This is a genomic window from Shewanella sp. M-Br (assembly GCF_036245925.1).
In the GTDB taxonomy this organism is placed as follows: Bacteria; Pseudomonadota; Gammaproteobacteria; order Enterobacterales; family Shewanellaceae; genus Shewanella; species Shewanella oncorhynchi.
Genome location: NZ_BJBV01000009.1, coordinates 115343 through 173013, shown reverse-complemented (window position 1 = coordinate 173013; position 57671 = coordinate 115343). Strand labels below are relative to the sequence as shown.

At 46.3% G+C, this 57671-nt stretch carries 50 protein-coding genes and 3 tRNA genes; 21 read left to right on the top strand and 32 right to left on the bottom strand.

The genetic code is table 11. The annotated features are described in order from the left end of the window. Nucleotides 1–116 precede the first annotated feature (116 nt). On the top strand, nt 117–596 hold the full coding sequence (msrA, locus tag AAA952_RS09910) for a peptide-methionine (S)-S-oxide reductase MsrA (RefSeq protein ID WP_263266777.1): 480 nt from the start codon (nt 117–119) through the stop codon (nt 594–596). Between the two features lie 113 nt (nt 597–709). Here msrA and pgm read toward each other — a convergent pair whose 3' ends face one another. After that, on the bottom strand, nt 710–2362 hold the full coding sequence (gene pgm / locus AAA952_RS09905; protein ID WP_338256568.1) for a phosphoglucomutase (alpha-D-glucose-1,6-bisphosphate-dependent): 1653 nt from the start codon (nt 2360–2362) through the stop codon (nt 710–712). A gap of 73 nt (nt 2363–2435) precedes the next feature. Next, nucleotides 2436–2978 (bottom strand): replication initiation negative regulator SeqA, encoded by a 543-nt coding sequence (gene seqA, locus AAA952_RS09900; RefSeq protein WP_198573466.1) that lies wholly within the window; start codon nt 2976–2978, stop codon nt 2436–2438. 297 nt (nt 2979–3275) lie between these two features. Here seqA and AAA952_RS09895 point away from each other — a divergent pair, with 297 nt between their 5' ends. The 6 genes from AAA952_RS09895 (at nt 3276) to efp (ending at nt 7113) form a co-directional block, all read left to right on the top strand. Further along, nucleotides 3276–4052: an alpha/beta fold hydrolase gene (locus AAA952_RS09895; protein ID WP_338256565.1), complete on the top strand. Its 777-nt coding sequence runs from the start codon at nt 3276–3278 to the stop codon at nt 4050–4052. A 101-nt stretch (nt 4053–4153) separates the two neighbouring features. Further along, entirely contained in the window at nt 4154–4375 is a 222-nt protein-coding gene (locus AAA952_RS09890; RefSeq protein WP_006081578.1) for a DUF2788 domain-containing protein, read from the top strand. Nucleotides 4376–4385: 10 nt separating this feature from the next. Beyond that, nucleotides 4386–4658, top strand: coding sequence for a LexA regulated protein (gene ybfE, locus AAA952_RS09885; protein WP_006081577.1), 273 nt, complete (start codon nt 4386–4388; stop codon nt 4656–4658). Nucleotides 4659–4712: 54 nt separating this feature from the next. Then, nucleotides 4713–5240, top strand: a complete 528-nt coding sequence (fldA, locus tag AAA952_RS09880) for a flavodoxin FldA (RefSeq protein ID WP_006081576.1) — start codon at nt 4713–4715, stop codon at nt 5238–5240. A gap of 85 nt (nt 5241–5325) precedes the next feature. After that, the gene (earP, locus tag AAA952_RS09875) at nt 5326–6507 is read left to right on the top strand and encodes an elongation factor P maturation arginine rhamnosyltransferase EarP (protein ID WP_338256560.1); all 1182 of its coding nucleotides are present in this window, start codon (nt 5326–5328) and stop codon (nt 6505–6507) included. A 45-nt stretch (nt 6508–6552) separates the two neighbouring features. Beyond that, the gene (gene efp / locus AAA952_RS09870; RefSeq protein ID WP_105252465.1) at nt 6553–7113 is read left to right on the top strand and encodes an elongation factor P; all 561 of its coding nucleotides are present in this window, start codon (nt 6553–6555) and stop codon (nt 7111–7113) included. 146 nt (nt 7114–7259) lie between these two features. Here efp and AAA952_RS09865 read toward each other — a convergent pair whose 3' ends face one another. Continuing rightward, on the bottom strand, nt 7260–8594 hold the full coding sequence (locus tag AAA952_RS09865; RefSeq protein WP_338256557.1) for a glutamine synthetase family protein: 1335 nt from the start codon (nt 8592–8594) through the stop codon (nt 7260–7262). 296 nt (nt 8595–8890) lie between these two features. Then, a complete protein-coding gene (locus tag AAA952_RS09860; protein WP_113939692.1) occupies nt 8891–10273 on the bottom strand; it encodes a Na+/H+ antiporter NhaC family protein in 1383 nt (460 codons plus the stop codon). Between the two features lie 754 nt (nt 10274–11027). Between AAA952_RS09860 and AAA952_RS09855 the strand changes: the two genes are divergently transcribed. The 3 genes from AAA952_RS09855 to AAA952_RS09845 all read left to right on the top strand — a co-directional run bounded on the left by AAA952_RS09855 (nt 11028) and on the right by AAA952_RS09845 (nt 14417). Beyond that, complete coding sequence (locus tag AAA952_RS09855; protein ID WP_338256553.1) at nt 11028–12242, top strand: pyridoxal phosphate-dependent aminotransferase; 1215 nt, start codon at nt 11028–11030, stop codon at nt 12240–12242. A gap of 212 nt (nt 12243–12454) precedes the next feature. Further along, on the top strand, nt 12455–13042 hold the full coding sequence (yfbR, locus tag AAA952_RS09850) for a 5'-deoxynucleotidase (protein ID WP_168825242.1): 588 nt from the start codon (nt 12455–12457) through the stop codon (nt 13040–13042). Between the two features lie 25 nt (nt 13043–13067). Next, nucleotides 13068–14417, top strand: coding sequence for an anti-phage deoxyguanosine triphosphatase (locus tag AAA952_RS09845; protein ID WP_338256551.1), 1350 nt, complete (start codon nt 13068–13070; stop codon nt 14415–14417). Nucleotides 14418–14603: 186 nt separating this feature from the next. Here AAA952_RS09845 and AAA952_RS09840 read toward each other — a convergent pair whose 3' ends face one another. Genes AAA952_RS09840 through zwf form a run of 4 tightly spaced genes read right to left on the bottom strand, consistent with a single transcriptional unit; the run spans nt 14604 to nt 19297 of the window. Then, a complete protein-coding gene (locus AAA952_RS09840) occupies nt 14604–15245 on the bottom strand; it encodes a bifunctional 4-hydroxy-2-oxoglutarate aldolase/2-dehydro-3-deoxy-phosphogluconate aldolase (RefSeq protein ID WP_028759995.1) in 642 nt (213 codons plus the stop codon). Between the two features lie 20 nt (nt 15246–15265). Beyond that, entirely contained in the window at nt 15266–17092 is a 1827-nt protein-coding gene (edd, locus tag AAA952_RS09835) for a phosphogluconate dehydratase (protein ID WP_028759996.1), read from the bottom strand. A 24-nt stretch (nt 17093–17116) separates the two neighbouring features. Continuing rightward, nucleotides 17117–17815 (bottom strand): 6-phosphogluconolactonase, encoded by a 699-nt coding sequence (gene pgl / locus AAA952_RS09830; RefSeq protein ID WP_338256546.1) that lies wholly within the window; start codon nt 17813–17815, stop codon nt 17117–17119. A 9-nt stretch (nt 17816–17824) separates the two neighbouring features. Beyond that, entirely contained in the window at nt 17825–19297 is a 1473-nt protein-coding gene (gene zwf / locus AAA952_RS09825) for a glucose-6-phosphate dehydrogenase (protein ID WP_338256543.1), read from the bottom strand. Nucleotides 19298–19609: 312 nt separating this feature from the next. On the opposite strand from zwf, the gene AAA952_RS09820 reads away from it, so the two are divergent. Beyond that, nucleotides 19610–20464: a MurR/RpiR family transcriptional regulator gene (locus AAA952_RS09820; protein WP_006081563.1), complete on the top strand. Its 855-nt coding sequence runs from the start codon at nt 19610–19612 to the stop codon at nt 20462–20464. Nucleotides 20465–20651: 187 nt separating this feature from the next. Further along, entirely contained in the window at nt 20652–22091 is a 1440-nt protein-coding gene (gene pyk, locus AAA952_RS09815; RefSeq protein WP_105252459.1) for a pyruvate kinase, read from the top strand. 246 nt (nt 22092–22337) lie between these two features. Here the strand turns inward: pyk and AAA952_RS09810 are convergent, their stop codons facing one another. Continuing rightward, nucleotides 22338–24617, bottom strand: a complete 2280-nt coding sequence (locus AAA952_RS09810) for an acyl-CoA dehydrogenase (protein ID WP_338256538.1) — start codon at nt 24615–24617, stop codon at nt 22338–22340. 16 nt (nt 24618–24633) lie between these two features. After that, nucleotides 24634–25272, bottom strand: coding sequence for a TetR/AcrR family transcriptional regulator (locus tag AAA952_RS09805; RefSeq protein ID WP_028760001.1), 639 nt, complete (start codon nt 25270–25272; stop codon nt 24634–24636). Nucleotides 25273–25492: 220 nt separating this feature from the next. Here AAA952_RS09805 and AAA952_RS09800 point away from each other — a divergent pair, with 220 nt between their 5' ends. Continuing rightward, nucleotides 25493–27358: a M2 family metallopeptidase gene (locus tag AAA952_RS09800; RefSeq protein WP_338256535.1), complete on the top strand. Its 1866-nt coding sequence runs from the start codon at nt 25493–25495 to the stop codon at nt 27356–27358. An 84-nt stretch (nt 27359–27442) separates the two neighbouring features. On the opposite strand, the gene smrA is transcribed toward AAA952_RS09800, so the two are convergent. Continuing rightward, nucleotides 27443–28033 carry a DNA endonuclease SmrA gene (gene smrA / locus AAA952_RS09795; RefSeq protein WP_338256533.1) on the bottom strand — a complete coding sequence of 197 codons (591 nt, stop codon included), beginning with the start codon at nt 28031–28033 and terminating at the stop codon, nt 27443–27445. A gap of 118 nt (nt 28034–28151) precedes the next feature. On the opposite strand from smrA, the gene AAA952_RS09790 reads away from it, so the two are divergent. Continuing rightward, nucleotides 28152–28727, top strand: a complete 576-nt coding sequence (locus AAA952_RS09790; protein ID WP_028760004.1) for a DUF4440 domain-containing protein — start codon at nt 28152–28154, stop codon at nt 28725–28727. Nucleotides 28728–28831: 104 nt separating this feature from the next. Further along, complete coding sequence (locus AAA952_RS09785; RefSeq protein ID WP_263201034.1) at nt 28832–29347, top strand: YchJ family protein; 516 nt, start codon at nt 28832–28834, stop codon at nt 29345–29347. A 153-nt stretch (nt 29348–29500) separates the two neighbouring features. Here AAA952_RS09785 and AAA952_RS09780 read toward each other — a convergent pair whose 3' ends face one another. The 3 genes from AAA952_RS09780 to AAA952_RS09770 all read right to left on the bottom strand — a co-directional run bounded on the left by AAA952_RS09780 (nt 29501) and on the right by AAA952_RS09770 (nt 32914). Continuing rightward, nucleotides 29501–31684: a putative bifunctional diguanylate cyclase/phosphodiesterase gene (locus tag AAA952_RS09780; protein WP_338256526.1), complete on the bottom strand. Its 2184-nt coding sequence runs from the start codon at nt 31682–31684 to the stop codon at nt 29501–29503. Between the two features lie 245 nt (nt 31685–31929). Further along, nucleotides 31930–32217, bottom strand: coding sequence for a DUF406 family protein (locus AAA952_RS09775; protein ID WP_219233569.1), 288 nt, complete (start codon nt 32215–32217; stop codon nt 31930–31932). Nucleotides 32218–32425: 208 nt separating this feature from the next. Next, on the bottom strand, nt 32426–32914 hold the full coding sequence (locus AAA952_RS09770; RefSeq protein WP_338256522.1) for a VC2046/SO_2500 family protein: 489 nt from the start codon (nt 32912–32914) through the stop codon (nt 32426–32428). Nucleotides 32915–33039: 125 nt separating this feature from the next. Between AAA952_RS09770 and AAA952_RS09765 the strand changes: the two genes are divergently transcribed. The 4 genes from AAA952_RS09765 (at nt 33040) to AAA952_RS09750 (ending at nt 34875) form a co-directional block, all read left to right on the top strand. Beyond that, nucleotides 33040–33124, top strand: a tRNA-Tyr gene (locus AAA952_RS09765). Between the two features lie 71 nt (nt 33125–33195). After that, a tRNA-Tyr gene (locus AAA952_RS09760) sits at nt 33196–33280 on the top strand. A gap of 142 nt (nt 33281–33422) precedes the next feature. Continuing rightward, nucleotides 33423–33507 (top strand) — tRNA-Tyr (locus AAA952_RS09755). 231 nt (nt 33508–33738) lie between these two features. Then, nucleotides 33739–34875 carry a PLP-dependent cysteine synthase family protein gene (locus AAA952_RS09750; protein WP_338256520.1) on the top strand — a complete coding sequence of 379 codons (1137 nt, stop codon included), beginning with the start codon at nt 33739–33741 and terminating at the stop codon, nt 34873–34875. Between the two features lie 98 nt (nt 34876–34973). On the opposite strand, the gene queE is transcribed toward AAA952_RS09750, so the two are convergent. Continuing rightward, nucleotides 34974–35642 (bottom strand): 7-carboxy-7-deazaguanine synthase QueE, encoded by a 669-nt coding sequence (gene queE, locus AAA952_RS09745; RefSeq protein WP_168825223.1) that lies wholly within the window; start codon nt 35640–35642, stop codon nt 34974–34976. A 171-nt stretch (nt 35643–35813) separates the two neighbouring features. On the opposite strand from queE, the gene queC reads away from it, so the two are divergent. Together queC and rrtA are read left to right on the top strand one after the other, a co-directional pair. Then, nucleotides 35814–36536, top strand: a complete 723-nt coding sequence (gene queC / locus AAA952_RS09740) for a 7-cyano-7-deazaguanine synthase QueC (RefSeq protein ID WP_113939679.1) — start codon at nt 35814–35816, stop codon at nt 36534–36536. After that, on the top strand, nt 36533–37129 hold the full coding sequence (gene rrtA, locus AAA952_RS09735; RefSeq protein ID WP_338256515.1) for a rhombosortase: 597 nt from the start codon (nt 36533–36535) through the stop codon (nt 37127–37129). Before queC ends, rrtA begins: the two co-directional genes overlap by 4 nt. A 76-nt stretch (nt 37130–37205) precedes the next feature. Here the strand turns inward: rrtA and uvrB are convergent, their stop codons facing one another. From uvrB to AAA952_RS09650, 17 genes are all read right to left on the bottom strand, one after another. Next, nucleotides 37206–39212 carry an excinuclease ABC subunit UvrB gene (gene uvrB, locus AAA952_RS09730; RefSeq protein WP_028760013.1) on the bottom strand — a complete coding sequence of 669 codons (2007 nt, stop codon included), beginning with the start codon at nt 39210–39212 and terminating at the stop codon, nt 37206–37208. Nucleotides 39213–39921: 709 nt separating this feature from the next. Then, nucleotides 39922–40683 (bottom strand): DNA adenine methylase, encoded by a 762-nt coding sequence (locus tag AAA952_RS09725; protein WP_168825217.1) that lies wholly within the window; start codon nt 40681–40683, stop codon nt 39922–39924. A 145-nt stretch (nt 40684–40828) separates the two neighbouring features. After that, nucleotides 40829–41050, bottom strand: coding sequence for a hypothetical protein (locus AAA952_RS09720; RefSeq protein WP_076500504.1), 222 nt, complete (start codon nt 41048–41050; stop codon nt 40829–40831). Then, on the bottom strand, nt 41047–42834 hold the full coding sequence (locus AAA952_RS09715; protein ID WP_338256510.1) for a hypothetical protein: 1788 nt from the start codon (nt 42832–42834) through the stop codon (nt 41047–41049). Before AAA952_RS09715 ends, AAA952_RS09720 begins: the two co-directional genes overlap by 4 nt. After that, nucleotides 42831–43133: a hypothetical protein gene (locus AAA952_RS09710; RefSeq protein WP_338256508.1), complete on the bottom strand. Its 303-nt coding sequence runs from the start codon at nt 43131–43133 to the stop codon at nt 42831–42833. The genes AAA952_RS09715 and AAA952_RS09710 overlap by 4 nt, the downstream gene beginning before the upstream one ends. Continuing rightward, nucleotides 43126–44085, bottom strand: a complete 960-nt coding sequence (locus AAA952_RS09705; protein ID WP_338256506.1) for a hypothetical protein — start codon at nt 44083–44085, stop codon at nt 43126–43128. Before AAA952_RS09705 ends, AAA952_RS09710 begins: the two co-directional genes overlap by 8 nt. A gap of 11 nt (nt 44086–44096) precedes the next feature. Further along, nucleotides 44097–46592: a hypothetical protein gene (locus tag AAA952_RS09700; protein WP_338256503.1), complete on the bottom strand. Its 2496-nt coding sequence runs from the start codon at nt 46590–46592 to the stop codon at nt 44097–44099. A gap of 12 nt (nt 46593–46604) precedes the next feature. Beyond that, complete coding sequence (locus AAA952_RS09695) at nt 46605–46970, bottom strand: hypothetical protein (RefSeq protein WP_131525971.1); 366 nt, start codon at nt 46968–46970, stop codon at nt 46605–46607. Further along, nucleotides 46967–50893, bottom strand: a complete 3927-nt coding sequence (locus AAA952_RS09690; protein ID WP_338256500.1) for a tape measure protein — start codon at nt 50891–50893, stop codon at nt 46967–46969. The genes AAA952_RS09695 and AAA952_RS09690 overlap by 4 nt, the downstream gene beginning before the upstream one ends. A 119-nt stretch (nt 50894–51012) precedes the next feature. Beyond that, a complete protein-coding gene (locus tag AAA952_RS09685; protein WP_338256498.1) occupies nt 51013–51759 on the bottom strand; it encodes a phage tail tube protein in 747 nt (248 codons plus the stop codon). Between the two features lie 20 nt (nt 51760–51779). After that, nucleotides 51780–52220 carry a phage tail terminator protein gene (locus AAA952_RS09680; protein ID WP_338256495.1) on the bottom strand — a complete coding sequence of 147 codons (441 nt, stop codon included), beginning with the start codon at nt 52218–52220 and terminating at the stop codon, nt 51780–51782. Next, on the bottom strand, nt 52220–52675 hold the full coding sequence (locus tag AAA952_RS09675; RefSeq protein WP_338256493.1) for a gp436 family protein: 456 nt from the start codon (nt 52673–52675) through the stop codon (nt 52220–52222). Before AAA952_RS09675 ends, AAA952_RS09680 begins: the two co-directional genes overlap by 1 nt. A gap of 2 nt (nt 52676–52677) precedes the next feature. Further along, nucleotides 52678–53202 carry an HI1506-related protein gene (locus AAA952_RS09670; RefSeq protein WP_338256491.1) on the bottom strand — a complete coding sequence of 175 codons (525 nt, stop codon included), beginning with the start codon at nt 53200–53202 and terminating at the stop codon, nt 52678–52680. 82 nt (nt 53203–53284) lie between these two features. Next, nucleotides 53285–54205: a Mu-like prophage major head subunit gpT family protein gene (locus AAA952_RS09665; protein WP_113939668.1), complete on the bottom strand. Its 921-nt coding sequence runs from the start codon at nt 54203–54205 to the stop codon at nt 53285–53287. Continuing rightward, a complete protein-coding gene (locus AAA952_RS09660; protein ID WP_338256487.1) occupies nt 54205–55362 on the bottom strand; it encodes a phage protease in 1158 nt (385 codons plus the stop codon). Before AAA952_RS09660 ends, AAA952_RS09665 begins: the two co-directional genes overlap by 1 nt. A gap of 79 nt (nt 55363–55441) precedes the next feature. Further along, complete coding sequence (locus tag AAA952_RS09655) at nt 55442–56617, bottom strand: SH3 domain-containing protein (protein WP_338256483.1); 1176 nt, start codon at nt 56615–56617, stop codon at nt 55442–55444. Nucleotides 56618–56882: 265 nt separating this feature from the next. Further along, nucleotides 56883–57497, bottom strand: coding sequence for a hypothetical protein (locus tag AAA952_RS09650; RefSeq protein ID WP_263209352.1), 615 nt, complete (start codon nt 57495–57497; stop codon nt 56883–56885). Nucleotides 57498–57671: the final 174 nt, after the last annotated feature.

The following is a 57671-nucleotide window of genomic DNA, read 5'->3' as shown; positions in this document are numbered from 1 at the left end:
AATTCTTAGGACATTCCCTAAGAATTTCCCATGATAAATATTCCAGCTTGAGGCTTGCTTTTGCACTCAAGTTTTATCACAATCCTTAGCCATCTAGACTTCTATTGGATTTAATTATGGCGTTAGCAACCTTTGGTGCCGGCTGTTTCTGGGGCGTAGAGTATTTTTTTAGACAAGTGAACGGCGTATCGAATGCCACCTGCGGCTATATGGGCGGCAATAATGCGGCGACGAGCTATGAAGAAGTCAAAAAAGGCAAAACGGGCCATGCCGAAGTGGTGCAAGTGGAATTTGACCCTGCCCTTGTCAGTTATGAAAACTTGCTCGATGTATTTTGGAAAAACCACAACCCAACGAGTCTGAACATGCAAGGCGGAGATATTGGCACCCAATATCGCAGCACCATTTTCTTCCACGACCGTGAGCAAAAAGTGGCCGCAGAAGCCTCAAAGTTAGCTTTTGCCCGCTCAGGTCGTTGGGGATTGCGCCATATCGTGACTGAAATAGTACCATTACAACAGTTCCATGTGGCAGAGGAATATCACCAAAATTACATTGATAAGAATAACTTACCGAGTTGTCATATCGAGTACTAAATACAGTCAAATCAGCATGAGATCAACTACTCATAACTGACATTAGACACAAACAAAAACGCACTCAAATCTGAGTGCGTTTGTTTTTGATACTTTATAAACCTACTGCTGCATTAAGCGTTCAGCGCCTTATCAATTAATGCCTGCGCATCTTTGATGATTTCAGCTAAATGCTGCTCACTGATAAAACTCTCGCCGTAGATCTTAAATAACGCTTCCGTGCCCGATGGACGCGCCGCAAACCAACCATTCGCCGTAGTCACTTTGATGCCACCAATGGCCGCATTATTGCCCGGCGCATGAGTTAACACGTTTTCGATTGCCTCACCCGCAAGCACAGTGGCATTTAAGGTTTCTGCATTCAATAACGCAAATTTGGCCTTGTTTTCAAGACTGATTGGGCTATCGATACGCTTATAGAAACTTTGGCCAAATTGTTTTACTAGCTCTTGATGGCGTTGACCTGGAGTTTTACCTGTCACCGCAAGAATTTCTGCGGCAAGTAACCCTAAAATGAAGCCGTCTTTATCCGTGCACCACGTTGTGCCATCACGGCGTAAAAATGCCGCGCCAGCGCTCTCTTCACCGCCAAAGGCGATGGTGGCTTCGGCTAAACCATCGACAAACCACTTAAATCCCACAGGCACTTCGAGTAATTTTTTGCCGTGGAAAGCACAGATTCTATCGATAAGCGCACTCGATACTAAGGTTTTACCTATTGCTAAGCTATCGCTCCAATCCGGTCTGTGCGTCAGTAAATAATCGATAGCGACCGCAAGGTAGTGATTAGGGTCCATCAAGCCGGTACCAGGGCAGACAATGCCGTGACGGTCATAGTCAGGATCGTTACCAAGGCATAAATCATAAGATTCTTTATGGGCGAGTAACCCTGCCATCGCATAGGGAGACGAGCAATCCATGCGGATTTTGCCGTCTTTATCCAGCGGCATAAAGCTAAAGCTTGGGTCAACTTTATCATTAACTAAGGTGATATCGAGCCCATAACGCGCGGCAATCGGAGCCCAGTAGAAAATCCCTGAACCACCGAGCGGGTCCACACCGATACGCAGCTTAGCGTTGGCAATCGCCTGCATGTCGATGACATTGTCTAAATCAGCCACATAAGGCGTGATCAAATCAATGGCGTTGACATAGCCTGATGCCAGCGCTTCGGCATACGCTAATTTTTGCACGCCAGCTAACGCTTGGCGCAAGTAATCATTGGCCCGCGATTCAATCCAAGCGGTGATATTACCTTCGGCCGGTCCACCATGGGGTGGATTGTATTTAATCCCACCATCTTGAGGCGGATTGTGGGAAGGCGTAATGATCAAACCATCGGACAATGCCGCACCCGTAATATTGGCTTCGCGATTGGCGCAAATCACCCCATGGGAAACCACTGGCGTTGGCGTAAATCCGTCGTTCTGTTGGATTTTCACTGTGACTTTATTTGCCGCCAGCACTTCAATGGCCGACAAATAGGCCGCATAGGATAACGCATGGGTGTCAATCCCAAGGATCAGCGGCCCATCGATATTTGCCGATTGACGGTAGTCCACCACAGCTTGGGTAATCGCCCAAATGTGTTGTTGGTTAAAACTGCCATTGAAGGCGCAGCCTCTGTGCCCAGAAGTGCCAAAGGTGACGCGTTGTTGTACGTCATCCATATTTGGCGTGATGCTGTAATAATGGCTCATCAGTTTTGGAATATTGACCAGATCCGTCTGATTAGCGATTTGTCCTGCCCTTTGATGTATTGCCACCTATGGCTCTCCTGCACTCAATTACAATTAGAAAAAGTAGAAAAATGTCGTACTAACTTGGCTCATCCGCGGATTAAACGCGCTCGGCGATACCCGCTGCTACTGTCGCATCACAACCAAATTGCACTAAAACTTCCGATAAAATAGTGCGTTTCTTGGCGGTATTGTTGTTACTCGTTACCCAGAAACCACTTGCACCAATTTCTTTTGGGTTAGCCGAAGCACTCGCTTCGAGCAGTTGCTCCTTAGAGCGAGCAAAATACAAACGATCGCGCCCTTGGATCTGCAAAATTTGTGAGAATTGCTCTGGGGCTAATTGATACAAACTTTCGAGCAAAAACAGAAAACGACCTACTGCGCCTTTTTGCTGCGATAACTGATGTTCATCGACTAAGCGACTAAAATCATTCACTGCTGGCACTGTTTGCGCCGCGATGGGCTGAATAGGTTCAGCTTCAAGGCTCGGTTGGCTAATCGCCAAAGGCTGGGGTTGTTCGACCGCATCGACGGACAGGCCGAGTAATCGACGAAGAATGTCAGAGGCGCTCTCACCAATACGTTCTGTTTTGCTGGCAATATGACGATAGAGCTCTTCATCAACTTCGATATATTTCATAACCTTAATTATCCTTTGTTATTCGACAGGCTTAACCGAAAAAAGTGTACCACAGCGATCGGGGCAGATCATTGCGATCGGTTAACAGTGTATCCATGTCTATCAATCTGATAAAGCGTCATTATTCTAAAAATGCGTGAAATAGCACAGCAAACTAGCAGATAACAAGCAATTGCCGAAAAAGCGCCCAAGTTAATTGCCGCATATACGCTAAAGTAGCAACTGACTTGTCAAGCCAACGGCATTAAGGGCACAATTCGCGCCACGTTAAGCTAAACATATTCAACAGGAATCACCATGAACTTTGTTTCTACAGGCCAAGGACCCGCAGTACTCTTGATCCACGGCTTGTTCGGCAACCTAGATAACCTCAAAGGCCTAGGACAAGTATTAGAAAGCCAGTATCAGGTTATTCGTGTCGATGTGCCCAATCATGGTTTAAGTGAGCATTGGGATGAGATGGATTACCCTCGCCTCGCCACTGCCATGGTTGCATTACTCGACGAACTGGCTATTGAACGCGCCCATATTGTGGGTCACTCCATGGGCGGTAAAATCGCCATGGCGACGGCGTTAGCTCATCCAGAGCGCATTATCAGCATGGTGGCAGCCGATATCGCCCCGGTCGCCTATGAGCCAAGACATGAGTTAGTGTTTGCCGCATTAGCAAGTCTGCCCTTAGAAGGTCATACCGACAGACGGTTTGCCCTAAACCACTTGATTGACAAAGGTATCGACGAAGCCACGGCGCAGTTTTTACTCAAAAACCTGCAACGTACCGACACTGGCTTTCGTTGGAAGCTGAACTTAAGTGGTCTAAAAGCTTGTTATCCCAATATTATTGGCTGGCATAATCAGGCGCCAAATCCAGTACAAAGCTATAGCGGCCCGAGTCTATTTATTCGCGGCGGTGACTCGAATTATGTTACGAGTGAACACAGAAGCGCTATCATGACGCAATTCCCTGCGGCGCAAGCGAAAACCCTCGAAGGTTGCGGTCATTGGTTACATGCACAAAAACCCGCCATCTTTAATCGAATTGTGTCTGAATTTATTGACAAACAAGCAATGTAAATCAGCAGCAAACTCGACCTAAAGCATATGGCAGCCGCCATCTTGATGTGATATATTCGCGCCTCTTTTGGCCTTAGAACACTCTCGAGGACTAAGAAAGTATGTTATCTCAGTACATGGAACAAATTGAAACCATCGGCCTGAACCTGTTTTTTGCCTCGATATTTTTCTTTATCGGCATGGCCATCCACGATGTGCTTAAACAAGGTAACGTGCCGAAATTTGGTCGATTTATTGTTTGGTTAGTGTTATTTCTCGGCTGCGCCGGGTTTATTGTAAAAGGTATTATCCAGATCACTTGGGAAGGCTCAGGGATCGGTTAACAATAAGAACATGGCAAAAGAAGCGACAGACAGAACCACCATTGACCTTTTTGCCAATGAAAAGCGCCGGGGCCGCCCACGAAGTAATCCTTTGTCCCGTAGCCAGCAGCTTAAGGTCAACAAACGCAATCAAATCCAGCGCGATAAAGCCAACGGATTAAAGCGAATAGAGTTAAAGGTGTCACAAGATTTGTATGACGCCTTGAATGAGCAGGCATTGGCCAGTAACATCAGCCGTAGCCAGTTAATCGAATTAATTCTTCAGCAACAAGTTGAATGCTGAACGAGTACCAGCAAGATTAACCTAATAAGTGAACTAGACATTAAAGGATAGACAATGGCAACTGTAGGTCTTTTTTTCGGTAGCGACACAGGTAACACCGAAGCTGTAGCCAAGATGATCCAGAAAAAACTGGGTAAAAAAATGGTTGAGGTGAAAGATATCGCCAAAAGTACCAAAGAGCAGATTGCAGAGTATGACTTGCTGCTGTTCGGCATCCCGACCTGGTATTACGGTGAAGCGCAATGTGACTGGGATGATTTCTTCCCTGAATTAGAGCAAATTGATTTTACTGACAAACTTGTCGCTATTTTTGGTTGTGGTGATCAAGAAGACTACGCTGAGTATTTCCTTGATGCCATGGGCATGGTTGGTGATATTGTTCAGGCCCGTGGTGGTATCATCATCGGCCATTGGCCAACTGCAAGCTACAATTTTGAAGCCTCTAAAGGTCAAGTCGATGACGACCACTTTATTGGTTTAGGTATCGATGAAGATCGCCAGCCAGAGCTGACTGAAGAACGTGTTGATGCTTGGGTTAAGCAAATTTACGAAGAAATGTGTTTAGCTGAATTAGAAGATTAATTCTGTTAACCATTTGATTAAAGCGGCTTAACGCCGCTTTTTTTATGCATATATTTCTGACTAAGAATAACGACATACCACACTCATGAGCAACACACCTCGCTCCAATCATTGGGATATTTTTTGCACCGTCGTTGATAACTACGGCGATATTGGCGTCACTTGGCGTTTAGCCAAACAAATAGCCAATGAGTATCAGATCCCTGTTAATTTGTGGGTCGACGACCTCGCAAGCTTCTCCCATATTTTACCGACACTCGATCCACTAAAAGCCACTCAAACCTTCAATGGTGTGAATATTATTCATTGGAAAGAGCCTTTGCCTGTAGCGTTTTTCGCAGGAGCAGTGCTCATCGAAGCCTTTGCCTGTGAACTCCCCGAACAGGTAAAAGCGCAGCTGGCTTATTTACATCAGAACGCCCCAAAATCTGTACCTGTTTGGCTGAATTTAGAGTATTTAAGCGCAGAGGATTGGGTTGAAGGCTGCCATGGTTTGCCATCGTTACAGGCCAATGGTTTGAAGAAGTATTTCTACTTTCCCGGTTTTAGCGCCAAAACGGGTGGACTCATTTGCGAGCAAAAGTTGTTTACCGAGCGTGATGCTTGGCAAGCTGATACTGCCAATAAATTGCAGCTTTTTACTAATCTAGGTCTTAAGGACATTCAGGCACAAGACACAGTGATTAGCGTTTTTAGCTATGAGACCGAGGCGCTACCCGCATTATGTGAGTTATGGCAGCAATCGGCAGAAAAAATCCATGTGCTGCTCCCAAAGGGGCGTAGCTTAAACAGTCTGACACATTTACTGCCCTGTGAAATTGCCGATCTAGTGCCGGGTCAACAGATAAATCATGGTAATTTAACCCTGCACATTTTACCTATGACAGACCAACAGGGGTTTGATCGCCTGCTCTGGAGCTGTGATTTTAATATCGTGCGCGGTGAAGATTCCTTTTTACGTGCCCAATGGGCCGCAAAACCCTTCATTTGGCACATTTATCCCCAAGAAGATGATTATCACCTCGTAAAATTAGAAGCTTTTCTCAAACTTTACTGCGATAATCTGCCACCTAAAATTGCTTGTTATTGGTCTGAATTGAATCTCGCGTTCAACCAAGCACAGCAATCAGCCGTGAGCCTTCACTGGCAAAACCTTAATCCTGTTAATTTGCCCTTGTTGCATCACCATGCTAAACAATGGCCAATTAATGCATTAAATGCTGCAGATCTCGCTACTCGACTAGTTCAGTTCGTTAAAAACAGCTAAGATACTGCGCGAAAACAGAAAAATCTAAATATAGGAAATAGTGTAATGAAAACTGCTCATGAAATCCGTCCTGGTAACGTGATCATGTTAGATGGCAGCCCATGGGTTGTGCAGAAAACTGAAACAACTCGTTCTGGCCGTAACGCTGCTATCGTTAAGTTAAAGTTGAAAAACTTACTGCTTAACTCTGGTACTGAAACGACTTTCAAAGGTGAAGATAAGTTAGAAGACATCATCCTAGATCGTCTTGACTGCACATATTCTTACTTTGCAGATCCTATGTTTGTATTCATGGATGCAGAATACAACCAATACGACGTAGAAGCTGAAAACCTAGGTGATGCAGCGGCTTATATCGTTGATGGTATGGAAGAAACTTGCCAAGTGACTTTCTATGATGGCAAAGCTATCTCTGTTGAAATGCCAACTACTATTGTACGTGAAGTGATCTACACTGAGCCTTCAGCTCGTGGCGATACTTCAGGTAAAGTGATGAAGCCTGCGACTATCACTGGCGGTGGCACAGTAAGTGTTGCAGACTTCGTGAAAGTAGGCGACAAAATTGAAATCGACACTCGTACTGGTGAATTCAAGAAGCGCGTTTAATCGCCCTTCTCGTTTCCAGACGAAGAAAAGCCAGTGCTTGCACTGGCTTTTTTGTCGCTATTTTTTAGTCACTCATTTTTAAGACTCTTGAGTCATTGAAGGGGTTAAAACTTTTATAAGTAATAATTCCCTTATTCATAAAAGCGTTAGCATTGCGGCCCTAAGAAACGTCGCTCCCAAGCCCCTATCTCACTCAAATAACTTTGGAATTCAATTTCCTTCACCGATACAAAGCCAGTGACAAAATCGTCCCCGAGTAAGCGTCGTGCCGAATCACTTTGGCGCATTTGCGTTAACGCAGCTAAAAATGTCTGCGCGAGGTCATGGCTGCTCTCATAAGCGCTCCCAGTTTCTGGTGCACTTGGCGATAATTTTTCTTCTATTCCGGCAAGGCCCGCTGCCAAAGATGCGGCAATCATCAGGTACGGATTAGCATCGGCACCCGCAATGCGATTCTCTACCCGTCTCGCCACTGGAGCACTTAATGGCACACGTAGGCCAGTGGTGCGATTATCAACGCCCCAACTTAAATTAATCGGCGCTTGACTGCCGGAAATGTAACGTCTAAATGAATTGATATTGGGTGCAAATAACAACATTAAATCAGGTAGATACTTTTGTAATCCGCCGATGTAGTGGTGAAAACGGTCAGTGTCACTACCATCAGCATGGCTGAAAATATTATGACCTTTATCATCGACGACACTTTGATGTAAATGCATAGAACTGCCGGGTTGACCCGCTATGGGTTTCGCCATAAAAATTGCATTCAAGCCATGTTTAATGGCGATTTCTTTCGCCACGTATTTAAACATAAAGGCTTGATCCGCTAAGGCCAGCGGATCGCCATGCACTAAGTTAATTTCATATTGCGATAGCCCCATTTCATGGATCCAAGTATCACCTTTAATCCCAATCGCATCGATAGCGGCATTAAACTCATCCCAAAATGGTGCGAGTTCATTGAGCATATTCATGCTAAACGCGGATTGACCATTTTCAGCTCGGCCACTTTTTGAAATGGGCGCCTGATACGGAACACTCGGATCGGTATTCGCCTCCGTAAGATAAAACTCAATTTCAGGGGCCACCACGGGTGTTAACCCAAGGGCTTGGTAACGGGCCAACACATTTTTTAACATAGAGCGCGGCGCAAATGGACATAAATTGCCATCCAGTAATACGCAGTCATGGATGGCAAATGCGCGCGGCACTGTGCTCCATGGGATCATCTTGAGGGTGCTGTAATCGGGGACGAGTAAAAGATCAGGATCAGCATCAGGGAAAACTGGATCGTAGGAATACTCACCGGTAATCGCTTGCATCGAAATCGCTTGGGCAATACGTAATTCAGCACCCTGAGCAAAACTTCGGGCTGGCATAAGCTTTCCCCTTGGATAGCCTGAAATATCAGGGAATAAACACTCGACATCACGTATTGTGCTGTGCTCGAAAAACGCAGTAAGAAGAGTTGAGTCCATTTGATTCGTTTGCCACTAATGTTGAAAATAATGCCCTGAAGGATGCAAAGTATAATCAGGCTTTGATTTGAAAAGCTACATGGCGACGATGAAATATGTAAAATATAAATGACAATTTCGTAAAATATAATTTGACATCAGTTGAAAATCTTCATTTAGCAGTGTAATCGTGTTTATCCTAGTTCATACCTCATCACTCTTTACTCACCTTTTACTCACTCTAGCCGCCTAACCCCATTACGGCAGAGATAAAAAAACCAGCCGTAGCTGGTTTCTTATATTAATCGTGACAGAAGTTATGCAATCACAATAAAGCCGATAAATGCTATTACTGCTGCGATAAGTGCATAAGGTAACTGAGTCACAGCATGGCTCACTAAGTTACAACCTGAGCCTTGGGCGGCCAATACGGTTGAATCTGAGTAGAAGCACGCTTGGCTACCAAATGATGATGCGGACAATAAGGCCCCAATGACTAATGGGATGTCCGCCCCAACCGCTTGCGCTAATGGCATTACAATAGGAATCGTCACGGCAAATATACCCCAGCTCGAACCTGTGGCAAATGCGAGTATAGCCATAGATAAGAACACTACCGCAGGCAGTAATTTAGGTGTCATAAATGGGCTTAATGATTCAATGACATACTGCGGCAGTAATAACTGATCGCACACATCCTTAAACACAAACGCCGCAATCACAGTGCTAATGGCCGGTAGCATGCTTTTAAAGCCATCGATCATTTGGTCCATCATCTCTGAAAATGGCATCAAGCGCTGTACTGCATAATAAGGAATCGTGATAACTAAGGTCGCCAGCAAACCTTTCCACACGTCGATATCAAAGTACACGGTAAAGGCAACTAACAAACCAATAGGCACTAAAAAGTTATGCAGTTTGCCCTGATTATCGGCGTGCTTAAATTCCTCTTCTATGGCTTTAACCGCATATTCATCCGAAGTTTGAACTTGGTCGAAATCCACTTGCGCTTCCGCGGGTTCACCTTGGGCAGCGCGCAGCTGCGCAGTCTTCATTGGACCAATGGCGGGCACAATACCTAATGCGACAAGTAGCACCATAGCCACAGCTAACCAAGCATAAAGCATGTAAGGAATGGCTTGCATATAAACTGCAATGCCTTGACCTTCGGCTGCCACACCGTTATCCACCAGTAATCCACCAAAAAATACCGCCCAAGTCGATAATGGCACTAACACACACACGGGCGCGGCGGTGGAGTCCACGACATAGGCAAGCATTTCACGGGACACTTTAAATTTATCCGTTACACGCTTCATGGTTTCACCCACAGTCAACGCATTGAGATAGTCATCGATAAAAATCACGATCCCAAGGATAAAAGTCATTAATAGGGAAGATTTAGGTCCTTTCGCCAATTTAAGTGCATTGCGGCCAAACGCTAATGCGCCGCCAGTTCGTACTAAAAGTGCGATGAGCGCACCAAAACCACCACACACCAGAATCAACCAACCTATGGTTTCATCGGCCATAACCTTCAATGACACACTAGCAAAATTGTTTAAGACTTGACTGGGATCGAGTAACAGGAAACCGGTTACCGCACCTATGATCAAAGATAAAATAGGACGGCGTAACCAAATAGCTAACACCAATACCACCAAAGGTGGAATGAGACTTAACGCTGTCGGTTCAGACATGCACTTAGGTCCTCTAAATAAATCGCCTAAAAGGCAAATGGTTTTAGAATAACGCCTGAAATCAACACGATTCAGAACGTCAACACAGCTGCTTCATGATGACTAACCCTGAAGATAAAACCCGCGAATTGCTTGCTATCTAAGGTGCCTTGCCAAAAACATCGCGCAGAAAATAAAGCGCATCGAATATTGAGTCAACTATAAATTTAACTTGATAGAAAATAAATTTAATTCCCGCGAGACAATTTTACATAACCATATAATTTAGAAGACTTTTAACGCCATCGCAACTTAAACATTTATGATCTTCTTAGCTTAATAAGCATTCAATAAATATGCCTAATTATCACAAGATAAAATGCCGCTTGCATAAGTTTACCTTATCAAAAATCTGTGATTAAAAATCAACCATTAAGTATCAGCTAAAATACATTTTCTTCTGTCACGATTAATATGGCTAATATAGAGAAATCAAATATGAGTCAGCTAATGAAAACGCATTTTCATCTTTCGAAATGAAAAAACATAAACAAGATTCCCCTACCAACCCAATAGATAAACAATCTTAAAATCATGCCAATGTCAGAACATAAAACTTGTGCAGATTTCTTTAATCGACTGTTAAAGCATATTTAACTGAGGGATATTTATAAAAAAAGCGCAATTCTGTGCTTATCCCCCCTTTCATCTGCAATGAAATTTCGTTATGGTGCGCTAACTTAAGCCAAAACTTTATGCATGTTCCGAGGTGTAAATGCGCCCTATCATCAAATCCAACAAGCTGGATACCGTTTGCTATGACATCCGCGGCCCAGTGCACAAGGAAGCCAGACGTTTAGAAGACGAGGGGCATCGAATCCTCAAACTCAACATTGGTAATCCGGCCCCCTTCGGTTTCGAAGCGCCTGAAGAAATTGTGCGCGATGTGATCCTCAATTTACCCAGTGCCCAAGGCTACTGTGAGTCAAAAGGATTATTCTCTGCCCGTAAGGCCATAGTGCAGCATTATCAAGCCCAAGGGATTTTTGGTGTCGATATCGAAGATATCTATATAGGCAACGGCGTTTCAGAACTCATTATGATGGCAATGCAAGGCTTGCTAAATACCGATGATGAGATCTTAATCCCCTCTCCAGACTATCCCCTGTGGACGGCTGCGGCGAATCTCGCGGGCGGCAAGGCTGTGCATTATCGCTGTGATGAAGAAGCGGACTGGTTCCTCGATCTCAACGACATTAAAAGTAAAATTTCATCACGTACCCGCGGCATAGTGCTGATTAACCCGAACAATCCAACCGGAGCGGTATACAGCAGAGAATTACTGCTGCAAGTGGTTGAACTGTGTCGTCAACATGATCTGATCCTTTTTGCCGATGAAATTTACGATAAAATTTTATACGACGAAGCCAAGCATATTCCTGCTGCGGGTCTATCAGATGATATTTTAACTGTTACTTTTAACGGTTTATCAAAGGCTTATCGTGCAGCAGGATTTCGTGTTGGTTGGATGATGTTATCTGGCAATCTTAAGGCAGCTAAAAGTTACATCGAAGGCTTAGAAATGCTGTCCTCGATGCGCCTCTGTGCAAACGTGCCCAATCAACATGCGATTCAAACCGCGCTCGGCGGTTATCAGAGTATTAACGAGCTTATTTTGCCTAATGGCCGCCTCACAGTTCAAAGGGATGCCTGTTATGAATTACTTAACCAAATTCCAGGTGTGAGCGTTAAAAAACCCAAGGGCGCACTCTATGCCTTCCCTAAACTGGATATGAAGAAATTCAACCTAAGGGATGATGAGCGTTTAGTGCTGGATTTACTCAGAGAAAAGAAAATCCTGTTAGTCCATGGCAGCGCCTTTAACTGGCCTGAGCCTGACCATTTGCGAGTGGTTTTCTTGCCCTATAAAGAAGATCTGAAAAAAGCATTTACCGAGTTTGGCGCCTTCCTCGAAAACTATCGGCAGTAAGTTTATCCTCAGTTAACAGTTTGAGTCATAAAGCGATCCTAGTGGTCGCTTTATTTTTAGCTATTTCTTTAAATCCTCCACGCTCATGCTCACGTGTCATCCAAGGCTGTGATAATCTAAGACTTCACTAGCGTCAATACTGCCTATTCACTCGTATCATGTCTTCCATTGCAGCTTGTCGCCTACCGATTTCACTCTTTAGCAGGAAAACTATGAGTCACTTATTTGCGCATTTAGCTCGCATGAAACTTATCCAACGCTGGCCTTTGATGTACAACGTTCGCACTGAAAATGTTCAAGAACACTCGCTGCAAGTTGCCATGGTGGCCCATGCACTGGTGATCATCAGTAATAAGAAATTCGGCACGACGCTCGATCCCCATCAAGCCACGAGTCTGGCGATTTTTCACGATGCCAGTGAAATTCTCACGGGTGACTTACCGACGCCGGTGAAATACTTCAATAAAGAAATTGAAGCCGAGTATAAAAAGATTGAGGCGATTGCCGAGCAGCGCATGTTAGATATGGTACCTGAGGAATTTAAAGAGGATTATCGCAGTCTGTTCATCAGCGATTACGCCGATCCCGTTTACAAGACCATAGTGAAATCGGCTGACACTCTGTGTGCCTATCTTAAATGCCTTGAGGAAAACCGCGCTGGCAATAGTGAATTTAATACCGCCCGTAAGCGTCTCGAAGACATGCTGTCGACGAATCCTGATCCCTCAGTACAGTATTTTATGAGCTGCTTTGTACCCAGTTTCACTTTGAATTTAGACGAAATTAACAAGATGCTTTGATTTTCCACTCTCGCTAGGAATGCATATGACTTCAAGTGTTTGGCAAGAACGCCGTCATGGTGAAGATAAACAACGGCGTAACGATCACCGCAGCCCTTACCAAAGAGACAGGGCGCGTATTCTCCACTCGGCCGCCTTTCGCCGCCTACAGGCTAAGACACAAGTGCTCGGCGTTGGCATGAATGACTTCTATCGCACCCGATTAACCCACTCACTCGAAGTCTCGCAAATTGGCACCGGCATAGCCGCGCAGCTCAGACGTAAATATCCACAACATAAACAACTGCTTTGCTCTATGAGCTTATTAGAGTCCTTATGTTTAGCCCACGATATTGGTCATCCTCCATTCGGCCATGGCGGCGAAGTCGCATTGAATTACATGATGCGCGACCACGGCGGTTTTGAAGGCAATGGCCAAACCTTTCGTATTTTATCGAAACTTGAGCCCTACACTTTAGATTTTGGGATGAACTTGTGTCGGCGTACCATGCTCGGGATTTTGAAATACCCTGCGCCGCACTCGAAGCTGTTTGTCGCGGGCGAGCATAGTGAAATCACCAACCACAGACAGTTAAAACCGTCACAATGGCCGCCGGTTAAGGGCATTTTCGACGATGATAACGACATCTTCGCTTGGGTGCTTGAGCCTTTATCTGAGGCAGATAGCCGTCGTTTTACATCAACTCAGCAAGGTTCACACCCCGCCCTGCACCACTATCCGCATTTGCGAACCCAGTTTAAATCCTTCGATTGCTCGATCATGGAACTGGCTGATGACATCGCCTATGCGGTGCACGATCTCGAAGATGCGATTGTGATGGGCATAGTCACAGCGTCCCAGTGGCATCAAGATGTGGCGCCGACACTGACGAACAGCAGTGATGCGTGGATAAAACAAGAGCTGGCAGATATTGGCAACAAGCTGTTTTCCCATGAGCATCACCTGCGTAAAGATGCCATAGGCACACTCGTTAATGGCTTTGTCACCGCTATTGTTATCTCAGAAGATGACGTGTTCGAAGAGCCATTATTGCGCTTTAATGCAACATTAGAGCCCGAATTTGCCATTGCGCTCAATGTGCTCAAGCAACTGGTTTATAAATACGTGATCCGTAAACCTGAGATCCAAATGCTCGAATATAAAGGCCAGCAAATTGTGATGGGATTATTTGAAGCCTTCGCTTCCGATCCAGAGCGTTTACTACCACTGAACACCCAAGAGCGCTGGCGCGAAAGTGAGCAACAAGGCTTAAACAGTCACAGAGTGTTGGCGGACTATATTTCAGGAATGACTGATGAGTTTGCAGGCAGACTATATCAGCAGTTGTTTAGCCCAAAAGCCGGCTCAAATGTAGAACTGAGCAAGGAAATGTAGGCAAGCAGGCATTGCGCGGCCCGACTTGCTATAAAGCCAGACTGTTTGTAAATGCTCGTGTTACTGTAAAAACCAGACTTTCTACAGAGTCAGCTATCGCAGCCGTTCTCTATCAAAATGCGAAAGATAAAAGACAAAAAACCACCTCGCGGTGGTTTTTTATTTTGTCACTATTTCAAGCTCGATTTATAAAGCGCCGATGGCATCTTTACAAAGTTGAGTAATACGATCCCAATCGCCGTGTTCCATTGCATCCGTTGGCGCAATCCAACTACCACCAATACAATCGACGTTTTTCAGCGCTAAATAATCTTTATAGCTACTAGGCGTAATGCCACCTGTTGGGCAGAAGCGAATATCCGCTAGCGGACCCGAGAAGGCTTTCAGCGCATCAACACCACCCGAAGCTTCGGCTGGGAAGAATTTAAAGTGGGTGTAACCGAGCGCCATCCCCGTCATCACTTCTGAAATGCTCGCAACCCCTGGAATTAAAGGGATTGGACCATGCATACCCGCTTTAAGTAGTTCAACCGTTGCACCTGGGGTAATAATAAACTGCGCGCCAGCGGCAATCGCAAGATCAAGCTGAGCTTCGTTTAGGATAGTCCCTGCGCCCACTAAGGCCTCAGGCACTTCTTTGGCGATTTTAGTGATAGCTTCGAGTGCACAAGGCGTACGCAAAGTCACTTCTAACACGCTAATGCCACCGGCAACCAGTGCTCGCGCTAATGGCACCGCATGTTCAATCTTGTTAATCACCATAACAGGAACAATAGGGCTGCGTTTAAAAATATCTTGTGGCTGTAGTGACCAGTTATTCTCAAGCATTGCGTTATTCTTCCTTTGTATTAATAAAGTTCATCGATGGCATTAGTACAACGCGCACCAGTTTCTGGACTACTTAGATTTGAACGTAGCGCACTAAATAACTCGCGGCCCATGCCATAACGTGAGCGATGTAAATCCACTATTCCCGCGGCTCTGGTGGCAAGTTCAGCTTCAGATACAAGCAGGCTCAGTTCGCCTGTTAACGCATCGACACGGATCAAGTCGCCATCTTGGACTTTGGCAATTAAACCACCATCTAAGGCTTCTGGCGTCAAGTGAATGGCCGCAGGGACTTTACCCGACGCACCAGACATGCGACCGTCGGTCAGCAGCGCGACTTTAAAGCCTTTGTCCTGAAGCGTTCCCAATAATGGGGTTAACTTGTGCAGTTCTGGCATACCGTTAGCTTTCGGGCCTTGACCTTTAACCACGACAACACAATCTCTATCCAAAGCACCGGCTTGGAACAAGGCATCGAGTTTGTTTTGATCGTCAATCACCACCGCGGGCGCTTCAACGACACGATGTTGTTCTTGTACTGCTGACACTTTGATCACAGCGCGGCCTAAGTTACCTTTGAGTAATTTTAAGCCACCGTTGCCTTGGAAAGGTGATGCGACTGACGTTAACACTTCAGTATCTAAGCTAGTCGTTGGACCATCGACCCAGCGCAGTTCACCGTCGAGCAACCTTGGCTCTTGGGTATAACGGCGTAAACCAAAGCCCGCAACGGTATTTACATCTTCATGCAATAGACCCGCATCGAGCAATTCTTTGATTAAGTACGCCATGCCACCGGCTGCATGGAAATGATTAATATCGGCGTGACCGTTTGGATACACGCGCGCCACTAATGGCACGGCATCGGATAATTCAGAAAAATCATCCCAGTTCACGATAATACCGGCAGCACGAGCCGCGGCGACGATGTGCATGGTCAAGTTCGTAGAACCGCCAGTAGCCAAGAGCGCCACAATGCCGTTAACCACAGACTTTTCGCTGACCACTTCACCGATTGGGGTATATTGGGTGCCCATTTCGGTTAAACGACACACTTGCTTAGCCGCCATCTTGTTTAAGGCTTCACGCAGTGGATCATCTGGATTCACAAATGACGAGCCTGGTAACTGCAGACCCATCACTTCAAGCATCAACTGATTCGAGTTTGCAGTGCCGTAGAAAGTACAGGTTCCTGCACTGTGGTAAGACTGGGCTTCAGCTTCTAACAGTTGCGCGCGATCCACTTTACCTTGGGCAAATTGCTGACGAATACGGGCTTTTTCTTTGTTCGGGATACCTGATTTCATCGGCCCTGCGGGCACGAATAACATAGGTAAGTGACCAAAGCTTAAGGCGCCGATAAGCAAACCTGGAACGATTTTATCGCAAATGCCGAGCAGTAAAGCACCATCGAACATGTTGTGAGACAAGCCCACAGCCGTTGCCATAGCAATCACTTCACGACTCAGTAAGCTCAATTCCATACCGGGTTGACCTTGAGTCACACCATCACACATGGCCGGAACACCGCCCGCCACTTGTGCAACACTGCCGACTTCCTGACAGGCTTTTTTCAGCAATTCAGGATAGCTTTCATAGGGTTGGTGCGCAGATAACATATCGTTAAATGCCGTCACTATGCCGATATTCGCCTTATTCAATTGACGCAATGCATTTTTGTCGTCTGGATTACAGGCGGCAAAACCATGGGCTAAGTTGCCACAGCTCAATGAGCTACGGTGTACACCATGGTTACGGGCATCATTCAATGCGGCGAGATAACCTTCACGTGACGCTTTGCTACGGGCAATAATTCTGTCGGTAACAGCTTGAACTACTGAGTGTATTTCTACTGAGTGCATAGTGACTCCTTAAGCGCTCCAGAACACATCAACGGGCGTTTTACGCTGCGCTAATACGGCTCTGATAGGCATAGCATGGACATCATCACTTTCTAACGCTTGACGATATACGGATAATTTCTGTTCCCCGACCAAGTGCAGATAAATTTGTCTGCTGTTCAGAATCGCACTCTTAGAGAGCGTAATTCTGCCATGGGGCGCTGTGGTGGGGTTCGTCGCCACACACAGGGCTTGGGTTGTGAGCGCATTTTCAAGCTCAGCACTGCAGGGAAACCAAGAACAAGTATGACCATCGTTACCCATGCCTAATACCACCACATCAAAAGGACGTGGGAAGTTAGACAAGGACTCGGCGGCCATATCGGTGCCCGCTTCTGCGGTCGAAAACATGTTTTTTAAACCGCGGAATTTGGCATTTGCCGCACGGTTTTGTAATAAATGTTCACGCACGAGGCGCTCATTAGAAGCATCAGCGTCGGCTTCAACCCAGCGCTCATCGGCAAGCGTGATATAAACATCACTCCAATCGATGGATTTCATGCTCAATAGTTGAAATAACTTAAGCGGCGTCGAACCACCGGAAACCACTAAGCTCGATTTTCCGCGGGCATCGACGGCTTCCTGCAACTGGCTCGCAATTCTATTCGCAAGCTGTTGTTCTAACGCACTTGGCGTATCGAAAGATTTGAATACGGTTTCTTTAATCATCAAAGTCTCCTACTCGTCCCACGAACGGCCATCTTTGGTGATCAAAGCAACTGACGCAACTGGACCCCAAGTACCCGCAGGATAAGGTTTTGGTTTTTCGTTGCTTTGTTCCCATGATTGGATAATGCCATCCACCCAAGTCCATGCCTGCTCGACTTCGTCACGGCGCACGAACAGCGCTTGATTACCGAGCATAGCTTCAAGTAACAGACGCTCGTAGGCATCGGCGATACGTTCATTTTTAAAGGTATCGGAGAAGCTCAAATCGAGTTTAGTGGTTTGTAGACGTTGTTTTTGCTCCAAACCTGGCACTTTGTTCATCATCTGGATTTCAACCCCTTCATGGGGCTGCAAACGGATTGTCAGCTTGTTCGGTGGCAGATTACGGTAGCTTGAGCGATACAAGTTATGCGGTGGGTTTTTGAAATACACCACAATTTCAGAGCTCTTAAACGGCATACGTTTACCGCTACGTAAATAGAAAGGCACGCCCGCCCAACGCCAGTTGTCGATATCCACACGAATAGCCACGAAGGTTTCTGTGTGTGATTGAAGGTTGGCGCCTTCTTCTTCTAAATAACCCGGTACTGGGCTGCCCTTTAAGAAGCCCGCACTGTACTGACCGCGTACGGTATTTTCATACACATTGTCAGAATTAATCGGACGCAGTGATTTGAGCACTTTGACTTTTTCATCACGGATGCTGTCAGCGTCTAAGTTAACGGGTGGATCCATAGCAACGAGCGTTAACACTTGCAGCAAATGGTTCTGGATCATGTCACGCATTTGACCCGCTTTGTCGAAGTAACCCCAACGGCCTTCGATGCCCACTTCTTCTGCGACTGTGATCTGGACGTGGTCAATCGTACGGTTGTCCCACTTAGAGGCAAATAAAGAGTTAGCAAAACGCAGTGCAATCAAGTTCTGTACGGTTTCTTTACCTAAGTAATGGTCGATACGGTAAACCTGACGTTCTTTGAAGTAAGCGGAAACTTGGTCATTGATAACGCGAGAAGAGTCTAAATCTGAGCCGATGGGCTTTTCGAGCACCACGCGTGAATCTGGGTGGATAAGATCTTGTTCATGCAAACAACGGCAAATGTCGCCGAATATTGCAGGTGGCGTAGCAAAGTAACTGACCATAACGCGCTCTTCTGGTTTGAGCAGATCATGGAAGGCACTGTAGCCCGCTGAATCGGTAAAGTTAGTGCCTATATAGTGGCAGCGGGACAGGAAACGTTGGAGAGTCTCTTCGCACAAAGGCTCTTTAACGAAGGTGTTTAATGCAAGCGTGACTAATTCGATAAACTCATCTTGAGTAAACTCGTCTTTCGCGACACCGATCACTTTCGTATCTTTATCGAGAAGTTTAGCTTTATCTAGCTGGTATAAAGAAGGTAACAACTTGCGTCGTGCCAAATCGCCTTTAGTACCAAAGAGTACGAAGTCACAAGCTTTGGCGCCTGATGTTGTTTTGCCCATTGCGTTACGATCTCCTTTGTATGTCGTGTCCCTTCATGTCGATGAAGAAATCCACACTTTTGTTGTAATATAACAACAGAATTTGTTAAATGCATCTATTTTTATAAATATTAACATTCTAGCTAACTAGGCACTTACAGCATTAATCTGATATGCTTTTTGTGCTTAAATTACTGAAGGTAGTAAAGTCTTATTTCAAAATTGTACTGAAAAGTTACTACATAGAGTCTCTTTGTGGGCCGCCAGCCTTGATCTGTCCCCACAAAACAAAAATAAATAAAATTACATTCTCAATTTAGCGGACATACGCGTATGAATACCCTAGAAAAGGTTCAAAAAAGCCTCACCCATTTTAGTAAATCAGAACGCAAAGTTGCAGAGGTGATCTTAGCATCACCACAGACAGCTATACATTCTAGCATCGCCACACTGGCTAAGATGGCAGATGTCAGTGAACCTACTGTGAATCGTTTCTGCCGCCGCTTAGATACTAAAGGTTTCCCTGATTTTAAGTTACATCTAGCACAAAGTCTTGCGAACGGTACACCTTATGTGAGCCGCCACGTTGAAGAAGATGATTCGACTGAGTCTTACACGACAAAAATATTCGAATCTTCAATGGCTTCGCTCGATACCGCACGTCAAAGCCTAGACATTTCAGCCATTAATAAAGCCGTTGACATTCTCACTCAAGCTAAGACTATTTCCTTTTTTGGCCTAGGCGCATCCGCTTCAGTTGCCCATGACGCGCAAAATAAATTCTTCCGCTTTAATGTCCCTGTCATCTGTTTTGACGATGTTCTAATGCAACGCATGAGCTGTATTAACAGTAATGAGGGCGATGTGGTGGTATTGATTTCCCACACTGGCCGCACTAAGTCATTGATTGAAATAGCGCGTTTAGCGAGAGAAAATGGTGCAGCTGTGATTGGTATTACCGCCCGCAACTCGCCTTTGTCAATGGAATGTACACTGCCCGTGACAATGGAAGTGCCAGAAGATACTGACATGTATTTACCTATGGCCTCGCGTTTAGCCCAATTAGTCACTATAGATGTATTGGCAACGGGTTTTACCTTACGTAGAGGCCCACGTTTCCGCGATAATTTGAAACGAGTGAAAGAAGTGTTAAAAGAGTCTCGCATCAATAAAGATCCGATACTGTAACTCACTTCCTTTTCTAAAAATGGCTAGTGTTGATCCTTAACCTAGCCATTTATCGTGCAAATATCAGCGATACCTCACAATTTTCATACATAACTTTAGATCAATTTGATTGTAACTTTACTACAAAATTTGGAATTGCATGGTAATATAGTCCCAAGATTTTTTTTAACTTTAACGGAGTATCCTTATGTTCCGCAGAACCAAAATCGTCACCACTCTAGGTCCCGCTACCGATCGTGATGATAACCTACGCCGCATCATCGCGGCAGGTGCAAACGTTGTACGTCTTAATTTCTCCCACGGTTCCCCCGAAGATCATCTAAAACGAGCAACTCAAGCGCGCGAAATCGCTAAAGAGTTAGGCGTTCATGTGGCCATTCTTGGTGACTTACAAGGCCCTAAAATCCGCGTTTCTACTTTCAAAGACAATAAGAAAGTACAACTCGTATTAGGTCAAGCCTATGTACTTGATGCCGAGTTAGCCAAAGGTGAAGGCGACGAGACCCAAGTGGGTATCGATTACAAGCAATTGCCAGACGATGTGACTGTTGGTGATATCCTGATGTTAGATGATGGCCGTGTTCAATTACGCGTTGAGCGTGTTGAAGGCCGTAAAGTGCATACCACAGTGACTGTGGCAGGCCCTTTATCTAACAACAAAGGTATTAACAAACAAGGCGGCGGACTTTCTGCTGCTGCGCTGACCGAAAAAGACAAGGCTGACATTCTCACTGCAGCAATGATCCAAGTGGATTATTTAGCCGTGTCTTTCCCGCGCAGTGGTGCAGACTTGGACTATGCACGCGATCTTGCCCGTCAAGCAGGTTGTAATGCGTTGATCGTTGCTAAAGTTGAACGTGCTGAAGCGGTTGCGACCGATGCCGCGATGGATGATGTTATCTTAGCGTCTGACGTTGTTATGGTTGCCCGTGGTGACTTAGGTGTTGAAATTGGTGATGCTGCACTCGTTGCAGTGCAGAAGAAGTTAATCGCCCGTTCACGCCAACTGAATAAAGTCGTCATCACTGCCACCCAGATGATGGAATCGATGATTTCAAGCCCAATGCCAACCCGCGCCGAAGTGATGGACGTGGCGAACGCTGTGCTTGATGGTACCGATGCTGTGATGTTATCTGCTGAAACTGCTGCCGGTGACTTCCCAGAAGAAACCGTTAAGGCAATGGCAAACGTGTGTGTTGGCGCTGAATCTCACCCAAGTGTGATTGTGTCTAAGCATAGATTAGATGTGCGTTTCACTTCAGTTGAAGAAACCATTGCACTATCAACTATGTATGCAGCAAACCACCTAGAAGGCGTTAAGGCGATTATCGCTCTGACTGAATCGGGTGCAACACCACAGTTGATGTCTCGTATCAGTTCTTCACTGCCAATCCTGGGTTTATCACGTCACGCAACAACCTTAGCCAAAATGGCCTTGTACCGCGGCGTGTTGCCAATTTACTTCGATTCAACTATCCACCCAGCCGATGAGCTAGCGCAAAAAGCGTTAGAAGCATTAACTGCGGCTGGTTATTTGAATAGCGGTGATATGGTATTAATGACCAAAGGCGATGCAATGGAAACCATCGGCGGCACTAACACCTGTAAAGTGTTGATCGTAGCTTAAGTTGCTTAAGCTTCTTCTAACAACTCAAGCGCGTTAGAAAAAAGCCAATAAAAAACCACCTCATGAAGGTGGTTTTTTTATATTGACTGTTTTCTGTAAGTGCAGATTTCTGTTGGTGCTGATTTATCGGTCTATCATTGCTGGGGGAAATCTAAGCGGCCCAAGTGTAGTAGTAGCCATCGAACTTAACACCGCTTAGACCAAACTGCACTAACATTAAACGCTAACATCAAACACTAGCAATCACTATAACGCTTCGAAATCATTCACATTAATTGCCGCTAAGCGCAGCTTATCAGCATGCTGTAACTTTTGTTCTTCGTCGGCAGTGATAACGCCAGTCTCGAGTGCTTTTGCAAACAAGACTTGATTAGGCACTTTTGCTGGCAACTCACCGGCACGCTGCGCTTTCTTCAGTTTTTTATAGATTTCTTTACAGGCATATTGCGCGATAAATGCTTGCTCAACTTCAGCAATACCGCCCTTATCCCCTTCAAATTCAGGACATAAGAAAGTAATACGTTCACGAGCTGGGCCAGGCTTCAACATGCCGCTAACTAAATCGGTCGCCATTTTGTCGCTCGGTGCAGTGAAGTGATTACCCAGCGGGAAGATTAAGCCACGCAGTAACCATGCCACAGGACGGCTTGGGAAGTTACGAATCGTGTCTTCCAACGCTTTAGCTGCCAAGTGCAAACGATTGGCCATTACATAACGTACCGCAGGCAAATCATCCTGTTGACGGCCATTATCTTCAAACAACTTCAAGGTTGCTGAGCCTAAATACAACTGGCTGAGCACATCACCCATACGTGCAGACAGCATTTCTTTACGTTTTAAATCGCCGCCCATGATCAGCATTGATAAATCTGTCATTAAGGCTAATGCAGACGAAATACGCGACATATCTTTATAGTACTGCTTAGTTTCACCGCTCACTGGCGCACTGCCAAAACGGCTACCGCTTAACGCGCTAAACAACGCACTGAAAGCATTACGCGTGGCATAACCCATGTGGCCCATTAATAGCGCATCAAAACGCTCTAAGGCTTCATGTTGGTTTTCCATCGCAGCGGCTTCCATTTCGGCAAGTACGTAAGGATGGCAGCGAGTCGCACCTTGACCAAAAATCATCAATGAGCGGGTTAGAATATTCGCGCCTTCTACAGTGATCGAAATTGGATTCGACATATAAGGGTGGCCTAAATAGTTTTTAGGTCCTAATTGAATGCCCTTACCCGATTGAATATCCATGGCATCGTTCATCACAGAACGGCCTAATTCAGTCATGTGGTACTTAGCTATCGCGGTCACGACCGAAGGTTTGACTTTAAGATCAATACCCGTGGTTGTTAAACGACGCGCAGCTTCTAACTGATAAGTGTTGGCAATAATACGCGCCAGCGCTTCTTGCACCCCTTCAAACTGGCCAATTGCCATACCAAACTGGTGACGCACATAGCTGTAAGCCGTTGTCGTCTTCGTCGCCATGTGACCAGAAGCCGTTGCCAATGCTGGCAATGAAATACCGCGGCCCGCTGACAAACACTCAACCAGCATACGCCAGCCTTTACCGGCAAACTCAGGGCCACCGATAATCCAATCCAGCGGAATAAACACTTCTTTACCTTGAGTAGTACCGTTCATAAACGCCATACCCAGCGGATTATGACGACGACCAATAACCACACCAGGATGATCCGTTGGGATCAACGCACAGGTAATGCCTAAGTTTTTCTTATCGCCAAGCAGACCTTCAGGATCGCGCATTTGGAACGCTAAACCCAGAACTGTTGCTACAGGAGCCAGCGTGATATAACGCTTATCCCATGTAAGTTTAAGCCCAAGCATTTCTTCGCCGTTGAAAATATCACGACACACAATACCTACATCGGGGATAGCGCCGGCATCACTGCCCGCTTCTGGACCAGTTAATGCAAAACAAGGAATTTCATCGCCTTTAGCTAAAGCAGGTAACCAACGTTCTTTCTGCTCGCTCGTACCATAGTGGGTTAGCAACTCACCAGGGCCTAAAGAGTTCGGCACCATCACAGTCACAGCGGCACTGACGCTACGGCTGGCTAATTTGCTGACAATGGTCGAGTTTGCATAGGCAGAGAAAGCTTTACCACCAAATTTCTTCGGAATGATCAGTGCGAAGAAACCTTCTTTCTTAAAGTATTCCCACAGCTCTGGCGGTAAATCCTTGCGGTTATGCACTATGTCGAAATCATCGATCATCGTCAGTGCTGTCATTACTTGATTATCAATAAAGTCTTTTTCTTCTGCAGTTAGCGTGGGTTTGCCATAGCTATGCAAGGTATTCCAGTTAGGATTTCCGCGAAATAACTCCCCTTCCCACCAGACATCACCCGCTTCCATCGCTTCACGCTCGGTATCGGAAAGTGGCGGCAAGACCTTCTTGAAAAAACTAAAAACTGGGCGGGTAATAAACTGCATCCGGATATTTTTCACCGCAAACAACACGATAATGGCTATCAGGGCAAGAATTATAATCGTCAACATTATCAAGACCTTTTAATTAAGAAGAAACGGGGACTGATACACCAGCCGCCATGTAGGGGATCACTTTACGGATCACGGCTTCGATGTCGTTATGCTCACCAAACTCAGCAGCAGCAATGTCATTTAGGGCATCAGCGGACGCCATAGTGAACACGATAGTGCCTAAGGTAAAGTGTAAGCGCCAAAACATTTCTGCGGGTGGAATATGTGGTGCACTGGCCGAAACGGCTTTAACAAAAGCATCGAGATGCTGGCCGTAATGGGTAGTAATAAACCAACGTAAATGCCCTTGGCTTTCGATATAGCCACGGCCTAAAAGCTGCAGGAAGATCGTGGTGCCTTCGGTACGTAGCGCGTTTAAATCCAATAAAGGATCGACCAAAGAAGACAGGATCTCTTCGAGTGTAGCTTGTGCTGGAGCGGCATTTAAACGGTGAATTTGGCTTGAAGCAGCAGGCATAAATACGTCTAAATAGCGGGCTAACACTGCACGGATCAGCTCTTTTTTAGAACCAAAGTGATAATTGACCGATGCTAAATTCACCTCAGCTTTGCTGGTAATGAGTCGCAAGGAAGTCTCAGAAAAGCCCCGTTCGGCGAACAGTTTTTCTGCGGCATCAAGTATTCTAGTTTTTGTATCGGATCGACTTGCCATTCCGTGACCTTGAATTAATTTAAAACACTCGTTTAAATTAAACATTGGCACCACGGATGTCAAACTAAAATTGGACAAATTCACCGCTTTCTAGTCTGTGATACAAGTGGTATGTCATACATGTCCGAATAAGTGTTAAAAACAAGTCAATTAACCCTTGTGCAATAACCCTGTGGTTTAGGTAAACTGTGTAACACAAAAACAACAAGGACAACTAGACATGGTTATTTCATTGAATCGTCGCAGTAAAATCGCCCTCACAGTGGCACTCTCGCTGGGATTAACGGCCTGTAATGATCCACAAAGTAAAACAGACAAGACAGCTACTGCAGAAGCAGCTGTCATCAATACCGCCCCAGATAAAGCACAAGCCATTGCTTTTATTAATGATGCTGAAGCCAAGATGGCCGAATTATCGATTGAATCTAATCGCGCCGAGTGGATTTACAGCAACTTTATTACTGATGATACCGCGGCCCTTTCTGCCGCAGTCGGCGAAAAGGTCAGTGCAGCGTCGGTAAAATTTGCAACCGAGGCGGCTAAGTATGCCAATGTGCAACTCGATCCCGTAAATGCCCGCAAGCTCAATATCCTGCGCAGTGCGTTAGTGTTACCCGCGCCGCTCGATCCTGCGAAGAATACCGAGCTGGCGCAAATTAGTTCAGAATTAAATGGCTTATACGGCAAAGGAAAATACTGTTTTGCCGACGGCAAGTGTATGACTCAGCCTGAGCTATCGAGCTTAATGGCCGAATCACGAGATCCCGTAAAATTACTGGAAGCGTGGAAAGGCTGGCGTGAAATCGCTAAACCCATGCGCCCCTTGTTTCAACGCGAAGTTGAACTGGCCAATGAAGGCGCAAAGGATCTCGGTTATGCCAACCTGTCTGAACTATGGCGCAGTCAATACGATATGAAGCCCGATGACTTTTCACAGGAACTCGACCGTCTTTGGGGCCAAGTTAAGCCACTTTATGAATCCTTGCACTGCTACGTACGGGGAGAATTGAATAAAGAGTACGGGAATACCGTCGCACCGACCACTGGCCCCATCCCTGCACACTTACTTGGCAACATGTGGGCCCAGCAATGGGGCAATGTGTATGATCTCGTCGCCCCTGACAATGCTGATCCGGGTTACGATGTCACTGAGTTACTGGCAAAGAAAGGCTATGACGAGCATAAAATGGTGAAACAAGCCGAAGGCTTCTTCACATCATTAGGGTTCGCACCATTGCCAGAAAGTTTTTGGGCACGTTCTCTATTCGTTCAACCAAAGGACCGTGATGTGGTTTGTCACGCTTCGGCGTGGGATCTCGATAATCTCGACGATATCCGCATTAAAATGTGTATCCAAAAAACTGCCGAAGATTTTAGCGTTATCCACCACGAACTTGGGCATAACTTCTATCAACGCGCTTATAAGCAACAACCCTTCCTATTTAAAAACAGCGCCAACGATGGTTTCCATGAAGCCATTGGTGACACGATTGCACTGTCGATTACGCCAAGCTATTTAAAGCAAATCGGCTTATTAGAAGAAGTACCTGATGCATCTAAGGATATCGGCCTCTTACTAAAACAAGCCTTAGACAAAATTGCTTTCTTGCCCTTTGGCCTGATGATAGATCAGTGGCGCTGGAAAGTGTTTAGCGGCGAAATCACGCCCGCCCAATATAACCAAGCTTGGTGGGATCTGAGGGAAAAATACCAAGGCGTCAAAGCACCGACTGAACGTAGTGAAGCAGATTTTGATCCGGGTGCTAAATACCATGTACCAGGCAATGTACCCTACACCCGTTACTTCCTAGCGCATATTTTGCAATTCCAATTCCATCAATCGCTGTGTGAAACTGCAGGCGATAAAGGTCCGGTACACAGATGCAGTATTTATGGTAATCAAGCAGCGGGAGAGAAACTCAATAAGATGCTCGAGTTAGGCTTAAGTAAACCTTGGCCAGAAGCATTGAAAGAAGTCACCGGCAAAGAAGCCATGGATGCAAAAGCGGTGCTCGATTACTTCACCCCACTTAAAACATGGTTAGATGAGCAAAATACCACCGCAAACCGCCAGTGTGGTTGGTAAGGGTTCATTAAATCATCACCCAATAACATAAAACAAAATGCCCAATAAAATTGGGCATTTTTATTCAATCCTTATCTGTTTAATCTAACGCCATCCCATACCTTTACGATTGGCTTCACGGTTTTCAAGCTTGAGCTGTTCTGACTTAGTTAACATCACATAAAGTGCCCCAGCACCGCCCTGCTCGGTTTTCGCCGAATGATAGGCAAGCACCATGTCGAGTTGTGATAACCAATAGCACACAGCGGATTTGAGCAATCCTGCAAAGGGTTGACTCTGATAGCCTTTACCGTGGATCAACATGACACAGCGTTCACCATGTGCCTGCGCTGCCAGTAAATAGTTAAGGACGGCATCACGAGCTTGGTTTAACCGATAAGCATGCACATCAAGCTCCATCTTGATGCTGTATTGCCCCATTCGGAGTCGTTTAAAAACGCCGCCTTGTACCCCCTCACGCTTAAAGCTCACAATGTCATCAGGCGCTTGCAGTGGAAACACTTTTAAATCCAGAGGCATACACGCTAGGAAGGCTTCCCGTTGTAAAGTATCGCGTCTGTGTATTTGCTCAGCAGTCAACGCTTTCGGTGCTAAATTTACCACTGGCATAACGCCTTTTAGTGGCACGACTCCAGCCATTTCCTCAAAAAACAGTGCTGATTCATCATCCAGCATGGCAAGCTCCTTTACTTCACACTCTTGTACAGAAACACACTTTGTAAACATTCAAGGCTTTAGTTCAGCGGGCGCCTCCATTATAGTGACGCCATGATTGCCAGATTAGAATAAAGTAATGAAATTTTTGCCGCTAGTCCTGATGTGCTTATTGTCACTGCCAAGCTTAGCCAATCCAGCTAAAACTCATACAAAATCCACTGATGATCAATTGATCAACGCTAATTATCCTTTGTTTATTAGCGCTTTTAATCAATTGTCCCCTGAGGTGACTCGTGAGATTTACGCTGATGACGCTAGCTACTTATCTGAGAGTCAAAGTAAAGAAATTTACTATGGACGAGACAATATTGTCGCCATTTACAAGAAGTTTTTCGATAAAATCCGCGCCAAAAAAGCCACTATTGACGTGGATTTCCGCATTACTAAACGCAAAATTATCGGTAATGGTGCCATAGATACAGGCTATTATTTGGTTCGATTTTACCCAGCACAAGAAACTGGCGAACCTGTGAGTGAATTTGCGGGCAAATTTGCTATTGGTACAGAAAAAGTCTCATCCACCCAATGGAAAGTGAGCTTAGATACCAATAACCGCGCAGAACCTAGCTATTATCTGAATGCGAAACCAGTGCCTAACTTGTATTATGGTCGCCAATTTCCGCCTTTACCTGCGGGTAAAAAATTACCCTAATGTTAATGCCTATTACGTTTAAATGGACTATCTCACATCTAACGCATTTAGATAGAAATCGAATAAATTTAAACAAATACAATTAAATTAAAGATTTAGCTAACATGACTACAACTAAGCAAACCTGTCCCTGTGGCAGTGGGCTAAGCTATCAAGATTGCTGTGGTCCACTGCATACGCATGTAGACACTGGGCAAGTGATTGCCCGTACACCTGAACAGCTTATGCGCTCACGCTACTGCGCATTTGTATTGAAAAATTTTGATTACATTTTAAAAACACATCATCCAGACTATCTAAATGGCCTTACTCTCACGAGCCTCAATGCTGATCCTCATCCACATTGGTTAGGATTAGATGTACAGAGCAGTACTGAAACACCAAGCCACAATGCTCAAGCGGCGATAGTTGAACAACGACATGGCACTGTTACTTTTAAAGCTTGGTATAAGCTCGATGGTGAAATTGATGCTATCTATGAGCGATCCGAATTTATCTACCAAGCAAGTCGCTGGTATTACAGCCAAGGCCAGCAAATGACGGCTAAATTACCCGGTAGAAATGACCTCTGTATTTGCCATAGTGGCAAAAAATTCAAACAATGCTGCTTAAAATCTTAATAGGTATACAGTGCTGAGCTGCACTGGAGAATTACGGTGAAGGTTTATAGTGCTGATTGAACAAGCACAGAGATGAATAATAAAGGCAACCTAGATTACAAACCTAGGTTGCCTTTATTTTATCGTGAGCAGCACATTTGAAATAATTGTGACTTAGTGGGTTATGACCGAAGCGCTTTTAGCCGACAAGATGAATTGTGCAAACTCAGGCTCCCGTAATGCAGGACTATAGAGATAACCCTGTGCCTGATGACAAAAACTTTTCGCTAAAAATGCTTCTTGCTCAAGGGTTTCAACCCCTTCTGCCGTCAAAGATATATTTAATGCATTCGCCATGGCGATAATGGCTGACACAATTTCGCGACTTTCGCGGCTGACGGTAAGATCTGAAATAAACGAACGATCAATCTTAAGTTTACTGATCGGAAACTGCTTCAAATAACGCATAGAGCAATAACCCGTCCCAAAATCGTCAATCGCGAGCCCTACGCCTAATTCCGCTAATTCTTGGCATAACAAGGTCGCGTGGCGAATATCACCCATCAATTCAGTCTCTGTGATCTCTAAGATTAACGTCTTAGGTTTCAAGCGATAACGTGTCAACAACTGCCACACTTGCTCGAATAAATTACCACTGAAGAACTGGCGGGCCGACACATTCACATGCATTGTCATATCGGCATTATGATGCTGCCATAGGTTTAACTGTCGACATGCGGCCTCTAAAACCCAACTGCCGATAGAATTAATCATCCCCGACTGCTCTGCAATATCAATAAAGGAAGCTGGAAATAACACGCCTCTTTTAGGGTGGTGCCAACGGATTAAGGCTTCGGCGCCAATATAGGTATTCTGCTCAAGATCCCTCAGTGGCTGATAATAAAGCTCAAATTGACGGCCACGGATCGCACTGTGTAAATCACGTTCTATCTGCGCATCCTCTTTAAATGCGCTCAATAACTTACTGTTAAATACTTGGATTGCAGTGCCTTTTTTCTTTTTGGCATACTGCACTGCAATATCGGCACAGGTTAATGGGGCAAACAAACTCGCCACAGAGGCAATATCAACCACAGCTAAAGCAGGCTTTGGTTCGACTTGCTCACGGCCGATTAAAATAGGCATAGCAAGATGTTGATACAGGCGAGTACTAAAATAATCGAGATCGTAAACGGCATTATCATCGGTTAATAGCACTGCAAATTCATCGCTGCCGACGCGGGCAATTTCGGTGGCCTTATTAATCTCAGAAAAATGTTTCAAACGGCGGGCAATTTCTATCAACAAGCTATCGCCATTTTCATGGCCATAAGTATCGTTAAAACGCTTAAATCCCACTAAATCAACTAATAACAACAGTCCCTTCGTGGTACGTTCAAGGACTCGATTAAAATGAGTACGGTTATGTAGTCCCGTTAATCCACAACGCCAAGCAAGCCGTTCAAGCTCTGACTTATAGTTATGCTCATCGGTATTTTCTTCACACGAGACCAAGGCATAATGATTACCGCGATCGGTAATGAATTGACTCAGCACGTAAGTCAGCCAATAACGACTGCCATCGGCACGACTAAACTGCACTTCGCCTTTGGCAATTTCCCCCCTAAAGATTTGCGCTAGGGTTTGCTCGGCTAATTGGGCATGCTGCTTGAAAAAAGCCAACTCACGAATATTCGCGCCGATAATCTGCTCACGGGGTATGCCGGTGATTTCACTGTGCGCCTGATTCACATACTCGACTTTTTCAGTATGCAGATTAATTAACATACTGATTTGTCGCGATTGTTCAGTGGCACAGCGAAATAAACTCAAGCTTTCTTCTTTATCGTAGCTGTGCTTTGTCGCTAAGGTCAGGGCTAATTGGTCGGCCATCTGGCACGCGAGGTGAATTTCACTGTCATGCCAGTGGGGAGTCAATTGTGCCCGCTCAATGCAGAGCACACCTTCGAGATGACCATTGATGCGAATGGCGATGTCAAGACTCGAGTTGATTTGCCGCGGGATAAAATAGCACTCAGCCAATTCACTTAAACGTGGATCGGTCAGGGCATTGCCTGCATCGATATGGCGCAGAGTTTTGAGCTCGTGTACATACCGGGGACAATCTTGTAATAACTTAGGTCTATGAATGTCTTGCAACATCATAGAACCAAATTGTGCGACGAGTGATTGGGTTTGTTGATCAGATGAAAAAGTCCACACTGATACCAAAGAAACCGCTAAATTCTGGCACAACAACTCTGTGGTTAACTCTGCCGTCTTTGTGAAATCGCCCTGCTGTTTTGCAGTTGACTGTACCAAAGACTCCAATAAATGCTGATGCTGACGTCGCTTCACGCTGGTTCCCTACAAAACTTCGTGTTGGGCTAAAGGTCTTTGCTGTTAGCAAACTTACCTTGAAATTTAGAATTAAGCTGATTGAATTATTCTTATTTGGAGGCAGATTACACTAACTGTTGCAAGCACAGCAACATGTGGCACAATTTATTACAATTTGGCTAACAATAGCAGCATTTTTAGGCAATTAGCGCGATTTCTGTGACATCTATGACCGACTAAAAACTAAAGTGCTGCTCTAAAAATTACAGGCCGTTTTCCAATTGAAAAATCATTTTTTCCGCGCTGACATTGAAGGTCAGCAGTAAGTCGACGCCTTCAGCTTTAGTCACAAATTCAGTTTGCACTTCAGCAAATCGAGTTTGAGCGCGTGTTGCCATGCTTTCGGCATCCGCTTGAGCGCTATCGCCAACAAAATTTAACGTCAATAACGTATCGTGTTCATCAATAACGGCGCCGATATCGACAAAGCTGCCGCAATCGGTGCAAGTGTCATTCACTGTCGGGCTCTGTGCTTCTATTATGCCTTTCATCTGTATTCCTTAATGTATAGAGCGACTGATTAACGGCATCACTAAAATATGCTCGTTAAATTTTTAACGCGGTAAATTTTAACTCGATAGGTTAATACGAATTATAGGTAATTAAGCTTCAAGATAACTGGCTTTAGCTCACGCTTATTTATCGAAATGGATCAGATTGACCTGATGGGTATTGAAGATCACTTGCGGGAAGACGGCCTTAGGCTGAGGCGAGCAAAGGCACAAGATTACGTTGGATTGCCAATTGATCAGCAAAGTGCATGATCTCGACTTTGGGTGCGGTTAATTGGCCCCTTTGCCTCAGCTGAGTCACATGGTCACAGTTACTTAACGCTTCTGCTATTGCGACTGACTCGCCGCCACGGATGACTAAGGCTTCCGGTCGCAATGCTTGTTGTAATTGAAACGCACGTGGACCTTGAGCCATAAAAATACTGCTGTTATCAACCACAGGCTCAGCAGACGATAAATCCGCCATTAAACTTTGCTGCGGTGGCAATTCAAATTGGCGTTGTAATTTTTGCGCCATATCGAGTTCATTTTGCCATTGGAATTGTGCCATGTCCCGTGCGTCAACCGACAGTAACGACAGCAACAGGGCGAATTCGCCCCGTCTGTCGTTTTCTATCGCCGCGTTTAAGCGGGTGCCAATTTGGGCTTCGTTGACTAAAGGAACATCAATTTGCATAAAAAAACATCGTCAAAACAATTCGTTGTTAGTTAATCGACCATTTGATACATAACTTTAGGAATATTTTTAAATTGGGTATTTACATGGAAAAGGTTTCTGACTACTATGGCGGCCGCAATTGAGGAGGGGTTCCCGAGTGGCCAAAGGGATCAGACTGTAAATCTGACGGCTCAGCCTTCGAAGGTTCGAATCCTTCTCCCTCCACCATTTGCACTGCAAGTTTTATCGTGTTGTTCGAAAATGATGTAGAGTTTTACAAAAGCGTTAAAGGTATTCGTGGAGGGGTTCCCGAGTGGCCAAAGGGATCAGACTGTAAATCTGACGGCTCAGCCTTCGAAGGTTCGAATCCTTCTCCCTCCACCATCTTTATCTCTAACGCAGATAATCATTTTCAAAGACTAAACATGGCCAATGTTTAGTTTTGTCTTGATAAACAAGTCCGTTATTGATGATGTTTTGAAAGACAATTTTAAAAGTCAGTTGTAAAGCTAAAAAGAAAGTTTGTGGAGGGGTTCCCGAGTGGCCAAAGGGATCAGACTGTAAATCTGACGGCTCAGCCTTCGAAGGTTCGAATCCTTCTCCCTCCACCATTTCTTTCACCCTCGCATATTCTTCTTGTTCCACTTCCGCTTAGCCTGTTCCAACTTAATCTGACTGTTCCAGCTTAATCTAATTAAATTCTTGGCATTTCTATATTAAGTAAACCTCTTGGTGAGCGATATTTGTTTTTGATTTCAATTACGTCGTGCTCGACTTTAAGCGAATGACTTCAAGCTCATCCAATAAAACCGCTTTGCCCGTCCCTGTGATATGCTCTGAAAATGATCCCTTTCGATGTGACGACTATGATTTCTAACACGATTCAACCACCAGTGGATTCTCACAGACTCTGCCCAACATGGGAAGCCAACGCGATAGGCAAGATTGAAGCGGATTTTCAGCGCAGCGCCGATACCCACTTGATTAAGCTTGAATTACCTATGCTCGATGGCATAGATATTTATCTCAAAGATGAAAGTACCCACCCGACAGGCAGCTTAAAGCATCGCCTCGCCCGCTCACTCTTCCTCTATGCCCTGTGTAACGGCTGGATTAAGCAAGGCACGCCGATTATCGAATCCTCATCGGGCAGCACAGCGATTTCTGAAGCCTATTTTGCCCGTTTACTCGGTTTACCTTTTATTGCCGTGATGCCCAAAAGCACGGCTAAAAAGAAGATTGAGCAGATCACTTTCTATGGCGGTCAATGTCATTTTGTCACACATTCCAGTGAAATTTACGCCGAATCGGCGCGCCTTGCCGCAGATCTAGGCGGCCATTATATGGATCAATTCACCTACGCCGAGCGTGCAACCGACTGGCGTGGTAATAACAACATAGCCAACTCTATCTTCAATCAGATGGAGCGCGAGCCACACACAATCCCGCGCTGGATAGTGATGAGCCCAGGCACTGGCGGCACATCGGCGACCATAGGCCGCTACATTCGCTATCAGAGGTTGGCAACACAACTTTGCGTGGTCGACCCGCAAAACTCCGTTTTTTTTGATTTCTATCAGAGCGGCGATGCCAGCTTAACCTGTTGCAATGGCAGTAAGATTGAAGGCATAGGTCGACCGAGAGTCGAGCCATCGTTTATTCCTGGAGTTGTCGATACTATGCTGCAAATTCCCGACGCCGCATCAGTGGCGACGATTCATTGGTTAGAACAATTGATTGGCCGTAAAACCGGCGCATCCACAGGAACCAACCTGTACGGCGCATTGCAACTTGCAGTACAAATGCAAGCGCGTGGAGAGCAAGGCTCAATAGTGACCCTCATTTGTGACTCGGGTGAGCGTTACCTTGATACTTATTACGATACAGATTGGATTACAGCTAACATCGGCGATATTGCGCCCTATCAGCGCCAACTTGCAGCATTTAATCATTTCGGCCAGTTAAGTGAGCTTGATTAAGCAACTGTATTAAGTCGTTAGGTTTAGAATCCACAAAACATCCACCATAAAAAACGCCCCACAACTGTGAGGCGTTTTTTATGCTTTGCAGATTAGCATTAATCAATATTCAAATACTTATGGGTCTGGATCGATAAGCGCCAATTACGGGCGATACACACTTTCATGGCTAATTCGGTCGCCCGCGGCTTTTGACTAATCGGCTGCAGGCAAATCGTTTTAGCTGAAATATCGATGTCTTGCAGTAACTCGTCAAGTTCATCGATGTGATTTTCAGTGGCGATAGGATGCTTAATCTCATTGGCGCGATTCAGCGCCTGTGCTAATACCTGATAGCCCCCTTTCATGTTCACCTTGGGTGATACTGTCACCCAAGTGTCATCGGCACAGTTGATTTCGAAGGTGCCACTGGTTTCGATTTGAGTCGCAAAGCCTTGACTGTGCAAGGTCTCGGTTAATTCGCGTAAATCGTACATACAAGGCTCACCGCCGGTGATCACGATATGCCGCGCAGTAAAACCTTTGGCGTGAAAGGCAGCGATAAGGCTTTGCGCCGTATGATCAGCCCAGCGACCAATGGTGCCGTCCACGGTAATCACTTGCTCTGGCGAGACCTTATTGGCTTCAAGCACATCCCATGTCTGTTTCGTATCGCACCAAGCACATCCCACGGGACAACCTTGTAGGCGGACAAATATGGCGGGCACTCCGGTAAAGACACCTTCACCTTGAATGGTTTCAAATACTTCGTTGACAGGGTAATTCATACTGACGTTCCACTTTTCTGGGGCGGCATTTATAGTGGATTTTAGCTTGAGCTGCAAGTTTTTGCGCCGAGAAAGCCTATTTCGACCCTATAGTCAGAGTTTGCAAGCCCTAAGGCCTGAGTTACACTAACGCCCTATTTATACCTGTTCTACGGTGAAGTGAAATCCTTTATGTCAACGAGCTTAGTGTCAAAAACAGTGGTGTCCAAAGCAGTGGTGGTATTCAGTGGCGGACAAGACTCAACAACTTGCCTTATTCAAGCCCTAACCCAGTACGATGAAGTACATGGGATCACTTTTGACTACGGTCAACGCCACCGCGAAGAAATTGAAGTTGCCAAATCCTTAGCAAAACGCTTGAAGATCACCAGCCATAAAGTCATGGATGTCACCTTACTCAATGAGTTAGCTATTTCAGCCCTCACCCGTGATGCAATACCCGTTTCACACGAGTTGATGGAAAATGGCTTACCCAATACCTTCGTGCCCGGCCGTAATATTCTATTTTTAACGCTTGCAGGCATTTATGCCTATCAATTAGGAGCGCAGGCGATTATCACAGGCGTGTGTGAAACCGATTTTTCAGGCTACCCTGATTGTCGTAACGATTTTGTCAAAGCGATGGAATCCGCCTTAGTTCAAGGCATGGATAAACAACTAAAAATCATCACGCCTTTAATGTGGCTCAATAAGGCGCAAACCTGGGCACTGGCGGATAAATATCAGCAACTTGATCTGGTTCGCCACCATACTCTCACCTGTTATAACGGCGTGATTGGCGATGGCTGTGGTGATTGCCCTGCCTGTCATCTTCGCAAACGTGGATTAGACGACTATCTACAGAATAAAGCGGCGGTTATGGCTGAGCTTGACGCCAGCGAGCCAAAAGCATGACACGCAGTCCCTATTGGGTTGCGCTGATGGTGAGTCTGATCTGTGCGGGTTTGTATGCCGCAGGCTTAGCGAGCCCCGCTGTCGATAACCTACTCGCCTATCGTCGCAGTGCAATTAGTGAGGGTGAATGGTGGCGATTAATCAGTGGAAATTTACTGCACACGAATCAATGGCATCTATTGATGAACCTTGCAGGGCTGTGGGTGGTGCTATTTTTGCACCATTTTCATTATCATCTCAAAGGCTTAAGTGCACTATTTTTCGTGTTATGTTTACTTGAAGGTATAGGCTTGTATTTAGGCTATCCGCAATTGCTTGGTTATGTCGGCTTAAGTGGTATGTTGCATGGCTTGTTCGCCTACGGCGCAGTGCAGGATATTGTCTGTAAGCTGCGCTCAGGCTATCTGCTGCTCGTTGGCGTTATCATAAAGGTCGGTTACGAACAGCTTTATGGTGCCAGCAGTGATGTCACCGCCATGATAGGTGCGCGCGTAGCAACCGAGGCGCATTTGGTCGGCTTAATCTGCGGGCTGATTTGCGCTTTAGCGGTGTTTATCAAGCTAAAAATGAGCCAATCAAAAGTCCCTGCTTAATCCAAGTCAAGATATTAAAAAGCCGTCGCAGCATGATTGCTGGACGGCTTTTTTAATGCTGAGCGCAAGAATAAATCTAGGCTTTGATTAACAGGTCCCGCAGGTGCTTGACTTCATCACGCATGGCCGCCGCTTGTTCAAACTCTAAGTTGCGCGCATGTTCATGCATCTTCTTCTCAAGCTGATCGATTTGATGGCTCAACTCTGCTGCATCGGCTTTATGGTAATGGGACTTAGGCTCAGCCACTTTGCCATACACAGCTTTACTGTCGCGGCCATCATCCACATCCATCACATCGGTGATCCGTTTAACGACGCCCTTAGGCGTGATACCGTGTTTTAAGTTGTGCGCCCGCTGACGTTCACGACGTCGGTCAGTTTCACCTATCGCTTTCTCCATCGAATTGGTGATGCGATCGGCATAGAGGATCACTTTACCATTGACGTTACGCGCCGCGCGGCCAATCGTTTGGATGAGCGAGCGTTCAGAGCGCAAGAAGCCCTCTTTATCGGCATCTAAAATACACACCAATGACACTTCAGGCATATCTAAGCCTTCGCGCAATAAGTTGATCCCAACCAACACATCAAACTTACCTAAACGCAGATCGCGGATGATCTCAACCCGTTCGACAGTGTCAATGTCCGAATGCAGATAACGCACTTTTACGCCATGTTCGTCGAGGTATTCGGTCAAATCCTCCGACATACGCTTAGTCAGCGTCGTCACTAACACCCGCTCATTGACGGCCACTCGCTTGGCGATTTCAGACAATAAATCGTCCACTTGGGTCCCAACGGGGCGCACTTCTAATTCAGGATCGAGTAATCCCGTTGGCCGCACGACCTGCTCAGCAATTTCGCCTTCGCTCTTTTCCAGCTCGTAGGCACTCGGTGTTGCCGACACATAGATAGTTTGCGGCATCAATTGCTCAAACTCTTCAAACTTGAGCGGCCGGTTATCCAAGGCGGATGGTAAGCGGAAACCGTATTCCACAAGTGTGGTTTTACGGGAACGGTCACCTTTGTACATAGCGCCGATTTGCGGCACAGTCACATGGGATTCATCGATAATTAATAAGCCGTCGGCAGGCAAATAGTCGAGCAAGGTTGGTGGCCCTTCCCCCGGTGCGCGGCCAGACAAATAGCGCGAGTAGTTTTCGATGCCAGAGCAATAACCCAACTCCACCATCATTTCCACATCGTATTGCACCCGCTCATGGATACGCTGGGCTTCAATTAACTTGTTGTTATCGAGTAGATATTGCTTACGCTCACGCAGTTCTTCTTTAATAAACTCAGTGGCAGCGATGATTTTTTCCCGCGGCGTGACATAGTGAGTCTTAGGGTAAACCGTCGTACGGGCGATACGTTTAATAATATGGCCCGTTAACGGGTCAAACTCACTTAAGCGTTCAATCTCATCGTCGAACAACTCGACTCGAATGGCATTACGCTCAGAATCGGCGGGGAAAATATCAATCACTTCACCGCGCACACGATAAGTACCACGTTGTAGCTCAATATCATTGCGCTTGTACTGCAATTCACTGAGACGAATTAAGATGTCACGCTGCCCCATCACATCGCCTTGGCGTAGATGCAGCAACATTTTTAAATAGGAATCGGGATCGCCCAAGCCATAAATAGCCGACACCGAAGCAATCAGCACCACATCCTTACGCTCTAACAGCGCCTTAGTGGCGGATAAGCGCATCTGCTCAATGTGAGCATTAACCGAAGCGTCCTTTTCGATAAAGGTATTTGACGCAGGTACATAGGCTTCGGGCTGGTAGTAATCGTAGTAAGAAACGAAATACTCGACCGCATTATGGGGAAAGAACTCTTTCATCTCGCCATAAAGCTGCGCCGCCAAGGTTTTATTAGGCGCCATGATAATCGTGGGCCGACCTAACTTTTGGATCACATTGGCAATCGTGAAGGTTTTACCTGAGCCCGTCACCCCGAGTAAGGTTTGGCAGGCCAGACCCGCTTCGAGTCCATCGACTAATTTGGCAATCGCTGTAGGTTGGTCGCCTGCGGGGGCGAATTGCGATTCAAGCTGAAAAACAGATTCTGACACGCGCACATATCCTTTTAGTGAGTCGCCCCATTCTAATCAAGTCACCGACTAAGCTCCACAGTTATCCTTCCTGTCGTCATATCAATACGATCTAAAACCGCAAGATGACAATTTAAAGGAAGAAACATGAAACTTTTAAACTAAGGCGTTTTCAGCGTTTTTTGCTCACAAAACACCCGCAAACTAAGCAAAAATGCCAATTTAATACACAAGAAATCAATTTCGTTCGATTACAAAATTGCAACCTTGTTTTCACCCTCAACAAAAACCACTTGCTTTTAGTATGCATTTGATAATACTTAAATTTATTTTTGAACCCCAAAATAGTGCATTTTAAGTCCGTCGCCCATACCCCAAGGCTTTGGCGGCCATTTTTTAGGACAACTCACAGGGTTATCCACAGATTTTGTTGATAAGTCGAAATAACCTAGAAACTACGCGGGATTGGAGGCTGTCATGTGTCTTAACAACCGTCTCTCGGCATTTAGTAATTTAATTACATTTGATAAATGTTGCTACTTGTATCAATTTTGTAGCGCGCCACGAGATTTGATAAACGAATTCACCTAAATTGAAAATTAGCGATTAATCAATTACTCGTTGGTTCACTTAGTCTGATAAATATGGGTTCACTCAATTTGATAAACTTCTCAATAAGCCCCCTAAATCGAGGGCTATTGAGTCTTTTCTACTTAGTTAATACGTTGGTCTACCAGTTCCAAATGAGCAGTTCTTGCTGCTCTCCAGAGCGTTTTGAGCCTCCTACCGTGTAACGTATTCCCAGAGTCTTCATTTGTAGCCCAGCGAATGCCTCGCGCATCTCTGGTATGTCATTCACACTGATCACCATCTTGCCTTTGATTGTCTTCGCAAGCTCGGCCATCAAGGCATATTGTTCTAGTCCAAACTCTACACCATAGCCTGCCGTACTCCAGTAAGGCGGGTCTAAATAGAACAAGGTTTCTGGCTTATCGTATCGTCTTACGCACTCAGCCCAGTCCAAGCGCTCGATATAGGTTCTTGCCAAGCGTAGGTGAGCAACGCTGAGATCTTCCTCAATCCTTAACAAGTTCAAACCAGCGGGTCGAGACGCTGAACATCCAAAATTCTGACCTGATACTTTCCCGCCAAACGCCAGCTTTTGCAGATAGTAGAAGCGACTCGCTCGCTGAATATCGGTAAGTGTTTCTGGATTAGTATTCTTCTGCCATAGAAACTCTTCACGACTAATTAAAGCCCATTTAAAGTGCCTTATAAACTCTTCTAAATGGTGTTTAATCACCCGATAAAGATTGACGAGATCGCCATTCATATCATTGACCACTTCCACCCTCGCCTCATCCTTGCTAAAGAACATTGCAGCACCGCCGCAGAAGGGTTCGACATAGGTATGGTGTTCAGGGAATATCGGTAAAATCTGCTTAACTAATCTACGCTTACCGCCCATCCAAGGGATAATCGGTTTTGGCATGTGAGCCTCCTTTTTTAGGATTTTTTATGCTAGGCTCGGTTCGCCGTGTCGACGCGGTGAGGGAGCCTTGGTTGGCTCACAGGGTGTTATCCTGTGTGTTGACGGTCTAGCAGTGTTGGTAGCATTGCTAGACCGCTCTCTTTTATCAAATCTCTAATTCAACATACGTCAGGTCGGCGGCTTGACCTTGGATCTGACCATCGACGATATACACTTTCCCGCTGGCAACTGAGTCACCCAAAACGGTCTGATAACTGCCATCGGCGTGCTGTACTGTCGTGGTGCCATTCGTCACGTTAATCACAGTGGCAACACTGCGCTGGGGCTTAGGGTTTAAGTTCGCTAAGCGTTGATAGATGTTGCTCATGCAGCCACCTCATTACGCAATAGCGTCACGGTCTGATTCACTGTAACCATCCCCGTTGACTCATTAACGCTGCCGCTTATGCTGAAGCTTTCACACACTGACTTAAACACCTCGGCACCTTTGCGAACCCCAATTAACATGCCTGGTCGCATGGGTGGCAAATCCGCCATGACCTTTGCGCGAATGCTGTTTTGCACCTTATTACCTGCGTTGGCTAATTCGGCCGTTGCGCGCATTCTTGCGGCTTGATTATCAGTGATTAACTTATCCACTATATCACCAGCAAAGTTGTCACCAGCGGTCCCGAAACGTTTCACTTTCACCGCCACGCCTTGCTGTTCACCACGTACAAACACCGCATTAGCATCGGGACGAATGTCGATACGCTCGTTAAATTCGAGGATCACTCCATCATGCAAAATCACATCGGGAATTGCGCTTGCGGTATTCCAAGGCACGACTGGCCACTGCGGGATCACAGTTATAGTCTGAGTTTCATCGTTCACATCGAGCATGGCCCCAATGCTATTTGCCATCATGTTAATCGCTTCAGCGGGTGTTTTAGCGGCATAGCTAAAGGCGTTTGCGGGTACAGGGTAATCACTAATTTTACTGGCGACAGTCCACCCAGTATTGGCCACAATATCGGCCATCAAACCAATAAAGCTGCGGGCTACCACGTTCACATAGTTGATGGCCTTTCGGTTCGGGCTGGCGAGTGTGGCTAAGCGGCCTCGACCTGTCGCGCTATAACTGGTTTTGCCAAAGGCTTTTGACTCGCTGGGAGACTCACAAAGCAGGTAAAAGTCATAGCCATTAATGCTTATTTTCAGTAATTCATTAGCGGCACGCTCGGCATCAATACGGGATGAAAACGCTAAGTTTCCGCTACTGGCCCATTGCGAACGGGATTGAGAAATGGATACTGATTTGAGCACCACAGCAACGCCGTCACTCACACGAACACAACTGATTTGAGGCTGCATGAGGTAACTCCTTCTGATTTGCGGTTCGATAGGGATCTTAAAATCAATGGTGGGTAACGATGGATTTGTGCCTATCAGGCCGCCGCCATCGTCCCAGTAACAAATATTTGGTGAAGGGGTAAAGTTGATCACAATCGGGCTGGCTGCATTTACCCAAGGATCGCTAAAGTTAATGGTGATCTTGCCTTTGGGTGGTCGATACTTACTCGAGCACACCCACCGCGCAGCATGTGGCCCCCATGCTATTTCTTTCATATCGCCTGCAGCACGAATATTCGAGTGGGCAAGCTTAACCTCAGTCGCGACTAACTCACCTTGCCTTAAACCCAGCGTGATAATCTGCGTGGTAGCCTCTGGTTGCCGCCATAGAATTTCAACCCTTGATGACACGGATTCTGGCGATAGCCATAGGCTATTGGCTTGCACACTATGTAACTGCGGCACCAACCAAAGCAAATCAGCTTTACATGGTACTAGGTTATTCCAGCGCCAAACCACTGAGGCGGTAATGCCCATTAATGCCTTAGCTTGCCACTTGGCCGTCACGATTTGCGTCACATGGCCGACTTGCCATTGTGACGTTAATTGTGTGGCATGGCTTTGGGTGGCTTCTTTAATGGTTAGCTGCTGTGCAACACTCGGCGCAATCGCAATACCTATGCCGCACATTATACCAATGGTACCTGGGCTAATGGGTACCTCTGGTATCTCTGGCGTGGGTTCATCGGTAAAGCTAATGACAATAGGTGAGGCTGAGGCAATCCATGGCTTATCAAAATTGATAACAATGGCTGTCATGGGCGAATCGTCACTTGATTGCCGTTAATTAAATCGGCTTGCCGAGCATCTAATAATTTAGCGTTATAGTTGCGGTCATCATCGAGTATGCCGACCAATAACTCATTGTTTGTTGTATGTTCCAATGGCATTATTAATTTGACATTCTTCACTTGATTGCAATTAAAAACATAATAAAGTTCGCATGTTAAGCGATTCATTACAATTAATCGCTCTGCGTTGTTATCAACTTTAATATCTATAACTGCTTGATGATAAATCGATGACTTTACGGGTTTTACATCGATAAATTTACTCATACCAGTCACCCGTACTAATCCATAACTTATTGTTGTAAACAGATCTGAGTAAAATGTAAGTTATCCCGTCAAAGATTCGATCAACTGGCCAGTTGTTATTACCGTAGCCAACAAATGAGGAAACCTTCATCCCTGGTGCTGTCCCTCGACAAACTGGTAATGACGTGCTGATATTTGCAGGAATTCCACTTGCATCATTGCTGTTGTATGCAATCTCTAAATACGGCATAACAAAATTATGTTGTAAGTTCGACACCTCTGCATCGTTAAGAAATGGTGCAGCTGGTGAGCTTGTATTGATAAACGGAAGAGTCATTGAATACATTCGGCTAGTATTGACACCATCAACCGCATATAACTGGGCAGAAAGTGTCGTAGTCCAACCAATGACACTACCTGCAGGTGTTGAAGGTAAATCACCAGCGGTGTTATTACCTGAAATAAGTGAAAAACAGTTGATATCATTAGAATAAAAACTATGAATATCACCAATGAAGTAACACCAAAAGATAGTGTTAGCAGCAACAAGCATCTTTGGTGAATCAGTCCGATGCTGCATTAGGTAGAATCCCCTTGATGTACCTATAATTTCCCACCCTTTACCAGAGTTTGAAAGTGTTGCAGCTCTAAGACCACAAGCTTTAGAAAACACATCTATAGCAGACATATCCCCTGCACATTTTATATAACAACCTTGCTGCGAAGTATTACCACCATTAGCTGACCAAAATTGAAAATAGCCCCCTGAGCCACCATTCGCGAGTGAGTTTCTAAATGCCACCTTAAACGCTGCGGCATTCTCGAATTCAAGAGTCCAGCCTAGCGGGGCTTTATTGCCATAACCCTCAACCAGCACTTTTTTTAGGATATTAATCCACTCTGAGGGGGTGGCATTAACCAACTGTGGCGCACCTGGGTCTGTGTAGCGATAAACTGTAACTGGTAATCCCATTTCAATTGCTCCTATGACTCGTTACCGAAAAATGACAATACGGCTTTATCTGTAGTGATTTGGCTGTGGCCAACCTGCACATTTCGCAGCAGCATGATGGGTTTTGATGACGCAAAGGTGGCAAAGCGCACCGCCTCGCCCATTTGCCAACCACCACCCCATGCGCCTTTTCTGAGCACAAAATAAGGGGTATTGGTCACTGGGTTGATAGGGGCAAAATCATTGAGGGCATCACCAGTCGCAATTTGTCCGAGGCGGCGGCCGACGCAGCGAAACGCGGTTTCACTGGTCATAATCATTACCCAATCTTCGTTTACTGCAGTGTTATTTTTAACTTCTACCGGATAGTCAACGGCATTGAAATTACCCGTGGCTTGAGCACCATCAACATCCCAGTTATTTGACCAGGCGGTCATATCCCGTACTTGGCCAACACGCGCCTGCAAATCACCTAAAATCTGCACACTGGCAACAGTGGCCCCTATGGGGTATTCGCGTGATAAAGGTTTTGCCAGAACTATGCTACTTGGGGTAAAGCTTGAAACTAACGCCAGTTCGCTAATGACATCGGTCAGCACAAAGGGCGGCGCAAAACCAGTAAAGGCACTATTAATGGTGACAGTGCCTGCCGCTTTATTTACGGTGAAATGGGTGTTTTCGCTGGTCCATAGGCTGGCGCCATTCGCATCTGTAATGTCGCTAAATGCTGCGTTTTGACGAATGTTATACACGGTACCAGCCGTGGCGGTGACTTGCTGCACTTGTGAGTGTGACAGCGCCACAGTGCCCCACTGGCGGAACATATTCACAATGCCATCATAAGGAATACGCAGCGGGTTAAGGCCATAAATCTCAGCGGGTGGTAGTTGGCGCACTTGGTCGCTAATGTCATAGCGCAATGTGGTTAAATCCACTGGGGCACTAAAGGTCAGTTCCACAATGCCACTGCTAATGCTGCCGTTAATGCCAGTGCCAGCAACCACCCCTTGAGCATTGGCGGAGGCACTAATCAGCGCTCGATCAGAGATACGCTCAACCTGCACATAAAAGCTTTCTAATAAGGGATTTGGCACTGACAAGGTGAACTTAGCGACCGTATCACCTGCAGCAGCAGCCGCGCTCGATTCGACTAATCCGGCATAGGTAAACGTAAACTCGCCACGGCTAATAACTTGCTTAGTCACCGCACCCGTTAAGTAATTAATGGTTGCGATGTGTTCTGTCCCATCATATAGCTTGCCTGTTGTGCCCTCGGCGCTCACTCTCTCATACACATCTTGGGCAGCATAGTTTGTATCAGCAAAGACTGCGCGGCCTTTAATACTGCCCACTGTCAGTTGCTTATTGGCGGGGAACGGGTTGGCGCTTGAATAGATACTGTATTTATAGGATGAAACATAAAACAGGCTCACGGTTGACGCATTATTAAATATTGTACTTGAGGTGAGCGTTACCGTGATATTACCTGAGCCAATTGTCACGGATTGAATGTAGCTGGTATAACCACCCATAGCAGCCGTGGGTAACGTTGAAACGGCAACTAATCCGTTTTCATCAGTTAATAAATCCGTGGTGGTAAAAGTATAGCTATAGGTACCTGCGCTTGAAGGTTGGGAGATCACTTTGCGGATCACTTGGCTGACAGTGGCATCCCCGTTTTCACTGCCGCCGACAATGGTATTGCCTGGCTTGGGTAACACAGTGGTAATGGATGGCAGTAACGACAACTGCGTCGCCCCCACGGCTAAATTAACGCCATTGGCCACAGCCGTTAATTTGGTTACGCCATGAAACTTAAGCGGTGATGCGGTATTTGATAAGCGCAGCTTAGTACACTTGCTTTGTCCATTAACAGCTAATGATGGCCATGGCGTGGCAAAAGGAATGGGTGGGTCAAACGTGACGGTACCGACTTGGCCATTAACATTATTGGTCTTGGTTACTTTGCAAAAGTGAGTTTTGCGCGGCCAATCGGCATTTTCCACCCCAGTATATTCCACAGTAATACAAATCACTTGGCCCACGACCAAATAGGTAGTTTTCCAGTAATCGCGATCATTAAATCGATAAGTCGATTGCAAGTAATCAGAGGAAAACGAGTTTTGATTAACAAGGAACCCTGGGCCACCTTCGCGGATTAATTCCCCTGCAGTGACAGACGACTCAATGATCTCCTTCATATCCGTCATGCGAGACTCATCATCCAGCGCAGGCGATTCAATCATAAACACATTCACCAGCGGATCGACTGGTGGCTCACTCACAAACACATGGGCTTGCTTAAGTTTGTTAGTGTCATTTGTGTAAAGCGTGGGGAAGCACTTAACGATATCGATACTCGATTGAGCATGATCAATATCAGAGATAGCATCAAACAGTTCATTAATCTGCCCTGATTGCACTACGTTGTTCGTGCGCTGGCCGCCAGCCTCATTGCTTGAACCTAATAGTTCAGGCTTGAAGATTTTTAAGCTGTCGCGAGAAATCGGAGTCGGAGAAGTTGCCATATTAAACAGCCTTTAAACAGTGATTAACTTGAGGGTGATGGCATCGACAGCATCGGGGGCGCTATCGCTGTAGTTAATGTCTGGTGCACCGCTAATCGGTTGATCGCGGTAATCCCAAATCACGCTAAAAACAGTGCCGTTAATATCCAGATTGAAACTGGCAGCCCCTTTTGTATTGGCGTGGCTTTCAAGGGCTTCAAACAGACTTAAAGATTCGCCATCACTAAAGAGCATAATGGAACGCCCTGCTTGTTTAGCCGCTACTTCAACATGCTGCGAGCCATCGAGCGCAAACTCAGTGCTACTCACAAAGGGCGTATAACCAAAGCGGTTAAGCCAAATAAAATGCGGTAATTGAAGCGTGTCTAAGGTGATCATGAGGTGGCCTTAATCTGTTCTAGTTCGCGCAAAAACAGCTGCTTAAACTCATCAAGCAAATCGGCTTTCACCACATTGCCCGACGGCATTGCCAGCTCTAGCCGATAAATTTGTACGCTGCCGCCTGTGTTCTGATTGCTCACCGATGGCGAAGTGGTTTGGCTTGTAGTACTGCGAGTGGAATTCGTCGCGGTGCTTGCACTGCTTGATGTGCTTTCTTGTGCCCGTGCGCTGCGTTCTACCGCCTCTGCTTCGATTTGTTTTAGTTTGGTGGCGTAGATTTGCTGACTCAGTTGCAGTGCTTCTTGGGCACTGGCAATGGACTCTTTATCCTGAGCCGTGCGGGCGGCATCGAGCTGCGCCTTAAGCTCAGCCTGTTGCTGTTCATAGCGACGCTTCTCGATAGCGGCTTGGTTATTGTTGAGCTGATCCATCTCATCTTTGAGACTGCCCAAGGTCGCGTTGATATCGTCACGCAGGCCGAGAATACGATCACGGGTAGCATCAATGGCCGCTTGCAGTGGCTTAAGTTCTTCGTCACCTAGCTCGCGTATATTCCACTTTGCCTCGCGGCTAATTTGATTGACACGATCGAGGCTAATGCTTGAGCTTTCGAGTTCTTCAGTCCATTTGCGGGTCAGTAAGGTTTCATTGATGATCTGCTTTTCGCGGATAAAAGCTTGGTTACTGAGCTGCGCCAGCACACCCCAAAAGCCTGTATTCACCCGCATATTGTTCATGATGCTTTTAGTCAGCTCATCGACGCGGGCGTTGAGTTTTTCGGTGCTATCTTCGTTAAAATTGAACTGTTTGTTTAAGTGGGCATAGGCACCCGCAAATAGGTTTACATACTCAGTGGCGCGGCCAGTGGTTTCCTCTAATTGTTCAAGTTCTTGGCGTTGCTCAATTAAGGTTTTAGTGGTCTTTTTTACCTGTTCGTCAGTCTCTTGCTCACCATCTTCCAAACCGCCCATTAAGCGTTGCAATATTCTGAGCACTTCAACTAAGCGTTCTTTTTGTCGCAGGTATTCTTCCGCTGTGATGCCGCCGTCTTTATAGGCTTGTTCGAGCCTTAACATCTCGTCAGATACAGCGGCATACTTGCTTTTTATCTGTTCATAATTAGCCGCTTCGAGTGCCTGAACCTCACTGAGCTGCTTAGTTTGGTCACTTAACTTGCCCTGTAAACTAATCAGATCTTGTTGGGCTTTTGCTTTGGCTTTACTCGATACCGTCGAGCTGTTCATCACATCGCGACATTGCTTCAAACGGGCTTCAGTTTCTGCCACTGCGCGGCTTAGCTTGGCTTGCTCGGGTGAAAGTTCCTTCACGCTGTCTGTATAGCCGTATTGCTTTGCTGTCAGCTCGCTCAGTTCCTTGGTTAGCCCAAGGGTGGCGGCTTGCGCTTTCAAGGTTTCGGGTACCGCAGCGCCCGTCGCTTCGGCGGCCATTAATGCCGCTTTAGCCCAGGCTAAAAACGCATCCTTTTGTTGCTCAATCGGTTCACGGTTGTTCTTAATCAGATTAAAGGCCGCTTCGGCTTTCGTGTTCACCTGCTCTAAGGCATGGCTACTGGTCAGCCCTAAATCCTTATAGGCTTGCTCCAATGCCTCGGTGCCCTTAGCCGTGGCATCTAGATAGGTTTGCTGCTCTTCAAACTTGGCGCGCAGTATTGTGAGTAACTTAACGTGGCCTTCATATTGATCCCCCGCCGCTTTCAACGGCACTAAGGCGGCGTCAATTTGGCGAATGAAACCGCCCATACCACCTTTAACGCCATCGAGCGTTTTAGTCTGTTCGCTTAAGGTAAAGGTCAGGCGCAGCGCTTCTTCAACCGTTAATTTAATCGGCTCAACGACTTCAACGGCAGCCTGTTTGACTTCTTCCATGGCTTTAGCGGCGTTCTTCCACTTACCAGTGGCGTCGTCATAAATCAGTTTGCCTTCGTCTACCGCCTTGTTGAACTCGGCCATAGTGGTAAAGGCTACGCCCGTTTGCTCACTGAGATCCTTAAGTGAGTACTCCAACTGTTTGGCGCTAGACGCGGCAGCGCGTTTAGATTTTTCCAGTGCTTCTTCAGCAATCAATAACTCTTGGTATACCCGAGTAACCTCGATCAACTCGCTAATCAGGGCTAAGTACAAACCCGCTTTAGCAGCTGCTGCCAAGGCGGTTTTAAGTTTGCCAGCAGCTAAGGCCGCGCCCTCACTCGCCGCAGTGGTACCCATGATCGCGCCAGTGTAAAGACGCATCACGCCGATGGCGGCATTGGCTCCCGTGATCACATAACTAAAATAGCTACCGACTTTTAACGCTAGAAATGCCTTAGCCACAAAACCAATTTCATCACGGAAGTGGTACAGCATAGCCGCGCCATCTTGCACCGCTGAGCCTATGCTCACGATCGTGTCGCTGACTTGCTGCGCCCATTCCTTTAAACGGCCATCGGCGGCCATGGCGGCAAACTCAAGATTCAACTCACTGATCTGGCCCTTGAGCCAATCAAGTGCACCGGACTGAGCCACGAGATCATAGAAGGATGAAAGGTTGTCTTTGAGGTTTGATACTTGGCCACTGAGCAAAGCCATCTGCGCCGCTGCGCTGCCATTTGCGGCTCGGCCCATTTCATCAATCAAGCCTTGGATCACATCGCGGCCAAGCTTGCCTTGCTCACTGAGTTTTTGCAGTTCGGTGGTGTTCTTTCCCGTGACCTTAGCCAGCATGTCCCATACGGGCACGCCGCGCTCAATCAACTGCAGGATCTCTTCGCCCTGTAGCTTTTGTTTTGCCCAGGCTTGGCCGAGTGCCAAGGTGATCCCCTCGACCTCTTGAAAACCGCCACCGAGTTTAAAGGCTTGATCCACAATCGCCTTCATGGTGCCGTTCATAGGATCAAGGCCAAAGGCTTTGGCCTTCACAAACGCTTGATTGACTTCGTTCAGTTGCAGTGGCACATCAATGGCGAATTGCTTTACCCAAGCGGTGGCTTGTTTGCCAGATTCAAAACCGCCCATCACGGCATTCATTTGCACGCTAAGACGTTCAAATTGATCGCCCGTGGCAAAGACATCCTTCAACGCTTGGGCCACACGGTCAAAGCCCAAATAGGCACCCGCTAAAGCGGTCACTTGGCCGATCACACCACGCAGGGAACTGGCATGATCACGGGCGCTGGCATTGCCCTTATCTAACTGATTAGCAAACTTATCGACATTGCGGCCAGTGCCGTCAAATTCGGCGCTTAACTTGCGCTGCGCTGTGGTCAGGTTGTTGTAGTCAATACCCGATTTTGACAGGGCATTTTGCAGCTTAGTGTGGCTGGATGATTGCTGCGCTAACTCGCGCTGCATTTGCTCCAGCTCTTTTTCGGCCACATCAATAGAGCGTGCCAGTTGCACAAAAGGCGCATCCGTTTGGCTCGCACGTTGCTTTAAGTCCTGCAGTGCTAAGGCGGCGGCAGTGACAGCAAGTTCTTGCTGTTCAAGCTCATTGCGTGAACGCTTAAAGGTGTTAATCAGGTCTTGCTGGTTAGCCAACTCATCGAGCTTATTGGCTAAGGTATTGGCCTTTTGGCTGGTCGATTGGCTGCTATCGCCAACGTCATCAAGCCCTGTAGCTAAAGGCTTGAGGTCATTAGTAAGCTGCTCTGTTTGGTTGCTGGTATTACGGCTGCTTTGGGCCACTTGGTCTAGCTGGTCGCTTAACGGATCAAGGCTATTTTTGAGTTCATCAACTTGATTCGCACCCGCTTGGCTGGCATCACTCACGCCATCGAGTTCATCAGCGAGCGCCTGTGTCTTAGGATTCGCCGCATCCGACTCAGTGCCGATGCGCTTAAGCTCATCGACTAAAGCCGCTATGTGTTGCTTGCCCGTGGCTTCTGCCACGATCCGCAGGGCGAGTTCTAAGGTTTTATCAGCCATGGCTATCTCGTTAATGCTCTCGTTAGTATCTAAATAATCGGTGTTTAAACGGCGGTTAAATGGGGATTAAAGGGCATGGCAATTGAGTACGGCCATGCCCTTGGGTTAACCAAAACCGCTTACGCATCCAGCTCTAGGTACTCGAACGGATGATCCTTACCCGCGACTAACTGGGCTTTACCTGCAAGGGTGGCGCTCACAAACTCGCTGGCGGCAAAATCGAGCGCCGCTGTTGGCGATAAGCTGGCGTCGAAAATTTCGAGCTTAATCGGCTTGCCTGTTTCGAGGTTTTTACCTTCACCGAAGATCCGCGCACGGGTTTGGGCGTTAATGCCACCGCGAATGAGGGTGCCGCTAATGGCGTTATGTTGGCCTGTCACCGTCACCGCGCCGCCCGCTTCTATGTCGCCGCCTTTTACGGCGCGCACTAGCCCTAGGGCATAGTTCACCTCATAGTCAGTGCCCAGCACTAAGGTGGCAGCGTCTTTCTTCACCACAAAACCGAGGGCGGCAAAGTTACTTTCAGGTAGCTGTATCCAACGTTGATTGGTTGGTAAGGTCACGGCTTCATCGGTTAAGTTGCCGCTGCCCGTGTTCAGCACTTGGGTATCACCCAGCAGTGCCATAGCTATCAGTTCGGCAGGTTGATCGTCGAAGGACCATTCCACCTCAACAGGTTTTGCAATTTTCACCACGCTTAAGGCTTGGCCGTAGCTGTCTTTCTTTTTACTTGGACGTACCTTTTCATCGGCATCGGTTTTAATGGCGAGCTTAGTGGTGTTGATGGGACCAATGATCCCCGTTGATTGCCCTTGGGCATTTAGACGGTCAACAAAGAAGTTGCCTGCTACTAATAATCCACTCATGGTGAGTTCCTCTTAGGTTGTTAAGGTTTGAATCTCAAAATCACACTTAACGCCACGGGGTAATAACCGTGGCTTTTAGTGAAACGGGGTTTAACGGGACTGTTAACGCGCACAAAGGGGCCAAGCATCTGACCATCCACCGCAATGGACTTACCCACAATCGCGTTTAACAGGCTGACGAATAGCTCACCTGCTTGGCCTTCGTGGATAGATAAACGGCAAGCCAATACCACAAGCCAAGTCTGCTTAATTTGGCTGGTGTTGCCGCCTTGGGCCGTATCCGCCAGCATATCGCCCATATACAGCACATGGGCGGCGGGGGTGATTTGGCTGCGCTCATCCACTTCGCTTAGCTCATTGGCTTGATAGACCTTCTTCAGCTTCTGGCTCGTCACTAATGGCTCAAGCAGTTGAGTCAGTGCATCACCTGCAGCAAGGTAGTTATCTTTAATTTCAAACATCAGATAAACCCCTTAGACGATGCACGGCCAAACACGCTGCCTGCGCTTTCGATACTGACCACTAACTCACTTTGGCTAGCGACTTCACCCGTATCAGCTAGCCCCAAACTGATATCGCCTTTGCTCACTGCGGTTAAAAACTTCACCACAGCGGTATAGCGTTTCTCGACTTGTTCAGGGGCTTTATCGCCATACAGGAAGTAACGGGCGATATCGCAGCAGTTACGCTCAAGCACGGCGGGAACCGTAGTTAACGGCAAGGTGTAACGTCCCACGATATAGCCATCAATCTCGGCAGACGCATCACTCAGCGCCTGCTCAAGCAAGGCGAAATTGATTTCCCCTGGCACACTGTCTTCACGTTCGGTAAGCAGCATTAAGTCCTGCGTACCAAAGCGACTCAGCATGTTGTCAGGGGTGGCGTACATGGCTCTTGTGATGGCTAAGTCGGCCATAGCTATTCACCTGCTGCGTTGGTGACGGTGCCAGAGGGTTCAGTGCTTGGCGTTTCAGCGCTAGGGGTAGCCGTTTCACTCGCACCTGGCACTGTGACTCTTACCGCCCGAATAGCATTGACTAAGTCAGGTTTATTCATCGCGTTAAAGCCGGTGATCTCCAAGTCTTTTGCTAGCGCCTTAAGATCTTTTACCGTGAGCTGATCTAACAGTTCATCTACTGTCAGTTGGTTTAAGACTTTCTCTTCACCATTGGGCTCTTTTACACCAGTGAGCGTGCCTGTGATATCGGTGCCTAATGTCTGATCACCGTCTGGAATGTCCACACTCCCCGACGCTGGTGCCATATCACGCACGGATACTTTAAGGCGCTGGTCAGCTTCAAACGCTGCAACTTGCTCATCCGACAACTCGGCCAGCGGTATAAGGTTTTCGCCTTTGTTAAGCGCCATGCCCGCACGGCGGTAGCCAGTGTGCGCAAGACAGATAACCAACAGGACTTGAATGTTCTTAGAAGGATTCGCCATTTCATTGTTACCTCACTCGATGTTGGGGGGCAGGCGCATCCTTGTGCCTGCTATTCGCTGCTCAAACTTAAGGGGTGAACACCTAAAGCTGTGGCACCACAAGGATCTCGAACTTGCCTTTCAGTTCGTTATCCACGGTCACGCCGCCTTCATCAATGCGCTCACGGGTCATTAACTTGAGTGCGACGTCTTCAAGAGAAGCTGGGATCACCAACAAATTGGGGCGTATCTTGAGCTTCTTACCGCCATCGCTGGTAAAAGCTTGCATGGCTTTGTAAGCGCTCCATAGGTTGGTGGCATTGAGAGTACGCTTGTTGGCGAAGGCCATTTGCCAGAAGCCAAAGCCCGCCTCACAGCGCATATCAGTGCCGAACTGGAACTCGTTATTGGTCCAAACTGCAGGGTCGGTTGGATTAAACAGGGTGTTTAAATCCAGCTTGCGACGCTCTTGGAAGATGAGTGGCTTTAATGGGCGCGTGGTATCGAGCAAAAACCAAGGTTCCCCCGTATAAGCGCCATCAACCACCATGTTGGCCACCGATACGTCAGCACCCGTACCGTCGTGTTTCTCGTTAACGGGATGGTCAGTGTCAAAAAAGTTCTGCCCGTCATAACACAAAGTGCCAAAGCCTTCGGCTAATAGCTCGAACACCAGATCGTCGGGAAACTCTTCACCTTCCTGCGCCAATGCCTGCACCATAGGTTTGTAAATCCCTAAAGTGTCATCTTCCACATCATCACGACTAATACCTATGGTGGTTTCAAAGGTACGGTTAGTGATTGAATAACCATGCTCTTTGATGGAGTTGATCACCCGCGCACCAATCCATTCGCGCATAGTCGGCATTGAACCTAACCAGCCGTAGGTATTGGACTTAGTATTGCTTGGCACGACTGAGGCAATTTTTAAATACAGTGGCTCAGTCTTAGCTAAAGCATTTTGAAACTCGCTACGCACCATAGTGCGCAGAGCTTGTAATACTGGGGCGTTAATAGCAGCCATTATTTGTGCTCCTGATCAGCGGCGATAGCTTTAGCAAAGTCAGCTTGTGACATGCCCCAAGAATCGGCCATTTTGATTTGGTCGGCAGTCAGTGCCGCGAGTTTGGTGTCCTTGTCCTTGATAGGATCGGGAACTGTGGTGGTTTGCTTGGCCGTTAATGCGGCAATAGCCACACGCTCACCCAAGTTGGCTGTAAGCGCCGCCATGGATTGCTTGCCTAACTTGGTTAGGTAATCACGTTCACACTCAAAGGCTTTGCCTTCGTCTATTGCCGCCTTCACGGTTTGCTCAACGGTAAGCACACCGTTTTCAGCAGTGAGTGCAACCAGTTGCGCACGCAGGGCAGCGACAGTTGCCGCTGGAACGTACTGGCTTAGATCAACCGAGGGCGATATCGCACTCAGCGCGGTAAGCTGTTGCTTTAAGCCATCAACGCTATTTGCTGCCGTGGTTAGCGTATTAAGTGCAGATAGCGCCGCGACCTCTTGCTCAGCCGTTAAGGCCGTTGCATCATCGGGAATTTCAACGCCCAAGGCGGCTAAAATTTTTCTCAGTAATGGGTTCACATGGAGTTCCTCCGTGTCGGTAGATTGGATAGGTTCGTATGGATTGAGGCTTGTATTAAGAGCAGCCAGTGCAGCCAACGATGCGAGTGGCAACATGCCATCGACACCAGGGCGGTTAGTTAACGCGGCTGAGTGGATAAATTGCGGGCGGCCAGTGCTGGTGTCGTAACCGAACACTAGGCTGAAGTACTTGTATTCTTTGGCAGTGAGATAAGCGATGGCGTTATCGGTAAAGCGCGGCTTAATAAACAAGCCCTGCCCCTGTCGATATTGCACGTCATCGATGTTGAACCAACCCGCAGCGGGTGCAGGCTGGCCATTCTTCTCTTTGTTGAGGGTTTGGTGTTCGTAGTCAATAACCAGATCACCGGCTTTATGGGGGGTGTTTGCTCGCAGGGCCGCGAACGCAACGCTATCCATCAACCACTTGCCACCAGCTACATCATCAGGGCGACCATCGACGGCAGCAAAGTGGCCATCAGGCAGCGCCTGAATGTAGCCATCTTCACCAACCACAAAGGTTGCTTCTGGATTGACGTTTAACTGGCTGCTTAAGGCGGCAAAAACCAAAGCTGTGGTGGTTGCAGGCATAAAAAAGGCACTCTCAATAACATTGGAGTGCCTATGATGATCTCGCTCGGCTCGCTAGCGGATTGGAAAGGTTTCGGGATTACGGAACGTAGCGTCTTAGATAACGCCTAAATACCCAGCCGTTTTTGTAACTTTCACTAGTCTTATCGTAATAACTGACAAATACCCAATCTCTATCTTTTTCGTTAACTTCAAATGTATCAATGATTACACCTTGGCCAAAATTCAAAGTGTCTATGACTTGATACTTTTGTCCAGCTGAAGCTCGCACATTCAGTTTCGTAGATTTAACAAAGCGGCAGACTGAAAGCTGTTCTTCGCAAAAGTCTCTCTTTGCAGCAATAATGACTTGTTTCTCCGTAGCAGTTTTATCAGTGCTTAAGAATGGTAAAGCTACTTGAGCCTGCAATATAGCGAACAAATAAGGGTATATAAAAACTTTCAATAATTCGAAAATAATTGAAATAATTAACTGCCCATATTTTGATGGTTCAGTTGTTTGGGTCGCAATGAATTGCTCAGGATTTTGACTTAATTCGTTTTGCGAATAGTCTTTAAATGCTTGAATGTCTGATTCATCAAAATCATCCAGCACACTTATATCAACAATTTCAGCTTGTCTCATTAAGTGAGAAAAACTATCTGTTGTGAGGCGACCGACGAAATGCTGTAAGTTAACTGAGTTACTCAGTTCTTGAATCATTTTCGAAACAGAATTATTAAGCTGACTCTCCATAAACTTAGGTGAAAGCACATCACTTATCATCTTACTGGTGGCAAGCTGACGCTCCATAAACTTAGGTGAAGACATCTCACTCATCATTTTACTGGTGGCAAGCTGATACTCCATAAACTTAGGTGAAGACATCTCACTCATCATTTTACTGGTGGCAAGCTGATACTCCATAAACTTAGGTGAAGACATCTCACTGAACATCTTGCTGGTGGCAAGCTGACGCTCCATAAACTTAGGTGAAGACATCTCACTGAACATCTTGCTGGTGGCAAGCTGACGCTCCATAAACTTAGGTGAAGACATCTCACTGAACATCTTGCTGGTGGCAAGCTGATGCTCCATAAACTTAGGAGAAAGCATCTCACTTATCATCTTGCTGGTGGCAAGCTGACGCTCCATAATCGTAGGTGAAAAAATCTTACTCATCATCTCGTTGGTGGCAAGCTGCTCCTCAATAAACTTCGGCAAACCCACCTCCCTCATCGTTTCAACAGAAGTTTTTTTGAATTGCTCATTCAACTTGTTTCACCTTAGCTTATGATAAAAAAACGTAGCATTGAGGATAACCTAGTTTAAAACCTGTTTAAATCCTTGTTAAATCGTTAAAGTAGTTTTGCAATAAACCTTTATCACAAGTTTAGACGTACGTTGCTTTAAATGCGGGTTATCTGCACAAAGACAATACAGAACGGGTGTCTAATATTTTGAGATTAGATCATCGGTCATGATGACACACCAAATCACATTACAAGGAAGAGCTAACTCGGTAATGGAAAAATAGGAATTAGTTAGGTGCCGTTTGTTTTACGCGCATCTCTTTCATGATCCTAAGTTGATCTAGGTGTCTTTCATCTCGCATTTTATCAAACTTGGCCACTATCGTTATCAAATCACTGATAGGGTCATAATACTGATCACTAATTTTTCTCATCGGCAAATTAGCCACTTTCCTCAATCGAATAGATACCTTGTTTGCCGTAAGTGCCAACTTAGCAAATTCATACTGCCTCGTTTCAAAGTACTCCTCGAAATATGGAGGGCTTGTTACGTATTTAGATACACTTGAGATTAACTCTTGCGCACTACGTATACACTCTGGTAACCACAAAATATCCCTCATCAAATCCTGTGGGAGACTTCGCCAGTCTACGTCCTTAGTGGGCAGTTCAAACTTGGGATAAGGGATTATGGAAATATAAAAACCGTCTTGATCAGGTTTCCCGTTATCACCACATAACAAAACTGCTTCATCAAAAAATCGATCTAGCTGCATCGTTACTACAACGGCAAGATAATACTGCTCTTGTTTTCGCTGACTTCGCTTCACCCAAGCTCCATAGACTAGATTCAGTACAAAACCAACAACCACACCTAGTAATCCGATTAATTCCTTTTCCATGAAGGCGATCCATTAAGTAATGTAAGTTCGAGCATAACCCAGTTTAAAACCCGTTTAAATCATTGTTAAAGCGTTTAAGTGGTTTTGAGATAAGCCGTTGTAACAAATTGAGAACCAAGCCGCTTAAAATGCGTTTTAGCGCTTTGCGTTAAAAGCGCCTTCACTTAGAATCGC

Bases quoted from the DNA above. Each gene is read 5' to 3' on its own strand.
- queC (WP_113939679.1), top strand. From the start codon at position 35,814: ATGTCAACGAGCTTAGTGTCAAAAACAGTGGTGTCCAAAGCAGTGGTG.
- AAA952_RS09890 (WP_006081578.1), top strand. From the start codon at position 4,154: ATGTTATCTCAGTACATGGAACAAATTGAAACCATCGGCCTGAACCTG.
- AAA952_RS09660 (WP_338256487.1), bottom strand. From the start codon at position 55,362: ATGCCTGCAACCACCACAGCTTTGGTTTTTGCCGCCTTAAGCAGCCAG.
- AAA952_RS09705 (WP_338256506.1), bottom strand. From the start codon at position 44,085: ATGGGATTACCAGTTACAGTTTATCGCTACACAGACCCAGGTGCGCCA.
- AAA952_RS09860 (WP_113939692.1), bottom strand. From the start codon at position 10,273: ATGTCTGAACCGACAGCGTTAAGTCTCATTCCACCTTTGGTGGTATTG.
- earP (WP_338256560.1), top strand. From the start codon at position 5,326: ATGAGCAACACACCTCGCTCCAATCATTGGGATATTTTTTGCACCGTC.
- AAA952_RS09715 (WP_338256510.1), bottom strand. From the start codon at position 42,834: ATGACAGCCATTGTTATCAATTTTGATAAGCCATGGATTGCCTCAGCC.
- AAA952_RS09700 (WP_338256503.1), bottom strand. From the start codon at position 46,592: ATGGCAACTTCTCCGACTCCGATTTCTCGCGACAGCTTAAAAATCTTC.
- AAA952_RS09670 (WP_338256491.1), bottom strand. From the start codon at position 53,202: ATGGCGAATCCTTCTAAGAACATTCAAGTCCTGTTGGTTATCTGTCTT.
- ybfE (WP_006081577.1), top strand. From the start codon at position 4,386: ATGGCAAAAGAAGCGACAGACAGAACCACCATTGACCTTTTTGCCAAT.
- AAA952_RS09785 (WP_263201034.1), top strand. From the start codon at position 28,832: ATGACTACAACTAAGCAAACCTGTCCCTGTGGCAGTGGGCTAAGCTAT.
- AAA952_RS09790 (WP_028760004.1), top strand. From the start codon at position 28,152: ATGAAATTTTTGCCGCTAGTCCTGATGTGCTTATTGTCACTGCCAAGC.
- zwf (WP_338256543.1), bottom strand. From the start codon at position 19,297: ATGGGCAAAACAACATCAGGCGCCAAAGCTTGTGACTTCGTACTCTTT.
- fldA (WP_006081576.1), top strand. From the start codon at position 4,713: ATGGCAACTGTAGGTCTTTTTTTCGGTAGCGACACAGGTAACACCGAA.
- queE (WP_168825223.1), bottom strand. From the start codon at position 35,642: ATGAATTACCCTGTCAACGAAGTATTTGAAACCATTCAAGGTGAAGGT.
- AAA952_RS09675 (WP_338256493.1), bottom strand. From the start codon at position 52,675: ATGGCCGACTTAGCCATCACAAGAGCCATGTACGCCACCCCTGACAAC.
- AAA952_RS09895 (WP_338256565.1), top strand. From the start codon at position 3,276: ATGAACTTTGTTTCTACAGGCCAAGGACCCGCAGTACTCTTGATCCAC.
- rrtA (WP_338256515.1), top strand. From the start codon at position 36,533: ATGACACGCAGTCCCTATTGGGTTGCGCTGATGGTGAGTCTGATCTGT.
- AAA952_RS09725 (WP_168825217.1), bottom strand. From the start codon at position 40,683: ATGCCAAAACCGATTATCCCTTGGATGGGCGGTAAGCGTAGATTAGTT.
- msrA (WP_263266777.1), top strand. From the start codon at position 117: ATGGCGTTAGCAACCTTTGGTGCCGGCTGTTTCTGGGGCGTAGAGTAT.
- AAA952_RS09775 (WP_219233569.1), bottom strand. From the start codon at position 32,217: ATGAAAGGCATAATAGAAGCACAGAGCCCGACAGTGAATGACACTTGC.
- AAA952_RS09720 (WP_076500504.1), bottom strand. From the start codon at position 41,050: ATGAGCAACATCTATCAACGCTTAGCGAACTTAAACCCTAAGCCCCAG.
- AAA952_RS09690 (WP_338256500.1), bottom strand. From the start codon at position 50,893: ATGGCTGATAAAACCTTAGAACTCGCCCTGCGGATCGTGGCAGAAGCC.
- AAA952_RS09710 (WP_338256508.1), bottom strand. From the start codon at position 43,133: ATGAGTAAATTTATCGATGTAAAACCCGTAAAGTCATCGATTTATCAT.
- AAA952_RS09855 (WP_338256553.1), top strand. From the start codon at position 11,028: ATGCGCCCTATCATCAAATCCAACAAGCTGGATACCGTTTGCTATGAC.
- AAA952_RS09680 (WP_338256495.1), bottom strand. From the start codon at position 52,220: ATGTTTGAAATTAAAGATAACTACCTTGCTGCAGGTGATGCACTGACT.
- AAA952_RS09820 (WP_006081563.1), top strand. From the start codon at position 19,610: ATGAATACCCTAGAAAAGGTTCAAAAAAGCCTCACCCATTTTAGTAAA.
- efp (WP_105252465.1), top strand. From the start codon at position 6,553: ATGAAAACTGCTCATGAAATCCGTCCTGGTAACGTGATCATGTTAGAT.
- AAA952_RS09800 (WP_338256535.1), top strand. From the start codon at position 25,493: ATGGTTATTTCATTGAATCGTCGCAGTAAAATCGCCCTCACAGTGGCA.
- AAA952_RS09770 (WP_338256522.1), bottom strand. From the start codon at position 32,914: ATGCAAATTGATGTTCCTTTAGTCAACGAAGCCCAAATTGGCACCCGC.
- AAA952_RS09685 (WP_338256498.1), bottom strand. From the start codon at position 51,759: ATGAGTGGATTATTAGTAGCAGGCAACTTCTTTGTTGACCGTCTAAAT.
- seqA (WP_198573466.1), bottom strand. From the start codon at position 2,978: ATGAAATATATCGAAGTTGATGAAGAGCTCTATCGTCATATTGCCAGC.
- smrA (WP_338256533.1), bottom strand. From the start codon at position 28,033: ATGCTGGATGATGAATCAGCACTGTTTTTTGAGGAAATGGCTGGAGTC.
- AAA952_RS09865 (WP_338256557.1), bottom strand. From the start codon at position 8,594: ATGGACTCAACTCTTCTTACTGCGTTTTTCGAGCACAGCACAATACGT.
- AAA952_RS09805 (WP_028760001.1), bottom strand. From the start codon at position 25,272: ATGGCAAGTCGATCCGATACAAAAACTAGAATACTTGATGCCGCAGAA.
- pgl (WP_338256546.1), bottom strand. From the start codon at position 17,815: ATGATTAAAGAAACCGTATTCAAATCTTTCGATACGCCAAGTGCGTTA.
- AAA952_RS09840 (WP_028759995.1), bottom strand. From the start codon at position 15,245: ATGCTTGAGAATAACTGGTCACTACAGCCACAAGATATTTTTAAACGC.
- AAA952_RS09665 (WP_113939668.1), bottom strand. From the start codon at position 54,205: ATGGCTGCTATTAACGCCCCAGTATTACAAGCTCTGCGCACTATGGTG.
- AAA952_RS09750 (WP_338256520.1), top strand. From the start codon at position 33,739: ATGATCCCTTTCGATGTGACGACTATGATTTCTAACACGATTCAACCA.
- AAA952_RS09695 (WP_131525971.1), bottom strand. From the start codon at position 46,970: ATGATCACCTTAGACACGCTTCAATTACCGCATTTTATTTGGCTTAAC.
- AAA952_RS09845 (WP_338256551.1), top strand. From the start codon at position 13,068: ATGACTTCAAGTGTTTGGCAAGAACGCCGTCATGGTGAAGATAAACAA.
- AAA952_RS09810 (WP_338256538.1), bottom strand. From the start codon at position 24,617: ATGTTGACGATTATAATTCTTGCCCTGATAGCCATTATCGTGTTGTTT.
- AAA952_RS09650 (WP_263209352.1), bottom strand. From the start codon at position 57,497: ATGGAAAAGGAATTAATCGGATTACTAGGTGTGGTTGTTGGTTTTGTA.
- pyk (WP_105252459.1), top strand. From the start codon at position 20,652: ATGTTCCGCAGAACCAAAATCGTCACCACTCTAGGTCCCGCTACCGAT.
- yfbR (WP_168825242.1), top strand. From the start codon at position 12,455: ATGAGTCACTTATTTGCGCATTTAGCTCGCATGAAACTTATCCAACGC.